This is a genomic window from Streptomyces sp. CBMA29, assembly GCF_014596445.1.
Lineage (GTDB): Bacteria > Actinomycetota > Actinomycetes > Streptomycetales > Streptomycetaceae > Actinacidiphila.
Genome location: NZ_MECL01000009.1, coordinates 1 through 56,350 on the forward strand (window position 1 = coordinate 1; position 56,350 = coordinate 56,350).

54 protein-coding genes and 1 pseudogene are annotated in these 56,350 nt (G+C 70.7%); 11 read left to right on the forward strand and 44 right to left on the reverse strand.

Translation table 11 applies throughout. From position 1 onward, the window contains the following. Positions 1-924: DUF5914 domain-containing protein (locus BGM09_RS01830; RefSeq protein WP_188279570.1), on the forward strand; the 924-nt coding region annotated here is incomplete at its 5' end. 20 nt (positions 925-944) lie between these two features. Here BGM09_RS01830 and BGM09_RS01835 read toward each other — a convergent pair. The 15 genes from BGM09_RS01835 to BGM09_RS01905 form a co-directional block, all read right to left on the reverse strand. Beyond that, positions 945-2,492 carry an FAD-dependent oxidoreductase gene (locus BGM09_RS01835; RefSeq protein WP_317452487.1) on the reverse strand — a complete coding sequence of 516 codons (1,548 nt, stop codon included), beginning with the start codon at positions 2,490-2,492 and terminating at the stop codon, positions 945-947. Beyond that, positions 2,489-2,758 (reverse strand): hypothetical protein, encoded by a 270-nt coding sequence (locus BGM09_RS01840; RefSeq protein WP_188279571.1) that lies wholly within the window; start codon positions 2,756-2,758, stop codon positions 2,489-2,491. Before BGM09_RS01840 ends, BGM09_RS01835 begins: the two co-directional genes overlap by 4 nt. A 74-nt stretch (positions 2,759-2,832) precedes the next feature. After that, the gene (locus BGM09_RS01845; RefSeq protein WP_188279572.1) at positions 2,833-4,119 is read right to left on the reverse strand and encodes a lycopene cyclase family protein; all 1,287 of its coding nucleotides are present in this window, start codon (positions 4,117-4,119) and stop codon (positions 2,833-2,835) included. Positions 4,120-4,356: 237 nt separating this feature from the next. Then, positions 4,357-5,379: a 4-hydroxy-2-oxovalerate aldolase gene (dmpG, locus tag BGM09_RS01850; protein WP_188279573.1), complete on the reverse strand. Its 1,023-nt coding sequence runs from the start codon at positions 5,377-5,379 to the stop codon at positions 4,357-4,359. A 1-nt stretch (position 5,380) separates the two neighbouring features. Further along, positions 5,381-6,325 carry an acetaldehyde dehydrogenase (acetylating) gene (locus BGM09_RS01855; protein ID WP_188279654.1) on the reverse strand — a complete coding sequence of 315 codons (945 nt, stop codon included), beginning with the start codon at positions 6,323-6,325 and terminating at the stop codon, positions 5,381-5,383. 68 nt (positions 6,326-6,393) lie between these two features. After that, entirely contained in the window at positions 6,394-7,254 is an 861-nt protein-coding gene (locus tag BGM09_RS01860) for a 2-keto-4-pentenoate hydratase (protein WP_188279574.1), read from the reverse strand. A gap of 176 nt (positions 7,255-7,430) precedes the next feature. Then, positions 7,431-8,921 (reverse strand): MFS transporter, encoded by a 1,491-nt coding sequence (locus BGM09_RS01865; RefSeq protein WP_188279575.1) that lies wholly within the window; start codon positions 8,919-8,921, stop codon positions 7,431-7,433. Between the two features lie 210 nt (positions 8,922-9,131). Beyond that, positions 9,132-9,944: a 3-(cis-5,6-dihydroxycyclohexa-1,3-dien-1-yl)propanoate dehydrogenase gene (hcaB, locus tag BGM09_RS01870; RefSeq protein ID WP_188279576.1), complete on the reverse strand. Its 813-nt coding sequence runs from the start codon at positions 9,942-9,944 to the stop codon at positions 9,132-9,134. Further along, positions 9,944-10,801: an alpha/beta fold hydrolase gene (locus tag BGM09_RS01875; RefSeq protein ID WP_188279577.1), complete on the reverse strand. Its 858-nt coding sequence runs from the start codon at positions 10,799-10,801 to the stop codon at positions 9,944-9,946. Before BGM09_RS01875 ends, hcaB begins: the two co-directional genes overlap by 1 nt. Next, positions 10,798-12,063, reverse strand: a complete 1,266-nt coding sequence (locus BGM09_RS01880) for an NAD(P)/FAD-dependent oxidoreductase (protein ID WP_188279578.1) — start codon at positions 12,061-12,063, stop codon at positions 10,798-10,800. The genes BGM09_RS01875 and BGM09_RS01880 overlap by 4 nt, the downstream gene beginning before the upstream one ends. Next, the gene (locus tag BGM09_RS01885) at positions 12,060-12,374 is read right to left on the reverse strand and encodes a bifunctional 3-phenylpropionate/cinnamic acid dioxygenase ferredoxin subunit (protein WP_188279579.1); all 315 of its coding nucleotides are present in this window, start codon (positions 12,372-12,374) and stop codon (positions 12,060-12,062) included. Before BGM09_RS01885 ends, BGM09_RS01880 begins: the two co-directional genes overlap by 4 nt. Positions 12,375-12,421: 47 nt before the next feature. After that, entirely contained in the window at positions 12,422-12,985 is a 564-nt protein-coding gene (locus BGM09_RS01890) for a 3-phenylpropionate/cinnamic acid dioxygenase subunit beta (protein ID WP_188279580.1), read from the reverse strand. Between the two features lie 15 nt (positions 12,986-13,000). Beyond that, a complete protein-coding gene (locus BGM09_RS01895) occupies positions 13,001-14,359 on the reverse strand; it encodes an aromatic ring-hydroxylating oxygenase subunit alpha (protein ID WP_188279581.1) in 1,359 nt (452 codons plus the stop codon). Positions 14,360-14,387: 28 nt separating this feature from the next. Next, entirely contained in the window at positions 14,388-15,278 is an 891-nt protein-coding gene (locus BGM09_RS01900) for a VOC family protein (RefSeq protein ID WP_317452488.1), read from the reverse strand. Between the two features lie 152 nt (positions 15,279-15,430). Beyond that, positions 15,431-16,231, reverse strand: coding sequence for an IclR family transcriptional regulator (locus tag BGM09_RS01905; protein WP_188279583.1), 801 nt, complete (start codon positions 16,229-16,231; stop codon positions 15,431-15,433). A 110-nt stretch (positions 16,232-16,341) separates the two neighbouring features. Here BGM09_RS01905 and BGM09_RS01910 point away from each other — a divergent pair, with 110 nt between their 5' ends. Further along, positions 16,342-16,974 carry a TetR/AcrR family transcriptional regulator gene (locus tag BGM09_RS01910; protein ID WP_188279584.1) on the forward strand — a complete coding sequence of 211 codons (633 nt, stop codon included), beginning with the start codon at positions 16,342-16,344 and terminating at the stop codon, positions 16,972-16,974. An 83-nt stretch (positions 16,975-17,057) separates the two neighbouring features. Here the strand turns inward: BGM09_RS01910 and BGM09_RS01915 are convergent, their stop codons facing one another. The 8 genes from BGM09_RS01915 to BGM09_RS01950 form a co-directional block, all read right to left on the reverse strand. Then, positions 17,058-18,521, reverse strand: coding sequence for an MDR family MFS transporter (locus BGM09_RS01915; RefSeq protein WP_188279585.1), 1,464 nt, complete (start codon positions 18,519-18,521; stop codon positions 17,058-17,060). Between the two features lie 246 nt (positions 18,522-18,767). Continuing rightward, positions 18,768-19,727 (reverse strand): fumarylacetoacetate hydrolase family protein, encoded by a 960-nt coding sequence (locus BGM09_RS01920; protein ID WP_188279586.1) that lies wholly within the window; start codon positions 19,725-19,727, stop codon positions 18,768-18,770. Between the two features lie 73 nt (positions 19,728-19,800). Then, positions 19,801-20,544 (reverse strand): SDR family NAD(P)-dependent oxidoreductase, encoded by a 744-nt coding sequence (locus tag BGM09_RS01925; RefSeq protein WP_188279587.1) that lies wholly within the window; start codon positions 20,542-20,544, stop codon positions 19,801-19,803. A gap of 111 nt (positions 20,545-20,655) precedes the next feature. Then, entirely contained in the window at positions 20,656-21,522 is an 867-nt protein-coding gene (locus BGM09_RS01930; RefSeq protein WP_317452489.1) for an ABC transporter permease, read from the reverse strand. Between the two features lie 5 nt (positions 21,523-21,527). After that, positions 21,528-22,469, reverse strand: a complete 942-nt coding sequence (locus BGM09_RS01935; RefSeq protein ID WP_188279588.1) for an ABC transporter permease — start codon at positions 22,467-22,469, stop codon at positions 21,528-21,530. Further along, on the reverse strand, positions 22,466-23,623 hold the full coding sequence (locus BGM09_RS01940) for an ABC transporter ATP-binding protein (RefSeq protein WP_317452490.1): 1,158 nt from the start codon (positions 23,621-23,623) through the stop codon (positions 22,466-22,468). Before BGM09_RS01940 ends, BGM09_RS01935 begins: the two co-directional genes overlap by 4 nt. Before the next feature lies 1 nt (position 23,624). After that, complete coding sequence (locus BGM09_RS01945) at positions 23,625-24,845, reverse strand: extracellular solute-binding protein (protein WP_188279589.1); 1,221 nt, start codon at positions 24,843-24,845, stop codon at positions 23,625-23,627. A gap of 153 nt (positions 24,846-24,998) precedes the next feature. Beyond that, positions 24,999-26,069: a C45 family autoproteolytic acyltransferase/hydolase gene (locus BGM09_RS01950; RefSeq protein ID WP_188279590.1), complete on the reverse strand. Its 1,071-nt coding sequence runs from the start codon at positions 26,067-26,069 to the stop codon at positions 24,999-25,001. A gap of 347 nt (positions 26,070-26,416) precedes the next feature. Between BGM09_RS01950 and BGM09_RS01955 the strand changes: the two genes are divergently transcribed. Next, positions 26,417-27,265 carry a cupin domain-containing protein gene (locus BGM09_RS01955; RefSeq protein WP_188279591.1) on the forward strand — a complete coding sequence of 283 codons (849 nt, stop codon included), beginning with the start codon at positions 26,417-26,419 and terminating at the stop codon, positions 27,263-27,265. Between the two features lie 99 nt (positions 27,266-27,364). On the opposite strand, the gene BGM09_RS01960 is transcribed toward BGM09_RS01955, so the two are convergent. The 5 genes from BGM09_RS01960 to BGM09_RS01980 form a co-directional block, all read right to left on the reverse strand. Beyond that, complete coding sequence (locus tag BGM09_RS01960; protein WP_188279592.1) at positions 27,365-28,714, reverse strand: amidohydrolase family protein; 1,350 nt, start codon at positions 28,712-28,714, stop codon at positions 27,365-27,367. Beyond that, entirely contained in the window at positions 28,711-29,382 is a 672-nt protein-coding gene (locus tag BGM09_RS01965; protein WP_188279593.1) for an aspartate/glutamate racemase family protein, read from the reverse strand. The genes BGM09_RS01960 and BGM09_RS01965 overlap by 4 nt, the downstream gene beginning before the upstream one ends. Before the next feature lie 3 nt (positions 29,383-29,385). After that, a complete protein-coding gene (locus BGM09_RS01970) occupies positions 29,386-30,018 on the reverse strand; it encodes an aldolase (protein ID WP_188279594.1) in 633 nt (210 codons plus the stop codon). Beyond that, positions 30,015-31,373 (reverse strand): 3-oxo-tetronate kinase, encoded by a 1,359-nt coding sequence (gene otnK, locus BGM09_RS01975; RefSeq protein WP_317452491.1) that lies wholly within the window; start codon positions 31,371-31,373, stop codon positions 30,015-30,017. The genes BGM09_RS01970 and otnK overlap by 4 nt, the downstream gene beginning before the upstream one ends. Positions 31,374-31,692: 319 nt before the next feature. Continuing rightward, complete coding sequence (locus BGM09_RS01980) at positions 31,693-32,448, reverse strand: FadR/GntR family transcriptional regulator (protein ID WP_188279596.1); 756 nt, start codon at positions 32,446-32,448, stop codon at positions 31,693-31,695. A gap of 205 nt (positions 32,449-32,653) precedes the next feature. Between BGM09_RS01980 and BGM09_RS01985 the strand changes: the two genes are divergently transcribed. The 4 genes from BGM09_RS01985 (at position 32,654) to BGM09_RS02000 (ending at position 35,295) form a co-directional block, all read left to right on the forward strand. Further along, entirely contained in the window at positions 32,654-33,064 is a 411-nt protein-coding gene (locus BGM09_RS01985) for a DJ-1/PfpI family protein (RefSeq protein ID WP_188279597.1), read from the forward strand. 34 nt (positions 33,065-33,098) lie between these two features. Next, entirely contained in the window at positions 33,099-34,139 is a 1,041-nt protein-coding gene (locus BGM09_RS01990; RefSeq protein ID WP_188279598.1) for a phosphotriesterase, read from the forward strand. A 39-nt stretch (positions 34,140-34,178) separates the two neighbouring features. Continuing rightward, positions 34,179-34,832, forward strand: a complete 654-nt coding sequence (locus BGM09_RS01995) for a type 1 glutamine amidotransferase domain-containing protein (RefSeq protein ID WP_188279599.1) — start codon at positions 34,179-34,181, stop codon at positions 34,830-34,832. Between the two features lie 97 nt (positions 34,833-34,929). Beyond that, positions 34,930-35,295: a hypothetical protein gene (locus BGM09_RS02000; RefSeq protein WP_188279600.1), complete on the forward strand. Its 366-nt coding sequence runs from the start codon at positions 34,930-34,932 to the stop codon at positions 35,293-35,295. 107 nt (positions 35,296-35,402) lie between these two features. Here the strand turns inward: BGM09_RS02000 and BGM09_RS02005 are convergent, their stop codons facing one another. Further along, positions 35,403-36,569 (reverse strand): glutamate--cysteine ligase, encoded by a 1,167-nt coding sequence (locus BGM09_RS02005; RefSeq protein ID WP_188279601.1) that lies wholly within the window; start codon positions 36,567-36,569, stop codon positions 35,403-35,405. Between the two features lie 123 nt (positions 36,570-36,692). After that, positions 36,693-36,980, reverse strand: coding sequence for a hypothetical protein (locus BGM09_RS02010; protein ID WP_188279602.1), 288 nt, complete (start codon positions 36,978-36,980; stop codon positions 36,693-36,695). 140 nt (positions 36,981-37,120) lie between these two features. Here BGM09_RS02010 and BGM09_RS02015 point away from each other — a divergent pair. After that, a pseudogene (locus tag BGM09_RS02015) lies at positions 37,121-38,161 on the forward strand (MFS transporter); the annotation flags it as partial. An 80-nt stretch (positions 38,162-38,241) separates the two neighbouring features. Here BGM09_RS02015 and BGM09_RS02020 read toward each other — a convergent pair. Beyond that, positions 38,242-39,312, reverse strand: a complete 1,071-nt coding sequence (locus BGM09_RS02020) for a helix-turn-helix transcriptional regulator (RefSeq protein WP_188279603.1) — start codon at positions 39,310-39,312, stop codon at positions 38,242-38,244. Between the two features lie 252 nt (positions 39,313-39,564). On the opposite strand from BGM09_RS02020, the gene BGM09_RS02025 reads away from it, so the two are divergent. Next, positions 39,565-39,795 (forward strand): acyl-CoA carboxylase subunit epsilon, encoded by a 231-nt coding sequence (locus tag BGM09_RS02025; RefSeq protein ID WP_188279604.1) that lies wholly within the window; start codon positions 39,565-39,567, stop codon positions 39,793-39,795. Between the two features lie 71 nt (positions 39,796-39,866). Here BGM09_RS02025 and BGM09_RS02030 read toward each other — a convergent pair whose 3' ends face one another. The 3 genes from BGM09_RS02030 to BGM09_RS02040 all read right to left on the reverse strand — a co-directional run bounded on the left by BGM09_RS02030 (position 39,867) and on the right by BGM09_RS02040 (position 43,137). Then, positions 39,867-40,526 carry a hypothetical protein gene (locus BGM09_RS02030; RefSeq protein WP_188279605.1) on the reverse strand — a complete coding sequence of 220 codons (660 nt, stop codon included), beginning with the start codon at positions 40,524-40,526 and terminating at the stop codon, positions 39,867-39,869. Positions 40,527-40,681: 155 nt separating this feature from the next. Further along, complete coding sequence (locus BGM09_RS02035) at positions 40,682-41,539, reverse strand: SDR family NAD(P)-dependent oxidoreductase (protein WP_188279606.1); 858 nt, start codon at positions 41,537-41,539, stop codon at positions 40,682-40,684. Then, positions 41,536-43,137, reverse strand: coding sequence for a DHA2 family efflux MFS transporter permease subunit (locus BGM09_RS02040; RefSeq protein ID WP_188279607.1), 1,602 nt, complete (start codon positions 43,135-43,137; stop codon positions 41,536-41,538). The genes BGM09_RS02035 and BGM09_RS02040 overlap by 4 nt, the downstream gene beginning before the upstream one ends. 240 nt (positions 43,138-43,377) lie before the next feature. On the opposite strand from BGM09_RS02040, the gene BGM09_RS02045 reads away from it, so the two are divergent. Further along, on the forward strand, positions 43,378-44,118 hold the full coding sequence (locus BGM09_RS02045; protein ID WP_188279608.1) for a TetR/AcrR family transcriptional regulator: 741 nt from the start codon (positions 43,378-43,380) through the stop codon (positions 44,116-44,118). A 249-nt stretch (positions 44,119-44,367) separates the two neighbouring features. Continuing rightward, positions 44,368-45,051, forward strand: coding sequence for a response regulator transcription factor (locus BGM09_RS02050; RefSeq protein WP_188279609.1), 684 nt, complete (start codon positions 44,368-44,370; stop codon positions 45,049-45,051). Positions 45,052-45,130: 79 nt separating this feature from the next. Here BGM09_RS02050 and BGM09_RS02055 read toward each other — a convergent pair whose 3' ends face one another. The 10 genes from BGM09_RS02055 to BGM09_RS02100 all read right to left on the reverse strand — a co-directional run bounded on the left by BGM09_RS02055 (position 45,131) and on the right by BGM09_RS02100 (position 56,326). Further along, the gene (locus BGM09_RS02055; RefSeq protein ID WP_188279610.1) at positions 45,131-46,309 is read right to left on the reverse strand and encodes an acyl-CoA dehydrogenase family protein; all 1,179 of its coding nucleotides are present in this window, start codon (positions 46,307-46,309) and stop codon (positions 45,131-45,133) included. Between the two features lie 196 nt (positions 46,310-46,505). Further along, positions 46,506-47,876, reverse strand: coding sequence for a LuxR C-terminal-related transcriptional regulator (locus tag BGM09_RS38725; protein WP_188279611.1), 1,371 nt, complete (start codon positions 47,874-47,876; stop codon positions 46,506-46,508). Between the two features lie 88 nt (positions 47,877-47,964). Continuing rightward, entirely contained in the window at positions 47,965-48,609 is a 645-nt protein-coding gene (locus BGM09_RS02065; protein WP_188279612.1) for an antibiotic biosynthesis monooxygenase, read from the reverse strand. Positions 48,610-48,752: 143 nt separating this feature from the next. Further along, positions 48,753-49,346, reverse strand: a complete 594-nt coding sequence (locus BGM09_RS02070) for an NADPH-dependent FMN reductase (RefSeq protein WP_188279613.1) — start codon at positions 49,344-49,346, stop codon at positions 48,753-48,755. Beyond that, entirely contained in the window at positions 49,343-50,614 is a 1,272-nt protein-coding gene (locus BGM09_RS02075) for an MFS transporter (RefSeq protein WP_188279614.1), read from the reverse strand. Before BGM09_RS02075 ends, BGM09_RS02070 begins: the two co-directional genes overlap by 4 nt. Before the next feature lie 85 nt (positions 50,615-50,699). Continuing rightward, positions 50,700-51,662, reverse strand: coding sequence for an LLM class flavin-dependent oxidoreductase (locus tag BGM09_RS02080; protein WP_188279615.1), 963 nt, complete (start codon positions 51,660-51,662; stop codon positions 50,700-50,702). 13 nt (positions 51,663-51,675) lie between these two features. Beyond that, entirely contained in the window at positions 51,676-53,244 is a 1,569-nt protein-coding gene (locus BGM09_RS02085; protein WP_188279616.1) for an acyl-CoA carboxylase subunit beta, read from the reverse strand. Positions 53,245-53,298: 54 nt separating this feature from the next. After that, positions 53,299-54,066 (reverse strand): SDR family oxidoreductase, encoded by a 768-nt coding sequence (locus tag BGM09_RS39100; protein WP_188279617.1) that lies wholly within the window; start codon positions 54,064-54,066, stop codon positions 53,299-53,301. Continuing rightward, positions 54,063-55,385, reverse strand: a complete 1,323-nt coding sequence (locus BGM09_RS39105; protein WP_188279618.1) for an FAD-dependent monooxygenase — start codon at positions 55,383-55,385, stop codon at positions 54,063-54,065. The genes BGM09_RS39100 and BGM09_RS39105 overlap by 4 nt, the downstream gene beginning before the upstream one ends. 2 nt (positions 55,386-55,387) lie before the next feature. Continuing rightward, on the reverse strand, positions 55,388-56,326 hold the full coding sequence (locus tag BGM09_RS02100; protein ID WP_188279619.1) for an aromatase/cyclase: 939 nt from the start codon (positions 56,324-56,326) through the stop codon (positions 55,388-55,390). Between the last annotated feature and the right edge of the window lie 24 nt (positions 56,327-56,350).

The window sequence follows — 56,350 nt, forward strand, 5'->3', positions numbered from 1 at the left end:
GACGCGGCGCCGCGGCTGATCGGCGACGCCCTGAAGCGGGCCCTGGCCCGGCCGTCCGGCAACTGGTTCGTCGTCGGCGGCTCCCGCGCGGTCACGGACGGCCGCCCGTACGGCAGGACCGTCGGCGGCACCGAGGTGGTGCTGTGGCGGGACGCGGCGGGCACGCTGCGCGGCGGCCCCGGCGCCTGCCCGCACCTGGGCGCACCGCTCAAGGACAGCTCCGTGCGCTGCGGGACGCTGATCTGCCACTGGCACGGCCTGTCCCTGAAGGGCGCGCCCTTCGCGGGCTGGGAGCCGTACCCCGTGTACGACGACGGGCTGCTGGTCTGGGTGCGGCTGGACCGGGTGGGCGGCGAGGAGCCGACGGCCGCCCCGCTGGTGCCGGTACGGCCGGAGCCCGCGGGCGCCCTGGCGGCGGTCTATACGGGTTTCGGGGTGTGCGAGCCGGAGGATGTGGTCGCCAACCGGCTCGACCCGTGGCACGGCGGATGGCTGCACCCGTACTCGTTCACGGACCTCACGGTGGTCGGCACGCCCGCCGGCGGTGCCGACGCGGCGCACGACGCGTTCGCGGTGGACGTGTCCTTCAAGGTCGCCGGGCGGGCGGTGGTGCCGGTGCGCGCGGTGTTCACGGCGCCGGAGCCCAGGACCGTCGTCATGCACATCACCGAGGGCGAGGGGCGGGGTTCCGTGGTCGAGACGCACGCCACGCCGCTCGGCCCCGACCGGTCGGGGCGCCCGCGGACCGCGGTGGTGGAGGCGGTGGTCGCCGCGTCCGACCGCCGCGGGTTCGCGGTCGCGCGGGCCGCCGCCCCGGTGCTGCGCCCGCTGATGCGCAGGGCCGCCGGGCGGCTGTGGCGCGACGACCTGGCGTACGCGGAGCGGCGTTGGGCGCTGCGCGCCACCGGCCGTTTCCCGGGCTGAGGTCCCGCAGCCCCGTCCCGTCACCTGTCGCCGAGAGCCGCCATCGCCCGCAGTACGGCCGAGCGGCCGCGCTCCGGGACCGTCCAGAGCGTCTGGCCGCGCACGCCCCACCGCTCCAACAGGGCGTTGGCGGCCAGGAAGCCGGTGGTCGCCGCGCGTTCCATGAGGGCGACCGGGAGGTCGGTGCGGACCGCGTCGCCCGCCACCGTGACGGCGGGGTGCGGGGTGCGGACGGTGGGTCGGTCGTGGAAGCCGCCCACCGGGAACAACGGGCAGTCCGCCCGCCATTCGTGCCGCTGGTCGACGATCGAGGCGTGCGCCGTCTCCGGGTACACCCGGTGCATCTGCCGCACCAGCCGGTCCCGGGCGGCGGTCCGGTCGTCGGCGGCGTAGGCGTACGCGTGCAGTTCGATCACCGAGCCGCCGGTCCTGGCCGCCCAGCGCGCAGCCTCGCCCTCCCAGCGTTCCAGCACGCTGATGTTGTCGAGCGGGCCGAAACCGCTGGTGCCGAGGAAGCCCGGCCGGTCGGCGGCGACCGGCCGGTCCAGCCAGAGCCGGGAGACGAGGAACGGCGGCGCGGTGCGCAGCCGTTCGGCCCGCTCCCGCCACGGGGCGTCGCACAGACCGGGCGAGGCGGCGGCCAGGCGGCGCAGGCCGCCGCTGTCCAGGGCGAGGACGAGGGCGTCGAAGCGCCGCGTCCTGCCGTCGGCGGTGACCGTCGGGCCGTCGGGCCCCGCTGACCCGGCCGCGCTCACTTCGGTGCCGGTGCGCACGTCCGCGCCGTGACCTTCCAGGTAGCGGCCGAGCGGTTCCCAGAGCGCCTGGGGGTACGGCTCGTCGGGGACGTCGAAGAGCAGGCCCTCGCTGGAGCCGAGGAAGTAGATGTGGAACATCAGGACCAGCTCCGCGGCGGAGAGTTCACGCGGGTCGGCGAAGAAGCTGCGGGAGAACACCTCGAAGGCGAGGTGCTGGGCGGCGTCGGGGAAACGGATGCGGGCCAGGAAGTCGGCGGCGCTGACCGTGTCGAGGCGTGCGTAGACCTGCGGCACCCGCACGTCCAGCAGGGGCAGGGCGGCGGCCGGGTTCATCCGGAGCAGGTCCCGCCAGCCGAAGGCCGGGCTGAGGGCGACGAAGCCGAGGGCGCTCCACGGCGGGGTGCGCGGGACGCGGGCGAAGCTGTCGTACAGGCCGTTGCTGTGCCGCAGCGGGTAGTCGGGCAGCGCGGTGAGCATGTCGAGGGAAGGGTCGGCGCGGCGGAGCAGGCCGCGCAGGTTGTAGTACTGGCGGAAGAAGGCGTGGAAGCCGCGGCTCATGGTGACCGGTGAGCCGTCGGCCAGGTCGGTGGACCAGCCGGCCAATCGTCCGCCGAGGCTGTGCTCGCGCTCGTACACGGTGACCCGGGCGCCGCGTTCCGCCAGGCCGGTGGCGGCGGCGAGTCCGGCGATGCCGCCGCCGATGACGGCGACCTCGGGGGCGTCGGCGCCGAAGCGGGGGCGGCCGGGCGGCGCGGGGATCGTCCGGGCACGCCGGTCGCGACCGCGGCGGGGCGCGGCGGGCCGCCCGGTCACCGCGGGTCCCGGGGCTGATGCCGGTGCTGGTTCCGGGGCTGATGCTCGGGCTCATCTCGGGGCGGGTGGGGAGACCCCTGTTCCGGCTCGCCGCGCGGCGGGGCCTGGGGTGCCCGGCCGAGCACGGTGTGGGCGATGCCGGTCTGCCAGCCGGCGGAACGGCGCAGGTGCGCGTGGTAGCCGGGGTTCATCGCGGTCAGCCGGTCGTAGCGGGCGGAGCCGTGGTCGAACGCCGACGACGACGCGTCGTCTCGCAACAGGGGCATGGGCGCTGACTTCCTGTGGGGGGTGGCGGCATCGGGCCGGGGCGACATCGCGCGGGCCGCGCCGGGGCGCTGGCTCACGGGTGCGACCGGGGCGGGTCGGGTCTGCGGACGACGGGTTCGCGGGGCCCGGGTTCGCGGGGACCGGGTTCGCGGGGCCCGTGTCTGCGGAGGAAGGGCAGTTCGGCCACGGTCCGCAGCATCGGGGCGACCGGGGTGCTCAGGCCGATCAGGAAGTCCTCCCCCGGACCGGAGCCCCCGTCGAGGAAGCGCAGCAGGCGCTCGGTCGGCACCCGGCGGAACAGCCCGGTGAAGAAGTCCGCGCCGTCCACCCGCCCGGTGTCCAGCGCCCGCAGCATGACGGCGTCCATCGCCCGGGAGCGGCGCGAGTGCGGGGAGGGCGGTACGGGGGCGCGGCGCGGCCGGCCGCCGACCGTGGGACGGCCGGTCAGGAGGGCGTCGGCGACGGCCTGGGTCTGCCGCTGGACGGCCGCGAAGGTGTAGCCGGTCGACGCGCGGGTCGCGCCGCCCGCTGTGCCGATCCGGAACACCGAACGCCCGGCGCGCGGGGTGAACCGCCCGTCGGTCATCGGGATCACGCCCTGCTCCACGCCGGTGACCTCGAACCGGCCGAGTCTCAGCACGTCGTCGGTGTAGTGCCGCAGCGCCGCGTCGTACCGCGCCGCGTCCAGGACCCCGGCGGAGAATTCCGTGTACTCCACGAGCGCGTGCCGGGGTCCGAGCGGCAGCACGTAGCCGAAGGACAGTCCGTGCGCGGGCCGCGGTGTGCGGAAGTCCATCAGGTCGGCGACCGAGGGGTCGAAGGCGTCGTCCGCGGTCCTGACGAACCAGCCCCTGAAGTGCTGGAGCAGCGTCGTGCGGGCCGCGGGGAGCCGTGGGAGCGGGCGGGAGTCGAAGACCCAGCGGGCGTTCAGCTCCAGGGGCAGACCGGCCGCGTCGTGCCCGCGGACCCGCGCGCCGGTGGCCGTGTCCTGGACGGACTCGACCACCGCCTCGATCCGGCGGCAGCCGTCCGGTCCCGACAGGCGCTCGCCCACCAGCCGTTCGAAGGCGCCCGACCGCAGCATCTTGTAGCGGAACGGCGCGGGATCCGCCACGGTGGCCGAGCCGTCGGGCCCCCGGACCCGCAACCGGCCCCAGGAGGCGGCCAGGACCGCGTCGTACGGGCCGCCCGGCGGCTCCCAGAAGCACCAGGTGCGCTCCGGCGGTCGCAGCGGGCCGGACGGTGCGTCGACCAGCACCACGGTGGGCCGGTGCCGGCCTGCCGTAGGCGCGCACAGCCGGTGGGCCAGCGAGAGCCCGGCGGCGCCCGCACCCACGATCACGACGTCCGCGTCCCGCACTCGTACTCCTCCCGGCGCGACGAACTCCGGGCCGTCAGGGACCGGCTGCCGCGTTGCAGATCTTTCCGCAGCGAAGGCCCGGTTGGATGCACGCGGGACGCGCGGCGAGCGGCGATCTCCCAAAAGGGGGACGCCGGGCCGTTCGGAGCGGCTGTTGGCGGCACGCCTCACCGGGACCTCGGCCACCGCCGCGCGCGCTGTGCCCGCCGCCTCCCGTCGTTGACGTCCGCGGCCGTCTCAGACGGACGGGCTCCGGGCCGCCACCAGGTCGAGCGCGATGTCGACGATCATGTCCTCCTGGCCGCCGACCAGTCGTCGGCTGCCGCACTCCATGAGGATGGTGCGCACGTCGACGTCGTAGCGGGCTGCGGCGGCCTCGGCGTGCCGGAGGAACGAGGAGTACACACCGGCGTATCCGAGGGTGAGGGTCTCCCGGTCCACGCGCACCGGGCGGTCCTGCAGGGGCCTGACGATGTCGTCGGCGGCGTCCTGGAGCCGGAACAGGTCGCAGCGGTGCTGGTATCCGGAGATGTTGGCGACCGCGATGAAGGCTTCGAGCGGGCAGTTGCCCGCTCCCGCGCCGTGGCCCGCCAGCGAGGCGTCGACGCGCCGGACGCCGTTCTCGACCGCGACGACGGAATTGGCGACCGACAGCGAGAGGTTCTCGTGTGCGTGGATGCCGATCTCGGTGGAGTCGTCGAGGACGTCCCGGTAGGCCCGTACGCGGGCGGCGACGTCGGCCATCGTGAGCCGCCCGCCGGAGTCGGTGACGTAGACGCACTGCGCACCGTAGGACTCCATCAACTTGGCCTGCCGCGCGAGCTGTTCGGGCGGGGCCAGGTGCGAGAGCATCAGGAAGCCCGAGACGTCCATGCCCAGTTCGCGCGCCGCGGCGATGTGCTGCGCGGAGATGTCCGCCTCGGTGCAGTGCGTCGCGATGCGCACGGATCGCACACCGAGTTCGTACGCCCGCTCCAGCTCGTGGATCGTTCCGACGCCCGGGAGCAGCAAGGTGGTGAGGCGGGCGTGCCGCAGGACGTCCGCGGCGGCCTCGATCCACTCCCAGTCGGTATGGGACCCGGGACCGTAGTTGACCGATCCGCCGGCGAGTCCGTCGCCGTGCGCCACCTCGATCGCGTCGACTCCGGCGGCGTCGAGGGCGGTGACGATGCGTCGTACGTCCTCGGGGGTGATGCGGTGGCGTACCGCGTGCATGCCGTCCCGCAGCGTCACGTCCTGTACGAAAATCGCAGCCGACATCTCAGACTCCTGCCTTCGCCGCGGCGATCCGCTCGGCGACCCTCAGGGCCGCCGAGGTCATGATGTCCAGATTCCCTGCGTAGGCCGGGAGGTAGTGCGCGGCTCCCTCGACCTCCAGGAAGACCGACACCTGGTGGGTGGGGCTGTCGGCCGCGGCGTCCAGCAGGCTGTGCACGGGCTGCCCGGCCGGAATGCGGTCGATCTGCACCCGCTGCTTCAAGCGGTAGCCGGGCACGTAGGCGGCGACGTCGGCGACCATCCGCTCCACCGACGCGCTGATCCGTTCCCGGTCCTCGGCGTCGGGTGCGCGGACGAGGGCGAAGACGGTGTCGCGCATCATGAGCGGCGGTTCCGCGGGATTCAGGATGATGATCGCCTTGCCGCGCCGCGCCCCGCCGACCTGCTCGATCGCCGCCGCCGTGGTCTCGGTGAACTCGTCGATGTTCGCCCGGGTGCCGGGCCCCGCGGACTTCGACGAGATCGAGGCGACGATCTCCGCGTACGGCACCGGCACCACCCTGCTGATGGCGGCCACGACCGGGATGGTGGCCTGGCCGCCGCAGGTCACCATGTTCACGTTGGGTGCCGCGAGATGTTCGTCGAGGTTGACCGCCGGGACGACATACGGCCCGATCGCCGCGGGCGTGAGGTCGATGAGCCGCTTGCCCAGCGGGGCCAGCCTGGCGGAGTTCGCTTCGTGGGCCTTGGCCGACGTGGCGTCGAAGACGATCGCGATGTCCTCGACGCCGGGCAGCCGCAGCAGACCCTCGACGCCTTCGTGGGTGGTCGCGACCCCGAGGCGGGCCGCACGCGCCAGCCCGTCGGAGGCGGGGTCGATGCCGACCATGGCCGCCATCTCCAGGCGCTGAGCGTTGCGCAGCACCTTGATCATGAGGTCGGTGCCGATGTTGCCCGATCCGATGACGGCGACCTTCGTCTTCGTCACACCTGCCGTACGCGCCGCGCCCGTGGCCTTCGTCGCGTCTGTCGTACCCGTCGTGCCCGCTGTCTTCGTCATGCCCGCTCTCCTTTGCCGAACCGCACCTGCACCGCGCCGAGCCCGGACAGCCGGGCGACGACGACATCGCCTTCGACGACGGGACGCATCGGACCGAGCGCGCCGGACAGCACGAGCTGCCCCGCGCGCAGCGGATCGCCGAGTTCCCGCGCGGTCCGGGCGAGCCAGACGACCGCCGCGACGGGGTCGCCCAGGCACGCGGCGCCGGTGCCCGCGGAGACCTCGTCGCCGCCGATCGACATCGACATCCGCTGCTCCACCGGGCTGAACGCGTCGAGCGAGAGCCGCCGCGGACCGATGACGTACGCCCCGGCCGAGGCGTTGTCGGCGACGGTGTCCGCGAAGCTGATGTCCCAGTCGGCGATCCGGCTCCCGCACACTTCGAGAGCCGCCGAACCCCAGGCGATCGCGCCCCGGACCTGAGCGTGGTCGAGCGGGCCTTCGGTCAGGTCGTCGCCGAGCATGAACGCGATCTCGGCCTCGACCCGGGGCTGCGTCACGCGGTCGATCGGGACGGTGTCCCCGCCGAGGAACGCCATGTCGTCGAAGAGGACGCCGAAGTCCGGCTGGTCGACGCCGAGTTGCTGCTGCACCGCCGGTGAGGTGAGGCCGATCTTGCGCCCCACGACGCGGGCGCCCGCCCGCAGGCGGTGCGCCGCGACGGTGGCCTGTACGGCGTAGGCGCTCGGCAGGTCGTCCGCGCCGATCAGGTCGCGGACCGGTGCGCAGGGCACGCCGCGTGCCGCGGCGTCGATGAGCCGGGCCGCCGCGGCGGCGACGGCGTCCTCGCCGGCCGCGGCCGGTCGGCGAGGTGCGCTGCCGCCGTGAGGGCGTGTGGATGATCGGGAAGAAACCATGGTGGTGTGCCACCCCACAGAACAGGGGCCGCCGGAGGTCCGGCGGCGACGGCCGAATGATTGATTGGCAGAGGTTGTCGTCCGTGCCTTTTCGCTGCGCGTCCGACGCGGTGGTGACCGGCCGGGCCGGGCGGCAGCGTCGCCCGGCCCGGCCCCTGACTCAGGAGGTCAGGAAGTCAGGAGGTCAGCCGGTCGGCCGCCGCGCCGACCGGCGGCTGCGCGGCGGACGCGGGCACCCGTCCGCGCCGGGCCGAGAAGCAGATGAAGGCGACCAGGACGTCGCAGCAGCCCGCGACGAGGAGACAGATACGGAACCGGTCCTCGGCCGGCACCCCGGGGATGGCGGCGACACTCTTCGACTGCAGGATGCTCGAATAGACCGCCGGGCCGAGCGCCCCGGAGATCGTCATGATGATGCCGATCATGCCGATCCCCATTCCGGTGAGCTCCGCGCGGACACTGCCCTGGATGGAGCTGAACAGTCCGACGCCCACCAGGCCGCTGCCGACGCCGTAGACGCACGCGGCGGCCACGAACGACCCCACGGAGGCGCCGCCGGACATGGCCAGGATCAAAGTGAGTGCGGCGGCGCAGTGACAGGTCGCGCCGGCCCCCGCCACCAGCAGCGGCCTGGCACGAGCGCCGAGGATGCCCGCGCCGATACCGGCGAGCGCGCCGAGCAGCGAGTAGGGCAGCAGCAACAGCCCGGTGTCCAGGGCGTCGTACCCGAGGCCGTATCCCGCGGCGGGGGGCGTCTGCACGTAGAACGGGATGAGGAACGTGACCGACTGGATCGCCATGCCGATCGTGAAGCCCGCCAAGACCGTGCGGGCGACGGTTCCGGACTTCAGGAGCGCCAGATGGAAGACCGGGGTCTTCGACCGCTTCTCCAGTGTCACCCACACGGCCCCGCCCGCGAGACCGGTCGCGGCGAAGCCGATCGCCTTCGCCGACGAGATGCCGTCCGATCCGGCCGTCTTGATGCCGTAGAGCAGCAGGATGATCCAGGCGACCAGGCCGATCACATTCCCGATGCCGAACGCGGCCGTGGCGTCGCGGGGACTCGACGGGATGACGGCCCAGACGCAGATCCCCACCACGACGTACACGACGGTCGCGCCCAGGAAGAAGTCCTGCATCGACACCCGGCTCAGCGCCAGTCCGCCGGCGACGAGCCCGACTCCGGCCCCGACGGCCTGTGCGACCTGGCTGACGATCACCGCGGTGTGCACCGAGGAGCCCGCCAGGTGGCGGCGCAGGACGCCGACGCCGAGCTGACCGGAGGCGGAGCCGAGTCCCATGACCGCCGCGCCGATCAGCATGGCGGGGAAGGTGTGCGAGATGCCCGGCACGAGCATGCCGGTCGCGAGGAGCGCGGCGCCCAGTGTCGCGGCTCCGCGGTCGCCGAGCACGTCCGCCAGTCGCGGCAGCAGGATCGTGCTGACGCCGCCGCCGATCAGCAGCAGGGTGAGCACCCATGCGACGTCGCCGACCGTCAGGTGGAACTCGCGCATGAGTACGGGAAGCAGCGGGGTCAGCATGAAGGTCACCGCGGACGAGGTGAAGCCGAGCAGCGCGGCCACGGCGATCAGGGGATTTCTCCCGCGGGTGCCGACGGGTCTGTCGACGGGCTGTCTTTCCTGGTGGTGTGTTTCGCTGTGCGTCATCGCACTGCCTCTCCTCATGTCAAGAACGCCCCTGGGGCCATCCCCGCCGCGGTGTCGGCACCTGCGGGCGGAGGGCGGGCCGCTCGGCGAGCGACCGGTGACCGGAGTATGTGATTCGGCCATGTGAGCGGCCAGCAATACGTTCTGCCTGGGGGAACGCGGCCGAAACTCGTCACCGCCGGGAGCGGTGGGACGGCGCGCGGGACAGCGTTACGGTGCGAGGTCGGGGCGGCGCGGGGTGCCCACGGCGCTCACGTCGAAGACCGCGCCGGTCACGGTCGCGGACTCCTCGCGCGAGGCGAGCAGGACGTACGGGGCGACGTAGTCCTCGGCGCGGGGGGCGAGGTCGAGGGCGGAGTACCGACGGAGCTGGTCGCCGGTCGGCAGCATGTCGCTGATGGAGGTGTCGCCCAGCGCCATGGCGCGCGGCCCGCGCAGATCGGTCGCCATCCCGCCCGGCGCGACCGCGTTCACCCGCACACGCGGCGCGAGTTCGTAGGCCAACTGCGAGACGAGTCCCACTCCGGCGTGTTTGGACGCGGTGTAGAGCACGCCGCCGCCGCGTGGGTACAGCGCGGCGTTGGACAGGGTGAAGATCATCGATCCCCGCCGCTCGGTGAGCGCCTGCGCCGCCGCACGGGCGCCGAGCAGGTAGCCCTTGACGTTCACGCCGAACAATTCCTCGTAGCCGCTCTCCAGTTCGGCCATCGACATGTCGAGCGCGGCCCGGCCGAAGTCCCACAGCCCCGCGTTGCCGATGAACGTGTCGAGTCCTCCGAAGGCCGATACGGCCGCTTCGACGGCTGCGGCGTTGTCGGCTCCCGAGGTGACGTCACCGCGTACGCCGCGTACGCGGTCGCCGTGCGCCTCCCGCAGGCTGTCCAGTTTCTCCGGTGACCGTTCGAGCACCGTGGCCGTCGCGCCCTCGGCGACGAAGCGGTCGACGACGGCCCGGCCGAGCCCCGATCCGCCGCCGGTCACCAGCACCGACAGCCCGGCGAGACGTCCCTGTCGGGCGGCCATCAGTGGTGTTCCAGGAAGTGCTTGACCGTGGCGTTGAACTCGGCGGCGTGTTCGAGCTGCGCCCAGTGGCCGCAGCGGCCGAACATCAGCAGCCGGGAGTCGGGGATGACGGCGTGCGCGCGCAGGCTGGTCTCGTAGTGCACCGTACGGTCGTCCCGGCCGTGAACGATCAGGGTCGGCACGTCGGACCCGGCCATCTTCTGCCCCGCTTCCGCGAAGCCGGTCGCGCCGACGCCCGCGCGCATCACCGCCAGCCAGTTCCGCAGGTGCTCCGGCCTGCTCACGGCGGTGCGCGAGCGTTCCTCGGCCAACTCGCGGGTGGCGTGGGCCGGGTCAAAGCACATCACCTCGACCAGCTTCTGGAAGTTCTCCGGCGAGGGGTCCTCGTAGGTGTCGAAGATGATCCGGATGCCTTCGGACATCCCGTTCGGCGCCATCACGTTGACGCCCCAGATGCCCGAGCCCATGGTCACCAGGTGCGAGACCCGCTCGGGGTGCTCGGTGGCCATGACCATCCCGACCGCGCCGCCCATGGAGTTCCCGACGAAGGCGGCGCGGTCGATGCCCATGGCGTCCATCAACTGCGTGACGGCCGCGCCCTGGTCGCGTCCGGTCGCCACGCTCTGCGGGTTCGAGTCGCCCCAGCCCGGCATCGTCACGGCGATGCACCGGAAGTCGGCGGCGAGTCCGCGGATGTTGGCCTCGAAGTTCGACCAGCCGGTGGCGCCGGGCCCGGTGCCGTGGATCAGGAACACGGGATCGCCGTCACCGGCTTCGTTGATCTGGATCTGATAGTCGGCGGTGTCGACCAGCCGGTAGGTGGAGTCGTAGGTGATCTCTGAGGTGACGGTCGTCATTGCGCGCTCTTTCTCACGAGGTGCTGTTTGAGTGTTCCGCGCAGGTCGAGGCCGGGGTCGGACAGCAGTCGGCTGTCGACCGGCACGTTTCCCGCGATGAGCCGCTTCACCACGCCGACCTCGCGGGCGGCGCCCATGCCCGCGGCTGCCGCGATCCGGCCGTGCCGCAGCCAGAAGGCGAGGAACCGGTCGGGAACGGCGCCCTCCCGGAGGACGAAGTCGTCGCTCCGCCGGGGCCGTCCGATGATCTGCAACGTGGTGTCGTACTGGTCCGACCACGCGTAGGGCGGCGCGGTGTACCGCACCGGGCGGCCGGCGATCGTGCCGCCCACCGCCGTACCGTGCCGCTGCGCCGCCTCCCAGTGCTCGAGCCGGCCCCGGGCGGTCAGGTGCGGGTGCGGCTGGCTCGCGACATCGCCGGTGGCGTAGATCCACGCCCGGCTGGTCTGGCCGAACTCGTTGACGGGGATGCCCCAGTCGTCGACGTCGATACGCGCCGTACGGGCCAGTTCCGTCCGCGGCCGTACGCCGATCCCGACGACGACCGTGGCGGCCGGTACGCGCTGGCCGTCCGACAGGCGCACCGCCTCCACGCCCGCCGGGGAGCCGAGGAATTCCGTGACCGTGACACCGGTCAGCAGCCGCACCCCGTGGTCGCGGTGCAGCCGCGTCATCAGGTCCGCCACGGCCGGTCCGAGCACGGTGGCCAGCGGATACGGCTGCGCTTCGACCACGGTCACCTCGATGCCGCGCCGACGGGCGACGGCGGCGAGTTCGAGGCCGATGAAGCCCGCGCCGATGATGACCAGCGGGCCGCCGCGGGCCAGCCGCTCGTTGAGCCGTACCGCGTCGGCGGCGTCCCGGAGCGACAGGACGTTGTCGGCGTCGGCGCCGGGCGTGGTGAGGCGGCGCGCCGCGACACCGGTCGCCAGCACCAGTCGCCCGCAGCCGAGGACGTCGCCGCCGCTCAGCCGTACGGTGAGCGCGCCCGGATCGATGCCGACGACGCGTTCGCCGAGCCGCAGAGTGATGTCGAGGTCCTGATAGACCGACGAGGGCTGGATGGGCACGAGACCGGCGGACTCCCCGTCGAGCAGCCCCTTCGACAACGGCGGTCGTTCGTAGGGGAGGTTGGGGTCCGCGTCGACCAGGGTGACGGTGCCCCGGTAGCCGTGGCCGCGCAGGGCCACGGCAGCGCAGACGCCGGCGGCGCTGGCTCCGACGATGACGCAGCTCTGCCCGGACACGGCCGACGTGCTCAACTCCGCTCCGGTATCTCGACCATGACGTCGTCGCCGTCCAGCTTCACCTGGTAGGTGCACAGCGGGAGGGTCGCGGGCGGCGACAGCACGGAACCGGTCCTGAGGTCGAACTTCGCGAAGTGCCAGGCGCATTCGACCTGGTCGCCGTCCACGTACCCGTCGGCCAGCGAGGACTGGCCGTGCGTGCAGGTGTCGTTCAGGGCGAAGAATTCGCCGTCGGCCCTGAACACGGCGACGGGCGGCACCGTCGGCATCTGGAGTGCGTCACCGTCGTCGAGTTCGTCGACGGAACAGGCACGGATCCACGGCATTGCTGCACCTTTCGGTAGGCGCGGGACGGCGCGCGGGGCGGGTCGGGTCAGAAGAAGTTGCTGAGGTTGCCGGACTGGAGCACCGTCTGGTCGAGGTAGACGAACCGCTTGGCGATCGCGAACCCGGACTCCGTGCGCCGCAGTGTGTCCTCGCGCCGGCCGACCCACTGGTCGGTGTCGCTCTTGAGCCGGGTGCGGTACAGCAGGAAATTGCTCTGCACCACGAGTTCGGCGCCGCTGTCCTCGGTCACCCGGACGTTGGTGATGAGGTGCCGGGTACGGGACGGCGGGTCCTCGGCCCACGAGGTCCCGGTCGCGAACTTCTCGGCCCGCGTCCGGAGGAACTGCTTGTCCTCGTCGAAGTAGGCCATCTCGCCGGGCTTGGTGAACTCCAGGTGCAACTGCCGCCTGGTCATCGTCCGCCGCAGCGGCATGAAGTAGTGGGTGTCCTCGGTGAAGAGGTCGACCCACTCCTCGTACTGGTGGGCGTCGAGCAGGGCCGACTCGTAGGAGTAGAACTGCTCGACCCCGTGCTGCCGCAGCAGCGTGTCGAGATCGACGGCGTGCGGGACGGGTACGGCACGCGCTGCGGGTACGGCGTGAGTCGTCATCGCGGGCTCCTGGGCCTAGTAGCGGTCGTGGGGAACCGTGCTCTTGCGCAGCCCCTCCCACGTGGGGTTTCGGAGCCACTCGCGCCAGGCGTGGTAGGTCCACAACTGGGCGTGCTCGTTGATGGGCGCGTCGATGACGGCGAGGCCGTCGTCCTTGACGACCTCGGACGTGCCGAGACCCATCTTGAGAAGCTGGGGGATCTCGCGGCTCTTGGCGCCCTTGGTCTGGAGGGTGGACTGCGCCCAGTTCTCGCCGTCCTCCTGTTCAAGCATTCCGGCGGGTCCGAAGAAGTGGATCTGCGCGTGCAGCGCGGCGGCCTGCTCCTGCGGCGAGGCGTTCTTGTCGCGGAAGGAGTACCACCAGATCTCGGTGACGTCGGGGCTGCGCGGCACTCGCAGGCTGAGCTGGGCGTTCGCCGTGACCCAGGCGGTCGGGAAGATGTGCGGGTGGCCGGCCACCCGGCTTCCGTGGCGCCCGAGCTTGGCCTGGGTCTGCGGTGTGTAGCGCCACTTGAACTGCTCCCGGCCCCCGGCCGTCACCTCCAGCGACTCCTGGTCGGGACCCGAGATCGCGTGCCCGTACTCGCCCACCATCACCACGTTGTGCAAGTCGGTGGGCAGGAAGGGGACTTCGAGGTCGGCGCCGGATTCGGTCCTGGCGCCGCCGTCGACGAACTCGTTCGGCGGGGCCGGGATGAGACCGACGGCGAAGGCCGACATGTGGGTGATCTGCGGGTGGTAGTAGTCGAAGACGTTGTCGACGGTGAACTTCCAGTTGGCCCTGACGGTGAACTTCTGGACGCCGGGGACGGCTTCCAGGTCTCCGCGCTCGGCGAGCAGGTCCAGTCCGAGCCGGCCCGTCGCGCCGAGGTACTCCTCCAGGGGCGGCGCGTCCGCGTCCATGGTGGCGAACACGAAACCGCGGTAGGAGTCGAGGTGTGCCACCTTGCGCAGCGGGTGCTTGGACAGGTCCAGCTTGTCCTTGTAGAAGAGGGACTTGCCGGGCACGCCGACGAGTTCGCCGTCCAGTCCGAAGGTCCACCCGTGGTACGTGCACATGAAATTGCGGACGTTTCCCTCCTCGGCCCGGCACACCGCGTTGCCGCGGTGCGAACAGGTGTTGAGAAAGGCGCGGATCGAGCCGTCCCGCTGCCGGACCACGAGGACGTTGTCCGATCCCATCGGGGCCTCGAAGAAGTCGCCGCGCTTGGGAATCTGCGTCTCGTGGCACAGAAAGAGCCAGGCCCGGCCGAATATCTGCGTCATCTCCAGATCGAAGATCTCCTGGTCGCTGAAGATGCGCCGGTCGATCTCGCCTCTTTCGAGCGAGACCAGCTCATCGAGCTGGTCCACCGCGCGTGGGGAGTCGTTCATGGTGTTCTCCTTGGCGTACGCGTCACCGTCAGTGGGTGTGATTGCGGTCGTGGCCCCAGAACTGAGCGGCGTCCCAATTCGTGATCGTCCAGGTCTCGTCGTCGATCAATTTGCCGGCCGTTCCGTACTCCACACCGATGCCGGACGGCGACTTCATGTAGAACGAGAGCATCTCGTCGTTCGTGTGCCGGCCGAGCGTCGCGGTGAGGGAGATCTCCTTCGCGCGCACCCGGTCGAGTGCGCGGCCGACTCCGTCGATGCTGTCGACCTCGAGCATGAAGTGGTCGATGAAGGGCTTCCTGCCGTCCGGCGCGGGCCCGAACGCGAGTGAGTGGTGCCGGGGATTGACGTGGGTGAAGGTCAGGACCAGGGGCTTGAAGGTGATGTAGTCGCTCACCTTGAAACCGAGGACCTGGCGGTAGAAGGCGACCATCTCGTCGACGTCGGACGAGACGAGCACGATGTGGCCGACCCCCAGGTCGTTGCCCTTGCCGTCCCGCGTCACGAACCGGACACCGGTCGGCGAGACGAAGGCGGAGGACACGGTGACGGCGCCGTAGAACAGCTCCAACCGGAAGCCGGCCGGATCGGCGAACCGCACCAGCCGGCGGACTCCGCGCAGGTCGGCGAGGTGCGGATCCTCCTTGACGGCGACCCCCGCGCTCTCCAGGTCCCGCACCTGGGCGTCGAGGTCGTCCTCGGTCGCCACTTCCCAGCCGACGTAGGACAGCGTGTCGTCCCCGGCGCGCACCGCGATGCGGTGGTGCCTGGCGTCCATCCGCAGAAACAGCGTTTCTACGTCGTCGGCGTCCCGTCCGCGGGTGACGTGCAGGCCCAGAATGTCGCCCGCGAAGTCCTCCCACGCATTGAGGTCTTGCGCACCTATGCCGATGTAACCGAGCGCCTTGATATAACTCACGCGCGATTCCTCCGATTCCCAATGGATGACGCGGAGGCCCTCGAAAAACACACAAGGGAAGGGCCTGCGCATCACTGTATTTAGCGCACCAGAAGAAGCCAGGATTCTGTTCCGTCAGACGGAAAGCAGTTGTTCCGGCGCACTCCCCGCGGTCATGTGCGGTGCAGCGCGGTCGAGAGCTGCTGTGCGGTGTCGACGAGCACCGACCTGTACCGGGCGGGGGTGCGGCCGAGTACCGGGCAGGAAAGCGAGACCGCGGCGACCGCACGGCTGTGATCAGCGGCCCAGATAGGCGCCGCCAGGCAGGCCACGCCGAGGAACGACTCCTCGTGATCCGTCGCGATACCGGTCTCGCGCACCCGGACCAGAGAGAGCTTCATCCGCTGAGCATCGGGAATGGTGTACGCGGTGAACCGCTTGAAGGATCCGTCGAGAACGGCCCTCAGATGCGGGGAAGGGGCGAACGCGAGCAGCGCCTTCCCGAGCCCTGTGGCATAAGCGGGCCTGCGCCCGCCGATACGCGTGTCCATTCTCGGCGCGCCCAGTCCTGAGACTTTGTCGATGTACAGGATGTCCGCACCGCTGAGAATGGCGAGATGAATGGTCTGCCGGGTGAGGGCGAACAATTCGGCCAGGTAGGGAGAGGCCAGTTCGCGCAGGTCCTTCGCGGCGCCGACCTGCACCCGGCTGCCCAGCTCGAAGACGCGCTCGGCGAGCAGATACCGCTCGCCTTCCTTGGCCACATAGCCGTGCTCGATCATCGCGCTCAGCAGCCGGTGGACGGTCGACTTGGCCATCCCGGTGCGGGCGGCGATCTCCGAGACGCCCAGGGACTTCCGCGAACCGGACAGGGTGTCGAGCACGGCGAGCGCCTTGCCGACGGATGTGTCGCGCACTTCGCCGGCCGCCGCGGCGGCGTCGTGCACCCGCCGCGGGCTTTCCGGAGCAGGCATCGGGTTCCTCCTCAAGGTACGAGGTCACCAGCCGTTAAATGGGAGTAAACTCTCACTTAGCCGTCACAGTAGGCTGCCCGCAGTCGCATCGCAAGAGTGGGGAGCGGAGATTGCCGGACGAGTCCGCAGCACCGGTACCGGTACCGGTACCGGTACGCAAACGCGCCCGTCGCGCCGACTCCCGGCGGAACCTCGATCGCATCCTGGCGGCGGCGCAGACCCTGATCGAACGCGAGGGGCCCGACGTCACTCTCGACGAGATCGCCAAGGAGGCCGGTGTCGCGCCCGCCACCCTCTACCGGCACTTCCCGAGCAGAATGCATCTGTTCGAGGGCGTCTACCGCGGTCGTGTCGCACAACTGGCCTCCATGGCAACGGAGTTGGCGCAGCGCGACGAGCCGACGGAAGCGCTCCTGAACTGGCTGCACCAGTTCGTCGATCTGGGAGTCGAGGCGCAGGGAGTCCTCGCCGGACTGCTCGCGCAGGGGCTCCGTGAGACCGACCCCGTCGCCAACGCCGAGTGGGGCCAGTCGCAGCTGGTCTCGGCGGCGGATCTGCTGCTGCGGCCCGCCCAGGAGCTCGGCGCCATCCGCGAAGACCTCACCGCCGGCCGGCTCGTGGCGCTGCTCACCGGCATCGCCCTGGCCGTCCACACGCTCGGCCCCTCCTCGGCCACGGCCCGGACCCTGGAAGCGCGCCACGCGCTGAACCTTCTGCTCGAAGGTCTCGCGCCGCGGCCCTGACCGTCGCCTTCACGGCGGGCCGTCGCCTTCACGGCGGGAGAGCCCGCGGCGGCGCGCACCGGGGCGACGACGCAGCGGAGGAATCAGCCCGTCAGCGTATCGGCGGTCTTCGACGCTCCCGTCCCGTCCCGTTCGGCATCGGTCGGCGCCCGCGTACGCAGCATCACGGCCGGGACGATCGCGAGCACCGACAGGGCGACAGCCAGCCAGAACAACCCGCCGAAGGCGTCGGCCAGTTCGGGTGCCAGGCGCTGCCGCGCGGTGTCGCTCAGCACGGCCAGGGACTGGACCCCGCCGCCGTCGGTGAAACCGCTGAGCCGGCGTTGGAGCAGAACCGCCGCCACAGCGGTGCCCATGGCTCCGGCGACGTACTGCACGATGCTCATCAGCGTGGACGCGCCGGGGATCTCGTGGCTCCGCAACGTGGCGTATCCGGCGGCGGTCAGCGGCGTGGCCGTGGCGCCGACCCCGACGCCGCGTACGAACCAGCACACCGACAGCCATACGTCGCTGGTGTCGGGCCCGATCATGGTGAGCGGAAGCACTCCGGCGGTCACCATGAGCAGGCCGAAAACGATCACCACCCGGGGACCGCGCTTGTCCATCACCCGGCCCGCCGTCGTCAGCACCAGCATCGCGCCGAAGGCCGACGGCGCCACCAGGAGGCCCGCCTTGATGGCGCTGTCCCCCCGCGCGAACTGGTAGTAGAGCTGCACCAGGAACAGCACCGCGTTGGTAGCGGCGAGGTAGAGGAACATCGCGATCTGGGCCGATCTGAGGGCCGCGTGCCTCCACAGCCGCAGGTCGAGCAGCGGATGAGCGGCCCGCGACGCGTGCACGACGAACGCGGCGATCAGGGCGATTCCCAGACCGCCGGTGAGCGCGACGGACGGGGACACCCGGCCGGCATCGCCGAAATCGGAGATGCCGTAGACGACCAGCGCCAGTCCCGGCGGCAGCAGGGCCAGACCGATGAGATCGAGCTTTCGCGGCACACCGGCTTCGCCGCGGTCGAGGACGACCCAGGCCAGACCGATCCCGAGAGCGCCCAGCGGCAGGTTGACGAAGAAGATCCACCGCCAGGACAGGCTGGAGAGAATCAGTCCGCCGAAGATCGGCCCCAGCAGGGGCCCCAGCATGGACGGAATCCCCACCACGGTCATGACGCGTCCGAGGCGGCCGGGGCCCGCCTCCCGGGCGAGGATCGTCTGACCGGTGGGCAGCAGCATCCCGCCGCCGATCCCTTGGACAGCGCGCGCGGCGATGAGCAGCGCCATCGAATTCGCGAGTCCGCACAGCAGCGAGCCGAACAGGAACATGGCCATGGACGCGATCCACACACGTCTGGAGCCGAATCGGTCGTTGGCCCAGCCGGTGAGCGGCACCACCGTGGCGAGGGCGAGAAGATAGACCGTGCTGACCCACTGGACGGTGGCGAGCGACGTGTCGAAACTCCTCACCAACGACGGCACGGCCACCTGGACGATCGTCGTGTCGAAGATGGATATCAGGGAGCCGAGAATCGTGACCGTCGCGACCAGAGTCATGCGTCGGTCGAAGACCTTCACCTTTTGAGAGCCGACGTCGTTCAACGAATCTCCGATCGCACCGCACACGCTTCGCGGCGCGTGTCATCCGAAAGGGCGCGGCCGCACCGCCTTCGGAGAGTGTCCGCTCTCCGCTCCCGATGCGGTGCCGCGTCGTTCCGTCAGACAGAACCGGTCTGCTCGTCGTCCGACCGCGGACGTACGGGAGCCAGGTGGTGACGTGCCGGACGGTGATGCCGGGTCAGGTCAGACCGTGTGGATCGTGTTCACGAGCGTGCCGATCGCCTCGCACCCGATCGTTCGCGTCGCGCCGATCCGGTGCTGGTAGTCGATCTCCCGCAGCGTGTGCGTCCCCGTGATGTCGGTGCCCACGTGGATGATGTCGCCGGGGAACAGGGTGTGGTGGTCGCTGGCGTGCGCGATGACTTCCGCCACCGAATAGATCAGGCGCTCGGTCCGGCATTCGATCCGTACGTCGTCGCCGGTGGCCAGGGTGATGCCGAGCCGGTCGGGGTCGGGGATCTCGTCCCTGGTCACGATCCACGGTCCGCACGGCTTGAAGGTGTCGGTGCCCTTGGCCCGCAGGTGGTAGGTGACCCTCATGTCCCCGTGCTCGAAGCCGGACGCGGCCTGGGGCCGACCGCCGTGCCGACGGTCCAGCTCCCCCGCTCTGGAGCCCGGTACCACCACCGTGTCACCGGCCCGCAGCCCGGGTGCGGACACATCGTCGATCAGGGTGTACCCGAAGACGTGGTCCAGTGCTCCGGCCGCGTCGATCCGCGTGCCCTGCCGTCCGATCACCACGGCCAGCTCCGGCTCGGGATGGACGAGTCCGAACGACGGTCGGAGCCGGATCGGTTGCCGGTGTCCGACCAGCGCGGAACCGGGCGAGGAGAAGAACGGCGGATGGTCAGGGACGGTCGACGCGAACGCGGCGAACACCGGGCTGTTGAAACCGACGCCGAGAATCTTCCCCGGCCGCGGGACCGGCGGCAGCCAGGCACCGAGCCGGTCGATCTCGGCCACGCTGGTGGCGGCCGAGGACCGGTCTTGGCCGAGCGCGCGGGCCAGCCGCGGGCGCAGGTCGTCCCATCGTTCGATGAGCGTCAGCACGCCGTAGAGGCCGGGGCCGCCGACGAGGTCGCCGACCGGGACCGCCCGGCCAGCCAGATCGAACACGACCGGCTCGGGCCGTCCGTCGATCACGCATGTTCCTATCCGCACGGCAGCGCCTCTCCGTGGAGCGGCGCCTCTGCGTACGGCGCGGCCTCGGCTCCCCTCACCACGACAGCAGTCCGCCGTCCACCACGATCGCCTGACCGGTCACGTAACCGGCCGCCGGGGAGAGCAGGAAGTCGATCATCGCGGCCACCTCGTCGGGCTCGCCCTGGCGGCCGAGCGGGATCTTCGCCTCCAGTTCGCCCACCGCCGCGTCGCGGTCGCGGGAGTGCTTCCAGTGCTCGTCGTTGAACGGCGTGTCGATCCAGCCGGGGCACACGCAGTTGACGCAGACCCGCAGCGCGCCCCACTCGACCGCCATGGCCCGCGTCATGCTGACGAGGGCCCCCTTGGACGCGGCGTACGCGAAGGACCCGAAGCCGCCCCGGAACGCGGAGGTCGAGCCGGTGAAGACGATCCGCGGCGCGGCAGACCGGCTCAGCGGCCCGATCGCGGCCTGGGCCAGCAGGAACGCGGCGCGGACGTTCAGGTCCATCGTCGCGGTCCAGTCCTCCAGGGGGTACCGGGCGACGGGCGCCTCGCGCAGCAGCGCGGTGGTGATGAGGAGCCCGTCCAGCCCGCCGAACCGCGTGCAGGCCGCGTCGACCATGGCCCGTGCGGCGTCCACGTCGAACAGGTCGTGCTCGCCGATGGCGAGGCGGCCGGGTGCTTCCTCCGCGGCCAGTTCACCGGCGGCCGCCATGTTGATGTCCGCGAGGTACACGTCGACACCACGGTGACGCAGGCGGCGTACGCACGCGCGTCCGATTCCCGTGGCGCCTCCGGCGACAATGACGGCGGGCATGTTGATCTCCTCGGTGGAACGGGCACGGGCTGATGGGCCTGGTGCCGCGAGCGGGGCAGACATGGCCGCTCGCGGCACCAGGGGCTGTGGCTGGTCGTCCTCGCGCGAGCGTCAGTCGTCTTCGCGCGAGTGCGTCACTATCTGGCCGGGGCTGACGAAACGCAGTGCGACGAACAGCAGGACGAGGCAGGTGAGCATGTAGATGACCGACATCGCGTCGATCGACTGCTGCGGGCGGAAACCCGGCGTCCACAGGGCCGAGTACAGGGCGACGACGAGCGTCTCGCTGCCCGGCCCCGAGTTGAAGAAGGTCAGCTCGAAACTGCCCGCGGTGTGGATCAGTGTGAGCAGGCCCGACGCCAGGATTCCGGGCAGCAGCAGCGGCGCGAGCACCCGCCGGACCGTCTGAAGACCGTTCGCCCCGCAGGAGCGCGCGGCCCGTTCCAGGTTGGTGTCGAGCTGCTGGATGTACGGAATCATCAGCAGGACCACGAGGGGCACCGACGGCACCAGGTTGGCCACGATCACCCCGGACAGGTGGCCGCCGAGGCCGAGCCGGTACAGCAGCGTCGCCAGCGGCAGACCGTAGGTGACCGGCGGCAGCATCAGCGGCAGCAGAAAGGCGAGGATCAGCAGCTTCTTGCCCGGGAAGTTCCCCCGGGCCAGCACGTACGCCGCCGGTGCGCCGATGATCACGGCGAGTGCGGCCACGACCACCGCGACGGTGACCGTGATCACCATGACGTGGGAGAGGTCGTACTCGTTCCACGACGACCGGTAGTAGTCCGTCGTGTACCCCTTCGGCAGCCATCCGGTGAACCACTGCCGCCCGAAGGAGCTGACGGTCACGGAGGCGACCAGCCCGGCGATGTTGACCAGGAAGACGGCGACCAGCAGGCGGTAGAACCACCGGGGCAGGACACCGGCCCAGGTGCGACGCATCCGGCTCCGCAGCGCGCTGTGAGACGACTCGGACACCTCGATCACCCTTTCTGACCGGAACTCGGGCCCGTGTACAGGCGTGAACGCAGGAGCAGGATCGCGCCCACGATGAGGATCTGGACGAGGGCGGAGATGACCACCATCGCCATGGACATCGAGTAGTCCAGGGTCCGGTACGCCTGGAAGTAGGCCTCGACCGAGATGACGTGGGTGGAGCCGGCGGGATCGCCCACGAGGGTCGCGCTGGCGAACACGGAGAACCCCAGGACGAAGGTCAGGCAGAAGACCACGGTCACGCCCGGGGCCCACAAAGGCAGCAGGATCCGCCGGAAGCGGGTCCACCGGTCCGCGCCGAGTGACGCGGCGGCCCGTTCGTAGAGGGTGTCGATGGACGCGAGATGACTCATGGTCAGCAGGAACGCCAGCGGCAGACCCGTGATGACCATCGAGATCACGACGGCGGTGTAGTTGTGCAGCAGCATCAGGGGCTCGTCGATCACCCCGATCTTCATCAGGGTCCGGTTGAGCCAGCCCCGGGGGGACATGTAGGCGATCATCCCGTTGGAGACGAGCACGTTGCCGAGGGTCATCGGGATCAGGAAGGCCGTCGAGAGGTACCTCTTCCGCCGTCCGGCGCCGCGCAGCGGGTAGGCGAAGATCATCGCCGCCACCGTGTTGATCACGGCGACGACCACCGCGATCCGCAGGGTCTTCCAGATCGTCTCGCGGAGATACGGATCCTCGAAGAACCGCTGGTAGCTGCTGAAGGTCCCGCCCTTGTCCGGGGTCACCGACAGGCCGATCCCGTAGGCGATCGGGTAGAGGAACAGCACCCCGATCAGCGCCACCGCGGGCAGCATGGCCAGCAGCCCCCAGTGGATTCCGTGACGTCGCAGCCACGCCCGCCGGCGGTCGCCCGAGTCGGGCGGGCCTCCTGGCGACCGGCCGGCGCGGGCGGGTGCGGTGTCCACGGTCGCCGTCATGACAGCGCGCTCGGTTCGAGAGCCGTGGACTCGCCGTCGTCGGAGCCCTCCGCCGGGGCGGTGGAAGCCTCTCCCGCGGCGAAGGCCCGGACGCTCGCCACCGGGATCGACAGCCTCAGCACCGTGCCCGTTTCCGGCCGCACCGGTGTCCGTACGGACAGGGTCGCCCCGTCGGGCAGTTCGGCCTGCACGGTGAAGTCGCGGCCGTGGTACTGCGTGGAGCGCGCCACCGCCTCGAACGCGTTCACCGCGGAGGCGGAGTCCGTGACGCTCACCTCCTCCGGCCGGATCCGCACGGTCACGGACTGGCCGGGCCGCAGGTCGGTGCTCGACGTGGCGCGCAGCCTGATGCCGTGCCCCTCGACAACGGGCTCGCGGCCGGTCCCCCCGGCCACGTGTGCCTGGAGCCGGTTGCGGTAGCCGACGAAGTCGGCGACGTAATCGGCCTCCGGTTCGCTGTAGATCTGCTGGGGCGTACCGTCCTGCACGGTCTTCCCCTTGCGCAGGACGATGATCCGGTCGGCGATCGAGAGGGCTTCCTCCTGATCGTGCGTGACGTAGACGGTGGTCAGCCCCAGTTCGTCGTGGAGTTGCCGGATCTCGGAGCGCATCTCGAACCGGAGCTTGGCGTCGAGGTTGGACAGCGGCTCGTCCATCAGCATGATGGACGGGCGCGGCGCGAGTGCCCGCGCGATGGCGACCCGCTGCTGCTGGCCGCCGGACAGGCGGCCGGGCAGATTGTCGGCGTAGTCGGGGAGCTGGACCAGGTCCAGCGCCCACTTCACCCGCTCGCGCACCTCTGGCTTGGGCATGCGGCGTACTTCGAGTCCGAACGCGACGTTCTTGGCGACGGACAGGTGCGGAAAGAGCGCGTAGTTCTGGAACACCATGCCGAAGCCGCGCTTTTCCGCGGGCCGCTGGTCGATCCGCTCGTCGTCCACCCAGAGCCGGCCCTCGGTGGCCGTGACATGTCCGGCCAGACAACCGAGCAGGGTGGATTTTCCACAGCCAGAAGGACCCAGCAGCGCGGTGAACTCTCCGGCCTTGATCGTCGCAGTCATGGAGTCCAGTGCGACCACGCTCCCGTTGTAGACACAGGTCAGACCGTCGAGCCGAAGCTCGCTGAACTCACCGCGTCGCTGGGTTGCTCTCACGTCACTTACCACCAATGATTCGGTTCCATTTGTCGTACGCGGCGACGAGGACGTCCGCGGGCAGCGGGTCCGCGCCCGGATACTTGGCGATGTAGTCGTCGTAGTCGGCGACGCCGTACTTCTTGTTGAGTTCGGCCATCTCCGGCGGCGCCATGTCGACCGTGACGTCCTTGATCGCCGGGCCCGGATAGACGTAACCGTGGTCGAAGGTCATGGCCTGCTGTTCGGGCTGGAGCATGAATCCGAGCAGCCGCAGCGACACCGCGAGGTGGTCGGCCGAGACGCCCTTCGGGATGGCCACCGATCCGCCGGACAGGATGAACTTCGTGTCGTCCAGGACCGTGAAGGTGGCGGACTCGGGAATCAGGTTGTCCGCGCGGGGCTGGACGTGCCAGCCGAAGGTGGACGGCACCAGCTTCACTGTTCCATTGGTGAGGTTGGCATAGGTCTCGCTGGTTTTGGCCGGGTAGTTGTCGATGTACTTGCCGAGCTCCTTGAGGTAGGCCCAGGTCTTGTCCCAGCCCTTCTCCGGGTCTCTCGGGTCGGAGTCGCCGAGCTGGTACGGCAGGCCCTGCAGGAACGCCGAGCCCGGTCCGGAGTTCGCGACGGACGCGTACTGGAACTTGCCGGGATTGCGCTTCGCCCACTCCAGCAGTTCCGGCGCGGTCTTCGGCGGGTCGGACAGCTTGTCCGGCAGGTACTCCAGGAGCGGGCCGAACGTGCCGGTGTCGTAGATCAGCGCTTGGCCGTGCGCGTTCTTCCAGAGCTTCTTCGCGTTGTCGAGGTAGGTGTTCTCCAGGTCGGGCAGGCCGTCCTTGTACTCGGGCCAGATCTTGGTGAACAGGTTCTGGCTCACGCCCGCGGCGAGGCTGTCCGGCCCCAGCAGGACGACGTCCACACCTACCCGGCCGGCGTTCTGCTGGGCCTTGAGCTTGCCGGGCATCTCCGGCGAGGTCGTCGTGGTGTAGTTGATCTTGCTGACCAGCTCGGGGTGCTTCTTCGCGAACTCCTCGATCAGCGGCTTGGCGACGGACAGTCCGCCGGCCGAGTCCATGATCGTGAGCGTGACGGGCTTCTTGGGGGCCGCGGGGAACTTGCCGTCCGCGGCGGCCGGGGTCCCTTCGACACTCTTCGAACCTGGGCTGCCGCATCCCGCGACGCCGATGACACTGATGACGGTGAGTCCGGCGAGGGCGACTCGCCACCGGGAAGAACGTCTCAACGTGACCTCCTGGGTCGGTACTTCGGTCGTTGATGTGGTGGCCGGAATACTCGACGGCCGTGCCGATAGGTCGTTTAGGGCGGTTACGTCCAACCTTCTCCGCCTCTACGCTATGTCTGACAGCCTTACATCGCACCAGTGCGGCGACGGACGTTACGCACCTGAGACGGTGCGCTGCCGCCAATGGGTCGAGCAGGGGTTGCCGGCGCCGTACTGGATGACGCCGCGGTCGGGTTCGATGATGAATCCGGCGATGGTGCAGGTCCGCTCCTCGATCGCGATCGAGGGATCGGGGTGCTGGCAGATGCTGCCGGGCCAGTCGTGGTGGTCGGACAGGGCCTCCTTGACCTCGTGGATCGTGCGCACGCGAGGGTCCCGCAGGCGCAGTTCGATGTTGCGGTGCCGGTCGAGCGTGTGCGGCTTCCGCCTGGCGTAGTCGTCCGTCGCGGTGAGCCCGTCGGACAGGAAGTGATTGGTGTGCGTCAACACCCCGTCGCGCGGGGTGATCCGCTCCGGCGCGCCGTCACTGGCGGGTGTCTCCAGGTTCTGGCAGAAGCCGGTGCCGTCGCTGATCAGGTAGTTCGCGGACATCGCCCGGTCCGCGGTCGCTATCCGCTCCGCGCTCTCCGCCCCCGATCCCGCGTCGAGGACCGACCGCAGCAGGATGTGGTACGGGACGCCGGCTCCGTCCGTGCGGACGTCGCCGATCAGGGTGTTGGTGCACAGGGCGACGCCGGCCGAGTTCAGTCCGACCTTGGCCAACTGCCCGGCCTCGACCACGGTCACGAAGTTGGGCGCGTCGGTCCGCCGGACGTCGAGGACGACCGTGGTCCGTCGCGCGTGGGTCAGCCAGTCCCAGTTCTGCCCGGTGACGATGCCCTGGCCCGTGCGTTCCGGCATGAGCGCGAAGGACGTGCACTCCGCCGGCATCGACCGGGCGCGCGCCGGAGCGGCGGCGAACATGATCTCGCTCCGCGCGTTGAGCGCGAGGATGTCGCTCAACTCGACCCCCGCACCTGCGGCGATGCCCGCGATCTCCTCACTGACGGCGGGAGAGAAGTCGCCGATCGGCCGTTCGTACCGCAGGGCGAACTTCCGTACCTGCTGCCAGTCCCAGCCGACCATGTGCCGGAAGACCCTGGTGTAGCGGTGGATTGACTCTTTGATCTCCGGTGCGGCGGCGCGGCCGTACGACTCCCCGCGTCTCCACGGGTCGCCCTCCACACAGATCGTGCGAAATGCGGCAATATGTCCGGGTTCGTAGTTCACCGAGTCCACGTCTCTCTGGCATGTCAAAAGTCGTCTGGCTGCCTGGCAGGTAACGATGAGTCCGTCTGCCGGGCCTGTCAAGAGCCCGGTCGCACGTGATTCACGTGCGTCTCCGTCGGACCCAATCGGACGAACCGTGACCGCAAGGTGATTGCAAGCCAAGCTCAGCCCATGGCACTATGGCACTGCTGTCTGACAGCCAGGCAGGACGCGAGGCGCGGTCACGCAGTACCTCCGCGCACGCCCTGTTCCTGGGTTCGCCGGCAGTTCGCACGGAACCGCCGCAAGCAGAAAGAAGTGACATGACAGAGACCGACCAAGGCAAACAGCCTCGCCTCGTGCCCTACCGGGACGCACTGCGACTGGTGTGGGGTGACGACGAGTCAGGGAAGCTGCCGGACTGGTTCCTGGCGAGTGACGAGAAGATGAGCGTCAACATCGTGGCCATCCCGGTCGGCGGTGCCGTCATCCACTCGGACGAGAACCGGTCGATCTTCGGATCCGACGAGTTCTTCTACGTTCTCGACGGGACGATGGTCCAGTCGAACCCGACCACGGGTGAAGTCCTCGTCATCGAGGCGGGCGACGCGGCCTGGTTCCGCAAGGACACCTGGCACCACCAGTGGAACTACAGCGACACCGAGCTGCGGTTCGTGGAGTTCTTCCACCCCTCCCCCAAGACCGGCACGGGCCAGCCGTACGCGCAGACCCACGAGAACATCACCACCTACAAGCACAAGCAGGACGAGTACATCGGCCGCTGGCCGATGGCGCGTGCCGAGGCCGACGCCGCGAAGACCATGTGGGCGGCCAGGGACGAGGACATCCTGTGGCGCCTGGAGGGGCACAAGCGCGGCCGGGAGCTGCTCACCGGCATCATGCTGAGCACGGAGCACGTGACCATCGGGAAGCAGCGCTTCCTGCCGGGCCAGCGCAGCGACGTGTTCACCCACCAGGGCGACAAGCTGTTCTTCGTCGAAGAAGGCACCGTCCATGTCGAGTTCCCGCAGACGCGGGTCTTCTTCGAGCTCGGCCCGCGCGACTCGTGCCAGATCCCGGAAGGTACGCCGCACTCGTTCTACAACGTGGCGGCCAAGGGCGCCCGCGCGGTGTTCTGCGTCGCCCCGGACTACCTGCCGGCCACCGGCTGATCCCAGGCCGACCGCCGGCACAGCGGCAGGACATGAGCGACCGCCGACTACCCTCGGGTAGCCGGCGGTCGCCGTCCGCGTCCTGGAGCGGAGAAGACGTCAGCCGGTCACGGATTCGTCCCGCGCCACCCGCCGGCCCCGCTTGAACACCGCGACGACCCGGTCGAGGTCGCCGATCGACTCGGTCGGGTTCCCCGCGACGACCAGGAGGTCGGCGTACGCGCCGGGCGCGATCGTGCCCACCTCACCGGCGCGGCCGAGGGCATGGGCGCCTCCGGAGGTCAGCGCCGCGAGCACCTCCGCCGGTCGCCATCCGGCGAACGCGACCATCGCGCGCGCCCTGGCCGTCAGGTCGCGGCAGTCGGAGAACTGCCCGTAGACCGAGTCCGATCCCAAAGCCACCGGCACGCCCGCGCGGGCGAGCGTCCGTCCGTTCCGCCAGATGCGCAGCCGACGCTCCAGGCCGGGCGCCATCCCTGAATCCGGGCCGGGCGCCATCCGTGGGTCCGGGCCGGGTGCCATCCGTGGGTCCGAGCCTGGCGCCACCGCTCCGTCCAGCAGATCGGCGATCGTCGGCTCGATCGGACCGGCGAGGACGACCGACTGCTTACGGTCGCACAGGGCGCGCAGCAGTTCCGGAGGCGGCGCCTGAATCCGGCCGCGGGCATCGAGCCAGGTGCAGTGCTCGATCGTGTCGACCCCGACGGCGAGCGCGATCTCGATCCCCTCGGTGCCGTGCGCGTGGGCGGCGACCCGCAGGCCGCGGCCGTGCGCGGCGGCCACGATCGCGGCCATCTCGGACCGCCCCAGATACGCCCTGCTCATGTCGGTGCCGGGGGTCAGCGAACCGCCGGTCACCGCGATCTTGACGAGGTCGGCTCCCTCGTCGTGCAGCAGCCGCACCGCTCCGGCCGCCTCGGCGGCCCCCTCGACGGTGATGCCGAACGAGCGGAAGTGGCCGTCGGGTGAGGTGATCGGGCGGCCCGCGGCCACGACAGTGGGCCCGTCCGCGGGCCGCGAGCCGATCGCGTCCCGCAGGTCCTGGCCGTCGGTCCCGGGTGAGCCGAGGTCGCGGACGGTGGTGACGCCCCTGCCCAGCAGACGGCAGGCGACGGCGCGTGCGGCGGCCGTCGCGGCGGCGGAACCGCCGCGCACCCGCGTCAGGTCCTGCCCGTACGGCAGAAGGAGGTGGGTGTGCGCGTCGATCAGGCCGGGAAGTACCGTCGCCGCCTCGAACGTCAGCTCAGGACCGCCGGTGTGCGGAACAGCGGCGTCGGGACCGACCGCGGCGATCCTGTCGCCGCGGATCAGGATCGCCGCGCCCCGTCGGGCGACGCCCGCTCCCCCGTACAGCCACCGCGCCCGGATACGCGTGGCCGGGCCCGCCTGCGCCGCCAGATCCTCGGTCGCCAGGTCCTCCGCCGCCAGGTCCTCCGCCGCACCCGTCACGGCTGGCGCAGCCGGTCGGCGAGCGCTTCGAGCGCCGGCCGGGGACTGGCCAGTACGGGAATCCGCGGGGCTTCGTCGAGCCCCGCGACGATACGGCTCATCGACGCCTGAGCGAGCACGATGACGTCGCACCGGGGAATCAGCTCGCCCAGCGCGTCGCGGACCAGCGTGTCGTGGGCGGCGGGATCGCCGCCCGCCTGCGCCTCGAAGGCGCCCACGCACAGCGTCTCGACGAGTTCGATCGGCGCGTCGGCCTGTTCCGCCGCCCGGCGGATCAGGTTCGCGGTCGGGGCCAGCGTCGTACCGAGGGTCGCGATCACACCGATCCGCGGACCGCGCCGTACGGCTTCCTCGGCCATCCGCTCGTCGATCCGCAGCACCGGGACCGTGCTGAAGGGCCTGGTCCGCTCCACCGCCTCGCCGAGCGACGAGCAGGTGACCAGTACGAAGTCGGCGCCCGCGTCGGCCGCCGACCAGACATGCCCGAGCAGGCGGCGGGCGGTCCCGGCGCGCACGCCTCCCTCCGCGCGGGTCGCCGAGAGGAGGCTGTCGTCCACGATGTGGCGCAGTTCGATCTCGTGGGGGAGCGACTCGGCCGCCAGGGCGGTGAAGACCGGGGGCAGCGTGGTCACGGTGTGGATCATGGTGATGACAGGACGGTCGGACATGGGTCACCTGTTCGGGTCGGCCGGACGCAGGGCGCCGATCTGGTCGCTGGTCAGAGTGGATATGTCATGGGACCGGACGGCCAGCCACAATCTGGCGGTCGCCTCGATCTCCTCGGCCGCCTCGGCCGCGTCGGCGAGCGTGACGCCCGCGGCGAGCGTGCCGTGGTGGGCCAGCAGCAGGCAGTGGGACCGCGTGAGCAGCGGGCCGACCGCCTCGGCCATAGCCGGGTCCCCGGGCCTGAAGTAGGGCACGACCGGGAGGGAACCGACCCGCATCACGTAGTAGGGGGTGAGCGGGGGAATCGCGTCGGACGGATCGGTCTCCCGCAGCAGCGAGACCGCGACGGCGCCGTGGGAATGGAGGTGGACGACGGCGCGCAGTTCGGGGCGGGCGCGGTACACCGCCAGGTGCAGCAGGAGTTCCTTGGTCGGCGGCGGGCCGGACAGTCGGGCGCCTTGCCCGTCGACGTGCGCGAGCCCGTCCTCGGTCAGTGAGCCGAGCGCCGCGCCGGTCGGGGTGACCAGCACGCCGTCCGCCGTGCGCACGCTCAGGTTTCCGGTACGGCCGTGCGCGAGCCCGCGGTCGGACAGGAGCTTCGCGTACGCGACCAGGTCCCCGGCGGGTGTCGGCGTCATCGGGCCACGGCCTTGAGGAAGAAGTCAGGTCCGCCGAAGTTGCCGGACTTCAACGCGAGTGCCAACTCGGTCGGGCCGAGCGAACGCGTCCAGGGCACGCCCGGGGCGATGGGGCCGCCCAGTTGGAGGGCCCGTACGCCGAGCCGTTGCAGCACCGCGCCGGAGGTCTCGCCTCCTGCGACGACCAGCCGTCGTATCCCGCCGTCGACCACTCCGGCGGCCAGCTCGGCGAGGAAGGTCTCGATGGCGGAGCCCAGTCCGGTCGGTCCGGTGCCGGTCCCGGCTTCGGTTCCAGCTTCGGCTTCTTCGGCTGCTTCGGCTTCTTCGGCTGGTGGGCGGGCGTCCACCGCGCTGTGGACCAGCACCGCCGGCGAGTCCGACAGCAACGTCAGCGCACGCGCGACGACCTCGGCCGCGTACCCCGCGTCGTCCCGAACCCGGGCGAGGTCGAGGGCGATGGCCGGGCCGCTCTCGCGGAAGGTGGCGACCTGGCCGCGAGTGGCGTCCGAGCAGCTTCCCGCGACGATGAAGGTGGGTCCCTCGATGGTGTCCGCGAAGTCACCGGGGCCGGGGCAGGGGCCGGGGCCGGCCGCGTCGGCCGGGACCGTGCGGTGCGAGGCCGCGCCGGGTTGGGCCGCCCGGGGTTGGGCCGCCCCGGCCGCCGCGTGCAGACCGTTCGCTCCGATCCAGAAGGCCGCGTCACCGATGGCGTCCGCGAGGACCAGCAGGTCGTCACGGCAGAGCGCGTCCGCGACCGCGAAACGCGCACCGGCCGCGCGCAGGTCCGCCAGTCGGGCGCGTACGGCCGGGGCCCCGGACCGTACGCGGGAGTGATCCACGAGACCGACCTCGGCGGTGGTCTGGGCCGTCAGCAGCCGTACGAGGTTGGAGTCGGTCATCGGATTGAGGGGGTGCCGGGCCAGCGAGGACTCCGCCAGCGGCAGGTCGTGGACGAACAGGTTTCCCTGGTAGACGGTCCTGCCATTGGCCGGCGCGGCCGGGCAGACCAGCGTGATCCCGCTGCCCAGCGCATCCGCGAGGGCGAGTCCGACGGGTCCGATGTTGCCGCGCGGCGTGGAGTCGAACGTCGAGCAGATCTTGAAGCCGATCCGGCGCGCTCCGAGGTCCCGCAGCCCGCGCAGTGCCGCCAGCGATTCGGCCACCGCTTCTTCCGGCGGCACGCTGCGCGTTTTGAGCGAGACGACGACGGCGTCGTGCGGCGGCAGTTCGAGGTCGGGGCCGGGCACGCCCACCACCTGGACCGTCCGCCTGCCCGCCGCGCTGAGCGCCGCGGCCACGTCCGAACCGCCGGTGATGTCGTCCGCGATGATCCCGATCACTTCCGAGTCACCCACATTCCCCCCAAAGGTCAGGCAGTCTGACAGGTTGAAATGTAGCACGGCGACGCGGCGGTGAGCAGGCACGTCACAGGTAGCAGCGGCGCGCGCGGCGGCGCGTACCCCTGACACGGGGCAGCGGGGCATGAACGCCCACCGAAGGAGGGCACGGCTCGGCGCGGCTCGGCTCGGCGACAGACGGCGAGCCGGGTCCCGTAACGACGTGAGAGCAGAGCTGTCAGACAGCTTGGAGGTGAGCTGCGAGCTGGCCGTACGCCCCTTCGCGGCGTTCCGGCCCTCATGACCATGACGCCACTTCCGTGGCGCCGCGGTCACCTCAGGTCGACGACCGCGGAGTCTCCGGTCGTTGCAGCATGCTGACCGCGTCCTCGACGGCGCGCAGGTGGGCGACCATCGCCTCGGAGGCGCGGTCCGGGTCGCGGTCGCGGATCGCCCGGCAGATGGCGAAATGCTCCTCCGTCGAGTGCCGCCAGCGCTCGGCGGAAACGGAGAGCGCCAGGGACTGCTCCTCGAGGATCGACCGGATGTCCTTGATCAGCCGGGGAAAGAGGGGGTTGCCCGTCGCGGACGCGATCCCGATGTGCAGTTCGCTGTCCAGCCGGACCCTGATCTCCGGGTCCGCCTCCACCGCGTACGCCTCGCAGGCCGCCACGATGACCGCCAGTTCCTCCTCGGAGCGGCGGGTCGCGGCCAGCTTGGCCGTCGGCACCTCAAGGTGGCGGCGCACCTCGTTGAGATCGGTCGACGAGTACTGGCTCAACGTCAGTGAGCTGGAAGCCCGGTTGGAGACCACCATGGAGCCCCGGCCGGTCTGGGACTCGATGTAGCCGAACGCCCGCAGGCTGCCCAGGGCTTCGCGCAGGGCGGGCCGGCTGACCCCGAACGCGCGCGACATCTCCGCTTCCGAAGGCAGCCAGTCCCCCACGGGAATCTCGCCGCGCTCGATGAGCTCGACGAGTTGATTGCGTACGACATCGACAGCGCTGTGCCGTGCCACCCGCTTCATCGCCACGAGCTTGCGCGACTGCCGCTCCCGGACCGGTATTGACAGACTGTCTGGCTGCTCTTCCACGGTCCCTAGTCTGCGCCAGCCGAGGGGTCGAGCGCAATCACCAGCCCGCCGGACACTCCGCGGACACTCCCCCACCTCGGGTCACAAACCTTGCGGAATCTTGAACATATCCCGCATACTCAACCTGTAAGACAACCAGCCAGGTTCATGTGCCGTGTGCAACCCGAAGGACAGTCGTATGCCCCAGTCCCGGACAGTCGTCGTCTTGTCGTTCCCCGGGTACCAGGAGGTCGAGTTCTGGTACCCGGCGTTCCGCGCACGGGAGGCCGGCGCCGACCTGCACCTGGTCACGTCGGACCCGGAGGGTTGCGAGAGCCATCTCGGCTACCCCGTCGTTCCGACCGCGACCGTCGAGCAACTGGCGGGGCTGACCATCGACGCCCTGGTGGTGCCGGGCGGCGTGGGCGCGGTACCGGTCGCCTCGGCCGGTCAGCGCGCCCTGATCGGCGACTTCTCCGTCCGGCACGGCCACCTGGTCTCCAGCGGAACCGGCACCGACCTCGTGCGTTCGCTGCTGGGCCCCGGCTTCACCAGCCCCAACTGGCTGACCGCGCCCGACGCCGACGGCCTGCCCGAGCTGTACCGGGAGCTGTTCGGCCGCTGGTCGCGGAAGTGACGACGACCGCATTCGAGAGCAGGAGGCAGAAACGTTGAAGATTCTACGAACAGTCCTCGGTGACGTGCCCGCGGAGAACTCGGGCAAGATCCTCAGCCACGAGCACCTGCTCTACGGCTACCCCGGCGCGGAGTTGGACCACCGCACCGTGCTGGACTACAGCGCCGCGGTCGACGTCGTCGCGGGCCAGGTCCAGCGCGGGATGGACGGGTACGGCTACGGGACCATCGTCGACATGACCCCGCCCGAGGTCGGCCGTCACCCGCAGTTCATGGTCGACGTGGCCAAACAGACGGGCATGAACGTGGTCGCCATCACGGGCTTCTTCCCCGAGCGGATGGGGGTGCCGTACTACTGGCGGCGCCAGACCGTCGAGGAGCTGACCGAGTTCTTCGTCAAGGACCTCACCGAGGGGATGGTCTTCGCCTGGCAGCAGACCCCCTACCGGGCCGGTGCCATCAAGATCGCGACCGGCCAGGAGAGCGTCACGCCCAAGCCGAGCCCGCTCGGCCCGAACGGCCGGCACATCCACGAGGTGGAGGACCGGGTCATCCGCGCCGCGGCCCGTGCGGCGACGCAGGTGGGCTGCGCCATCAACACCCACATCGACCCCATGGACTTCGAGGTGACCAACCCCGGTCGCGAGCAACTGGAGATCCTCGCGGAGGAGGGCATGGACCTGGCGAAGGTCATCATCGGCCATGCCTTCGTCCCCCCGCAGGTCGAGATGATGCGCGAGATCCTCGCCATGGGCGCCAACGTCCAGCTCGACCACGTCGGCATCCCGTGGCGCGTCGGCAGCGCCGAGGAACTGGACGAGGCCATGGCGAACGCCCTGGTGACGCTCATCGACGAGGGATACCTGGACAACGTGGTCATCTCGTTCGACCGCTGGTTCTTCAACCCGCGCGCCGGGGTGACCGAGTCCGACCCCCAGTTGCTCAACGAGAAGGTCGACCTCGGCTACATGTTCACCAGTTTCGTCCCGCGCCTGAAGTCCAAGGGCGTCACCGACGAGCAGCTCGACGCGCTGATGATTCACAACCCGCGGCGGATCTTCGCGATCGACGTCTGAGCCGCCCCGCATCCGATCCGTCGCCCAAGAGGGAAGCACATGAGAATTCAAGACGCCCGAGTCGTCGTCCTTGTCGAGAACCTCTACCAGGAACTCGAGTTGTGGTACCCGGTCCTCCGGCTCCGCGAGGCGGGTGCGAAGGTCCTCATCGCGGGACCGGCCACGGACGCGGTCTACGCCAGCAAGATCGGGTATCCGGCCCGAGCCGAAGTCAACGTCGCGGACCTGGTGGCCGAGGACATCGACGCGCTCGTCGTCCCCGGCGGGTTCTCGCCCGAATACCTGCGCCGCGACAGGTCCATCGTCGCGCTCGTCCGTGAAATGGACCGGCAGGGAAGGATCGTCGCGGCGATCTGCCACGCGGGGTGGCTGCTGGCCTCGGCCGAAATCGTCTCGGGCCGCCGTGTCACCTCGGTCGCGCCGATTCGTGACGACCTGATCCACGCCGGCGCGGACTATGTCGTCGAGCCGATCGTGGTCGACGGCAATCTCATCACGTCACCGCTGCCGGACGACCTGCCGGTGTTCGTCTCCACGATCATCACGGCGCTTGAGGCCGCGGAGCAGCTCACCCCTGACCGCCCGCCCGTCTCGGCCGCCCACTCGTCCGCGGCCTATCAGCGGTCGGCCACCTTGAAGAACCGCGCCGCGGGCCCCGGCTCGGCGAACTACCGCGCCTACGCGGTGGGGTAGCGCGCTCGCGCACGGCCGGCGACCGGGCCGGTCGGTCAGACGCGGGGCTGTCGGGGTCTGTCTCGCGGGCGGGAATTCGGGGTGAGACAGTGTCCGTATGTCCTCACGCTGGCCGACAGGGTCACACAACTCGCTGCTGTCCATCGGGTGCACGGATTCGGTGCTGTCCATCGCCTCGGCCGGGTCGGTCCTGTCGATCGGTTCGGTGGCGTCGGTCCTGTCCATCGGGTCGCTCGGATCGATGATGTCCGCGACGTCGATCGGCTCGTTCCAGTCGGCAGGCTCGCTGCTGTCGGGCCAGTCGAATCGCTCCGCGCTGAGCTGGCAGTCCAACGGCTCCGTGCTGGCCTACCGCAAGGCCGGCCAGCCGGGACGGTTTCTGCCGCACACGGCCCTCGCCGTGACCGCCGCGGCTGTGGCGGGAGCCGCCTGGTACACACTCCGCCGGCCCTCTGGCGCGTAGCCAAGACGGACCACGAGCAGGTGGTCGAGCTCGCGGAGCGGTGATCGGGGGCGCGCGTGGAGGTGATCACCGTGCGGTTGCCGGGGGTCGACGCGGATTCCACCGACCTACGGGCGTGCCATTCGGGCGACGACCGGCGTTTCCGGCTGCCGGGCGTCGTGACCGTCCTCCGGATCGACCGGCTCGGGTGCTATCAGGTCGAGGAGTTCTTCGGTGCCTCCGTGCGCGAGGGCGGCGCGCTGCCGTGCCGCGCCGGTGCCCTTGTCGAGGAGTCGTCGCACGCCGGAGGTCACCCGGTCGAGGTCGTCGAGTTCCTTCAGGGCGGGGGTGACGCGGTCCAGGAGGGCGCCGAGTACCCCGGCGGCCTGGCAGGGCTCATTGGTGCGGGGGTCGACAAGGTCGGCGGTCAGGCCGTGGCGGGCGGAGTGCCAGCCCGCGGCCTGGAGGACGCTGGCCGGCGGGTCGAGCGGACGGCCGCCCGCGCTGCCCTCGCGCAATGCGGTGACCACCAGGCCGCGGGCGAGCCCGGCGAGGGTGATCGCGCTGTCGACGTCGAGCTGGACGTCGGGGGCGCGGACCTCCAGCGTCGGGTACTCGTCGCAGAGCCGGGCGTGCCAGTAGAGCTGGTGCCGGTCGGCGATCACCCCGGTGCCCAGCAGGGCGGCGACCCGCTCCTCGTAATGGGAGGCGCCGGAGAAGAACGGCGGCGATCCGCTGACCGGCCAGCGGCCGAAGATCACGGTGCGCCAGCTGGCGAATCCGGTGTCCCGCCCGTCCCAGAAGGGGGAGTTGGCTCCCAGGGCGACCAGGAGCGGCAGCCAGGGACGGATCCGGCCCAGCGCGGCGGCCCCGGCGTGGCGGTCGGGCACGGCGACGTGGATGTGCATGCCGCAGATCAACTGCTCGTCGACCAGTCGCGCCGCGTCCACCCGCATGTCCCGGTACCGCTGCTCACCGGTCACCGGCACCGATGCCTCGGCCATGAGGGGCGCGCCGCCCGTCGCCGCCAGTCGGCAGTCCACCGTGCGCGCCGCGGCGCTCAGCGACTTCCGGAACCGTGTGAGATGCGCGGCGACCTCGTCCAGGTCGGAGCAGACGGGGGTCGCGACCTCCACCAGGGATTGCAGAAGCTCGGTGTCGACCTCGTCGCTCTCCAGGTCGGGCTCGCGCTCCGCAGCGATCCGAAGTCGCCCGACGCGTGGCGCCGGCAGTGCGGTCCTGCGGTCGAGCAGCAGGAATTCCTCTTCGACCCCGATGGTCACGGCTGTCGTCATAGCCGTCGGCTACCCCCGAACGGCCCGGTCACGGCGTACAGCTGGCATCCGTCTGCGTCTCGGGCCGCCCGCCCCGCCGAACCCACTCCGCCGGGCCCTCTCCCGCTCGGCGGCGAAACGGGCTCAGCCGAGACCGCGATGGGCGGCCCACAGCGCCGCGGCCCGGCTGGCGGCTGCGTCGACCAGGGCGGCGAGTTCGGGTCTGTCGGGGACGGGGAACGAGACGTAGGCGCCCCTGCCGCCACCGACCGGCCGACCGTATGCCTTGGCGGCGAGCCGGCCGTCCGGGAGCAGCCGCACATTGAGCGTGGTCAGCGTGAATTCCTCGCCGCGTCGGGTGTCCGTCCAGCGGAGATCCTGCGGGATCGTCACATTGATCGCCAGAGCGCTCACTTCCAGGTCGCCGCTCATGGACCGATGATCCCACGCGGGTGCGCTCGCCTTTGAGGAATGTGCGCGGTACGGGCGGCCGTCGGGGCGGTGCCGAGACGTCACTGGGTGCGGAGACTTCGCTGACACAGGATGTCAGTGAACCGCCGGACAGTGGTGCCATGATCCTCAGTCGGCACTCCAGCCGGGCCGAGCGCCTGCTCGTACCCGCTGCTTTCGCCACCGCTCTCGGCAACAATGTCCAGCTCATCGTCGGTGCGCTGCTCATGATCAGGGAGCAGCGCACCATGATGGCCGTCGGCTGGCTCTTCATCGCTGTCGCCGGGCCGCAGGCGCTGCTGTCACCCTTCTTCGGGCGGCTGGCGGACCGCTTCGACCGGCGGGCCCTGTGGATCGGCTGCGATCTCTCCAGCGCGGTGCTGGCCCTGGCCCTGCCGCTCTGGCTGGTCTGCGGCGGCTCTCCCGGAGCCGGGATCTACGGCGCCAATCTGGCGCTCGCGGTGGTCGGCGCGCTGTTCTTCCCCGCGAGCTCCGCGCTGATCAAGGAACGGGTCCCGGCGGACCGGCTGCGGCGGTTCAACGCCCGCTACGAGATGGGGACCCAGGCTGGGATGCTGCTGTCGGCGACGGTCGGCGGGCTGTCCGTCCAGACGTTCGGCGCCGTGCCGCTGCTGGTGTTCAACGCCGGGACCTTCGCCGTCTCGGCGCTGTGCGTGGCCGCGGTGGGGCGCCGACCGGAACGGGCGGCGACGGCGTCCGCCGCCGGGGAGCCGGTGCCGGTGCCGGTGGCGGCTGCGGATACGCCGATGCGGACACCGATCCGGATGCGGCACTTCATCCTGCTCTACGCCCAGGGAAGCGTGGTCGTCACGGTCTTCAACGCCCTGCTGCCCACCGCGGTCATCGGTGAACTCCACCTGGGGGCGGGGACGTTCGGCGCGGTGGACGCCCTGGGCTGCCTCAGCTTCCTGGCGGCGGCCGGTGCGTACCGGATCGTCAGCAGGCGCGGTCGTGACCTCCGCATCGCCGTCGTGGGCTTCCTGCTCTGCGCTGTGGGCCTGGTACTCCAGAGCCAGTTCGGGATCGCCGGCTATCTCGTCGGAGTGCCGGTGGGCGCGTTCTTCTTCGGGCAGGCCCGGATCGCCTCGCGGACCATGCTGATGACCTCGGCCGACGACGCCTCGGTGGGCAGGGTCTTCGGGCTGGCGAACGGCGGCGGTCTCGCGGCCACGGTCGCGGTGATGTTCCTGGTCGGGAAGGTCACCGACAGCACCGACACACGCTACGGCTTCGGGGTCCTCGCCGCGCTCGCCCTGCTGGCGACGCTGTCCGCCGGAGTGCTGCTGCGGTCGTCGGCCCCCGCCCGGCCGGGCGTGTCCGCCGGTCGGTACCGGTCGAGCACGGCCGCCGCCCTCTTCGCGATCGCGCGGCGCAGCTCCTCCGGGCCGAGCACCTCGATGTCCGGGCCCAGCGACAGCAGTACGGGGACCGCCAGCTCGACCGATTCCAGCGGCACCGTCGCCGTCACCCAGCCGTCCGCGTCCGGCGGCCCTGCCGAGGTCTCGACGGCGCGGACCAGTGCCGCGTCCAGGCGGTCCGGCAGCGCGGACAGCAGCGCGGGAGCGATCCGTACGGAACCCTGAAGCCGCAGCCGACGGGCGTCGTAGACGGCGAGGTACTCCTGCCAGTGAGCGGCCAGGTCGAAACCGTCCGGGCGCTCGAAGCCGGTCGTCCCGACGTCCAGGCGGAGGATCGAGGACACCCGGTACGTGCGCACCCCGCCGTCCACCGCGGCGACGAGGTACCAGATCCCCGCCTTGAGGACCAGGCCGTAGGGGTCGAGATCGCGCTCGACCTCTTGCGGCGCGGCCCAGCGGCGGTAGCGCACCCGGATCCGCCGCTGGTTCCAGACCGCGTCGGCGAGCGGTACGAGAGCGGACGGGGAGTCCTGTTCCCGGTACCAGCCGAGAGCGTCGAGGTGGAACCGCTCACGGATCCGCCCGGCCCGGTCCCGCAGCGGCGGCGGCAGGGCCGCGGTCAGCTTCAGCTCCGCCGCCGCCAGCACCTCCCCCAGGCCCAAGTCGTCCGCCGCGCCCGGCAGTCCGGCCAGGAACAGCGATTCCGCCTCGTCGACATGCAGCCCGGTCAGCCGGGTCCGGTAGCCGCCGAGCAGTTGGTATCCCCCGCCGTGCCCGGCGTCCCCGTACACCGGAATGCCCGCGGCGCTCAGCGAGTCGATGTCCCGGTAGACGGTCCGCACCGAGACGTCCAACTCCTCCGCCAGCTCACCGGCCGTCAGCCTCCCCCGGTTCTGCAACAGGAGGATGAGCGAAAGAAGCCGGGCCGCGCGCATGGGCCGATCATTCCAGGTCCGGGAGCAGGGCGCCGGATCGGCGGCGCGGAAGGCGGTTGGGCAAGGAGATCTGACATTCGGTTGGCGGTCGCTGAATACGGCTGGCGAGGACTTGTGGAATCTGACGGAGTCCTGAATCGGGGCGTCTTGAGCGGAGGCCGGTTTCCCTGGAACCTTGAGGTCGAGGTGTGGCGCATTTTCCCGGTGCCGGTGTGGCCTCGACTTTTCCGACCGCGCGAAGAAGGATGTGTGATGACCGACCCGATCGATTCTCGTCAGCTGCGCGTGGTGCGCGGTTGTGCGACGTCCGAGGAATTGGCCGCGCTTGTCGCCGTGCTCTTCGCACGTACGGCGGCGGAGCCCGATCTGCCGGCGGCGGGGGACGTGGTGTCGGTGCCCGCCGCGCGGTGGCGACGGTCGGAGCGGGTGCACCTGTTCGACGCGCCTCGTGTCTGGCACGCGTACGCGCGCGCGGCCGGGTGAGCCGATGAGGTCCTGAGTCATGCGGAACCGGCCGGTTCCCGCCCGAGGGCGGGGGCCGGCCGGTGGGGTGTTCAGGCGGTCGGGAGCAGGGTCCTGAAGTGCCGGTAGAGCAGACCGGTGCCGCCGAGGTCCTTCAGGACCGGCTCCCAGACCGCTTCGATGTGGGCGACGGCGTTGGCCTCCGTCACCCACTCGGAGAAGCTGAGGACGCTCGTGCCGTCCACGCTGATGTGCATGTTCGCCGATATCCCGCCGGGGTAGTCGCGGTCCTGACCCTCGGCGGCCTCCTCGCCGGCGAACAGCGCGTCGACGAAGGCGCGGGCGGCCTGGTCGTTCTCCGCGCCGAAGAAGGCCACGGGGAAGGACTCGGCGACGGGGGCGGGGTCGGCGATGCCGGAACCGCGGACCGCGCGGTACAGACGGTAGGGCACGGGCGCCGGGGCGCCGGGGACGGCGGACGCCGTGTCGGAGATGCTGCCCTCCTCCTTCAGGGACTGCCGCAGCGGCTCCTGCGCGGACCACTGAGCGTAGGTCAGCACCGAGTCGCCTTCGCTGCTCGTGTAGACCGTGAGCGACAGCAGTTCCGGCGGCCATTCGCCGGACCGCCAGTGGGCGACGACGGCTTCCGCGGTCTGCGCCGCCTTTCCGCTCCGCGTCGGCACCGTACCGACGAGCACGATGTCGCTCCGGGGATTCTCGATGACGGGCCGCGAGGTGGACGCGTGGGACATTCTTCGGCTCCTCGGGAATGAGGTGGCTCCACAAAAGGCGCGGGCCACGGCGTGGTACGGAACATTCTCCGACCAGCGGTGACCCGCGCCCAGGAATCGCGGTTCAGGGTTGTGAAAAGAACATCAATTCCGCTTGTGACACCTTCTGGAGACCGTCAATTCCTGCCGGGACCGCCGGTCCGCCCCCGGTGCTCCTCCAGGATTCGTTCGGTGGCCGCGTCGAGGCGTCCGGCGGCGTCCGGCGCGAAGGACCTGTCCTTCACCCCGATCCGAAGCCCCTCGACGAACGCGCTCAACGGCTCGGCGGGAGGGGCGTCGATGGCGGCGACGATCGGCGGGAGGGCGGCCTCCACCGGCTTGGCGAACGACCGCATCGACAGGATCTGCCGCAGCGTCACATCGTCGTACTCGCCGGAGAAGCTCGTCGCGGTGACGCCCGGGTGGATCAGGACGTAGCGGATGCCGCTGTCCCCGTACCGCTCGGCGAAGGTGACGCCGAGCAGGTCGTTGAGCTTCCCGCCCTGGCCGAGCGCGGCACCGCCGTGGTAACCGTGGCGCAGCTCCAGATCGTCCCAGCGGACCACGCTCAGACTCGCGCCGGGACCGGCCACGTTGACCACCACGGGCCGTTCGGCGGCGGACAGCGTGTCGACGAGGCCGTGTCCGAGCAGGTAGCGGCTGAGGTAGAACAGCGCGAAGTTCTCCTCGATGCCGTCGGCCGTGACGGCGCGCTCGGTGCGGTAGTGGCGGGCGCACAGGACCAGGGCGTCGATCGTCGGGAACCGTGCGCGCAGATTCTTGAGGACCCGTTCGTTCTCGCCCAGCAGGCTGAGGTCGGCCGGGATGAAGAAGGCCCGGTCCCGGGCGCCGACGGTCGCGGCCGTCTCCAGGAACGCCTTTCCCTTCACCTCGCTGCGGCCGATGACGACGACGGTGTCGCCGTTGCCGAGCCGGGTGGCCGCCAGCGCCTTTCCGATGCCGTCGGTACCACCGGCGATCACCACGGTCTTCACAGGGTGTCCCCTTGGGCGGCCAGGGAGGCGGGAGCCTCCGCGGAGCGGATGTCGGAGCCGGCATCGGAGCGGGCATCGGAGTGGACGTCGGAGTGGACGTCGGAGTGGACGTCGGAGTGGACGTGAACGTCGGAGCGGACGTCGGCGTGGACGTCGGCGTGGACGTCGGCGTGCTGTTCCCGCGGCGTTCCGCCGTCGGACTCCTGCGGCTTGGGACGGCCCGGCAGTTGGGTCGCGGCGATCAGGGCGAGGGCGAGCGCTCCGGTCACGCCCCAGTACGCGTGGCGGAAGCCGCCGAGGGCGTCGCCGCTGCCCGCGCTCTGGACGAGCAGCGCGACCAGCGCGATGCCGATCGCGGCGCCGAGCTGGTTGAGCATGTACAGCACGGTGCTGCCCTGCGGCACCAGATGCGGCGGGAGCGTGCGGTAGAGCGAGGCGATGGTGGGCGCGCCCACGCTGCCGAGGCCGAGGCCGATCGTGAACGCCACCACGGCCGTCCAGACCTGGGACGTGTCCGCGCTGAGCTGGGTGAAGGCCAGCGCGCTCAGCGTGGCGACCACGCCGCCGCACATCACCAGAGTTCGTGAGCCGACCTTGTCGGACAGCCGTCCGGTCAGCGGCATCGACAGGGCCGAGCCCACACCGAGCGGAGCGAGCAGCAGCGCGGACGCGAAGGTGTCGTGGCCGCGTACCTGCTGGTAGTACAGCGGCAGCGCGAACAGGCTGGCGAAGGTGGCCAGACCGACCAGGGCGCCGACGGTGACGCTGGCGGAGAAGCCGCGCGAGGCGAACAGCCGCAGGTCGATCAGCGGTGGGGCGGTGCGCTCGCGGAGCGCGTGGACGGCGTAGGCGCCGAGCAGCACGACCCCGGCGACCAGCGGGACGAGCACCTGCCAGGCGGAGAACTCGGTCCGCTCGGCGTACTGCGACAAGGTCAGCACCGCGGCCGCGACTCCCGGACCGATCAGCGCGACGCCCACGGTGTCGAGCTTGCCCACCGGCTGCTCGCCGGTCGGCTTGTCGTCCGGGATCACCCGCAGGGCGAGCACCAGCGCGAGCAGGCCGATCGGGACGTTGACCAGGAACATCCAGCGCCAGGACACGCCTTGCAGGATGAATCCGCCGATCACCGGGCCGAACACCGGTCCGCTGGAGCCGACGACGCCCATGAGGCCCATGACCCGTCCGATCCGGCTGGGTCCGGCCGAACGGGCCAGCAGGGTCAGCATCAGCGGGTCGAGCAGACCCGCGCCGAGTCCCTGGAGCACGCGGAAGGCGATCAGACTGCCGATGTTCCAGGCGAGTCCGGAACTGATGGAACCGGCGAGAAAGATCACCAGGCCGAGCAGCCACAGCCGGCGGCCGCCGAACCTGTCGACGGCCCAGGTGGTGACCGGGATGCTCACGGTCAGGGCGAGCAGATAGCTCGTGGACACCCAACTGACCGCGCTGAGCGAGGTGTCGAAGTCCTTGACCAGGGTGTCCGCGGCGACGGCGATCATCGAGCCGTCGAGGATCCCCATGATCCCGCCTAACAGGATCACTCCGATCAGTCGCCGCAGCGCGGGGTCAAGGCCCTCGTTCGACGGATGCGCCATGAGTCTCTCCGGTGGCGTGAAGTGGCATGAGGTGACACGAGGTGACACGAGGTGACACGAAGCGATACGAGGCGGCCGCGCGTCAGATGGCGGCATGTCAGATGACAGCGCGCCGAATTGCACTCGCCAGTGCAGATTAGGGCACCACTCAGGACGATGACAACGTCAACGGGCAACAAACTGCACCAGCCGGTGTAACTCAACGCCCGTATCGGGTACGCTGCGAGGGTGGGCGGAACTGTGACACTGGCATCAGGCAACCGAACGGCCTCACGAGGCCGCATCGACAAACGTCAGGCGATCCTCGACGCGGCCTTCGCCGTGTTCGCCAAGCGGGGGTACGCCGGTGCGTGCATGGAGGAGATCGCCGAAGTGGCGGGCGTCGCCAAGCACACCGTCTACAACCACCTCGGCGACAAGGAGAACCTCTTCCACGCCGCGATGGAGGCGACGGGGAACGCCGTGATGGACAGGAACCTCGCCCTGGCCGAGCAGTTGACGGTCGAGGGCGGCGCGAACAGCCGAAACGGCGAGGACGGCCAGGCCAGCCAGGACAACCAGGACGGCGAAGGCTCCGACCCGGTCAGGTCCCGCTTGGAGGAGGTCGGATACCGCATGCTGCTCCAGTGTTGCGACCCCCGCTCCTGGGCGCTGCGCCGACTGCTGCACGCGGAGATCACCCGCTTCCCCGGACTGCTCGAAGTCGTCTGGGGGCGCGGCGCCGACCGGCTCCGGCAGACCCTCGCCGACCGGATGGCCCGGCTCTCCCTGGCCGGTCTGCTGCGACCCTGCGACCCCGTCGAGGCCGCGGAGCAGTTCCTCGCTCTGCTCACGGGCCCCATGGAAGCGCGGTCCCAACTCGGCACCCGACCCGTACCGGACACCGAACTGCACACCGTGGCCGACGCCGCGGTCGACACATTCCTGCGCGCCTTCCGTGATGTCCACCAGAACCGCACCCTGCCGGTGACCGCTTCCTGACCTCTGATTCCTGACCTCTGACGATTCGACAAGGTTTACGGCGCCTTCCCGCGAACGGATATGTCCGAAGCGGATCCGCGAAGTCCGTGTGAACTCGCATGAACTCCCTGGCTCGAATCGATGAGAACGGTTTGAGAATCCGCGCCGCGGATCAGCACTAGATGGATGTGTCCACCTGACAGCTATGCAGGCAATGGAGCTTGCGGCCGTGAATCCACCTTCGGTCCGTACAACTCCAAGGGAGATACCGTGCGCATACTCGTTGTGGAGGCGCAGGAGCACGAAGCCGCGGCGCTGGCCCGCAATCTGGAGCGGTACGGCCATGAGGTGACGACCGTGGATTCCGGGACGGCGGCTCTGGAGAACTTCCGGCAGGCGAATTTCGTCCTGCTCGATCTCGATCTCCCGGACATCGACGGCCTGGCCGTCTGCCGCGGTCTGCGGGAGACGGGCGACATCCCGGTCATCGCGTTCGCCAGCGGCGGCACCGAGTTGGACCGGGTCCTGGGGCTGCGGGCGGGCGCCGACGACTGCATCGACAAGCCGTACGAGATACGCGAGTTGGCGGCCCGCATGGAGGCCGTCATGCGGCGGCGGGAGCCGCGCCGACCGGTGGTCACCCCCAAGACGACGGTGTCGATCGGCGGTCTGCGGATCGACGCGGCCTCCCGCAAGGTGCAGGTGCACGAGAAGCCGGTGAAGCTGACCCGCAAGGAGTTCGACCTGCTGTACTACCTCGCGCGGCACCCCGAGATGGTCGTGACCCGGCAGCGGCTGCTCGCGGAGATATGGGAGATCCCGACGGTGCTCGCGGTCGGTTACCAGGCCAGCCGCACGGTGGACACCCATGTCAACTCGCTGCGCAACAAGTTGGGCCGGAGCAGTTGGATCGTCACCGTCCGCGGGGTCGGATTCCGCGTCGGCCTCGGCTGACAAGGAAAGCGGAAGCGCGCGTACGGTGTGGGGCCCACACCGTACGCGCGCCCGCGTCACGCTCAGCGCCGGCTGTCGCTCACAGGTACAGCGAGTTGGGCTCCAGGCCGGTCAGGGACCTGCCGTACAGCTCGATGTTGGTGCTCGGCGTGATCAGGGCGTGCAGGGACGTCGCGTGCACGTCCCGCTGGATGCGGGTGATCGGCACGTCCCGGAAGATCGAGGAGCCGCCGCTGGCGGCGGCCAGGATCTCCACAGCCTGCTTGGCCTGCTTGGCGATCCAGCCGATCTGCACCCGGGAGAAGACCCGGTCGTCCTGGGACCACGGCTCGTCCCGCCGGATCTTGTCCGCCAGCAGATCGGCGAACCGGTGGGCGCGGGCCTCGGCGTCCTCGATCAGCAGGGCCGCCTCGCCGACCTGGAGATGCGTGACCGGCGCCTCCAACTGGCTGGGGTAGCTGGTGTACGTCAGCGGCCGGCCGGGAAGCCGCTCCAGGAAGCTGGACAGGGCGTACTTGGCGGCGCCGACGAGCTGGCCCGTCTGCATCACCGTGGCGCTGACCAGCATCGGCACCCGGTAGGCGCCCTTGGCCGCGTTGACCTGTGACTTCGAGACGTTCTGGTAGAAGTCGGCGCCGGAGATCACCCGGTGGTCGGGGACGAAGACGTCCCTCGCCACGGTGGTCACACTGCCGGAGCCCGCCAGGCCGACGGTGTTCCAGTCGTCGACGATCTCCAGTTCGGAGACCGGGATGAGGGCGAAGACCGGCAGGGTCTCCCCCGCGGGTCCCTCGGGCATCGCCGCGGTGATCTTCCAGTGGGCGTGCAGCACGCCGCTGTTGTAGCCCCAGCTACCGTTGACCAGATAGCCGCCGTCGACCCGGGTCGCCTTTCCGGACGCGGCCGTCGTGCCCGTCACCCGGACATGGGGCTCGGCGAACACCTCGTCCAGGGCCTCGTCGGGCCACAGGCCGGCCATCCAGGTCAGCGAGGAGTAGATGGACAGCACGAAGGCGGCCGAGCTGTTGCCCTTCGCGACCTCGGCCAGCACGTCGACGAAGGCGCGCGCGTCCGACTCGTATCCGCCGTACTGCGTGGGCACCTGCATCCTGAGCAGACCCGATGCCTCGATCGCCTCGATGACGTCCTGCGGGAGCCTGCGGTTCTCGTCGATCCACAGCGCCCGGGAGCGCAGCAGGGGCACGAGTTTCCCCGCGGCCTCGACGAGATCGTCCCGGGACGGCGCGGTGGTGGTCATGTTGGGTTCCTCCCGATGTGGGTAGCACTTGACGCGCCCGCTGCCGGGCACCGGTATTCCGGACGGTCCGCGCGCTGACATCGCCGGCGGGAAAGGGAAGTTGGAAACGAAAGGCGTTCGGTGCTCTGATCACCGACCGACCGTTTTCCCGATCCTCGCACCATCGGCGAAGCGGCGGCGAAAGGGCCGGGGAAACCTACGGGTCGCCCGCAGGTTTGTCTCGCGCCGCCGGGGATTCCCCGACCGCGCTGAGTACCAGGACGAGTTCGCCTCTGCCGGAGACGCCGAGTTTGCGGTAGACGCCCGACAGATGGAATTCGACGGTTCTGACGTTGAGGAAAAGGGCTTCCGCGATGCGCCGGTTGCTGTATCCGGCGCGGGCCAGCTGCGCGATCCTGGCCTCCTGCGGGGTGAGTCCGCGCGGGGCGCCCGGTCCGCCCAGCCGGCGCAGCGCGGACTCGGCGCGGTGGGCCCAGAAGGTGTTGCCGCAGGTGCGCGCGACCGCGACCGCGGCCGTGAACCGGCTCCGCGCCCCGGCCGCGTCCTCGCGTTCGGCCAGCAGCGCGCCGAGGTCGTAGAGGGCCTGTGTCACCTCGCCCTGGGCGTCCGCCAGGCGGAGCAGATCGACGGCTTCCTCCAGCAGTATGAGGGAGGTCCTGTCGCGGCGCGCCACGGCGACGGCGCGCAGGGCCGTCCCCAGGACGCGCGCCGACCCCCACTTCCGCGCGGCGACGAGTTCGTCCTCGGCCAGGGCGACGGCCAGGTCACGGCGACCCGCGGTCGCGGCCCCGAGCGCGCCCGCCGAACGCCAGGCGACCACCGCGGGATTGTCGATGCCGTACGAGGCCAGCAGTCGGCCGCTGCTCAGACAGTCGTCGATCCCCTGCCGGAACTGGCCCGCGGCCAGGTGCAGCGCGCCGCGGGCCGCCAGGACGTGGGCCCGGTTTTGGCCTTCGAGGTCGAGCGCGCCGACCATGCCGTTCTCCTGGAGCACCGTCCACGCGCCGTCGAGGTCGCCGGTCCCGACGAGCGCCTCGGTCAGCCAGACCGCGGCCAGGGGGACGCGGGTACCGGACCCGCCCCGGGCGAGGACCGCGCGCAGCGTGCGTACGGCCCCGCTCGTATCACCTCCGAGCAGCTTGATCCGTGCGCGCAGCAGGGCCAGCGTCCGGCGGTGGCGGACCGAACCCGACCAGAGCGGTTCGCGGGCCAGCCGGGCGCAGTGCGCGCTCGCGGACGAGGTGTCCCCGGCGTACAGCAGGGTGAGCACGGCCTGCCACACGCTGTCGGCGTCGGCTCGCCGCTCGTCCGCGGCAAGCAGGCGCTCGGACTGGCACATCGCCGCGGAGCGGTTGACCCCGCGGTGCGCCAGTTCGAGGACGCGGGGGGCCGCGTACACCTCGGTCTCGTCGGGACGCGCCCGCTCGTCGTCGGCGTCGGCGGCGGCGCGGCGGATTCCCGGTGCGGGCGGGTGCGCCGCCGCGTATTCGTCGTGACGCCACCGTGCGACCGCCGAGGGTGCTTCGGCGAGACGCAGCGGCGCGGATTCGTTCCTTCCGCCCTGCACGGTGGACTCCGTTCGGTAGATCGGTAAGTCGGTAGATCGGTGGGCCGATAGGCCGATAGGCCGCTGGCTGCGCGGATGTGACGTAATGTCAGGCGGTGAGGCTGTGCAGGAGGTGGTAGCGCTTGAAGCCGATCGGCCGGACGCCGGGAGTGTCGTGGGTGGCGCGCAGAGTCGCCGCCCGCGTGGCGCCCTCCAGGAACGAGATGTGCGCCTCGTCGCTGGTCCACTCGGCGTAGTTGAGGACGCGGGTGCCGTCGGCGCTGAGGTGGAAGTTGGCCGAGAGCAGGCCGGGGTGCTGCGCGCCGGGGGCGCTTTCGAGGGCGCCCGCGATCGACTCGACGATGTGCTCCTGCGGGGCGGGCCCGTCCACGTCGAAGGTCGCGACCACAAAGCTGGACGGCACCAGCGGCCCCTTGTGCAGCACGATCGCGCGGCGCAGCGTGTACGCGACCGTCGCGGCGCCCGCCAGTCCCGTCAGCCCAGCGGTGAAGTCGCGGTGGGCCGGGGCGTGCGAGGTCTGGAGGTAGGTCAGCACCGTGTCGTCCTCGGTGCTGAGATACGCGGAGGCCGACAGGAGTCCGGTCGGCCAGTCGGCGGCGCGCCACTGCTCGACGGTCTCGGCCACGGCCTCGACCCCGGCCTCGCGGTCGGGGACGTGCCACTGCGCGACATGCGCGGCCGTGCTGTCGGCGCGCCGGATGTCCGGCGGTGCGGAGGAGATCTGCTGGGTCATTGCCGTCGTCCTTCCAGAGGACCGGGGTCCGGGGTTTCGGGGTCCGGTTTTCGGGGCGGGAAGCGGGAGGTGCGGCTGTCGTCACCAGCCGGGTGCGCGCAGCGCGGGTACGGATCGGGCGCTGGTACGGTTCGGACGCGGGCTCAGCGCGGGTACGCGCGCTCGGCGCGGGCCGCCCGCAACGCGTCGCCCCACCAGTGCAGTTGGTCCAGCAGCAGTCCCGCCGACAGGACGCTCGGCTCCGGGTCGATCAGCCGACCCGCCTCGTCGAAGCGGTTTCCCGCCAGGGGAAAGGCGACGTTCTCCCGTACGGTCAGGGTGTGCACTTCGGCGAAGACCTGCCGGAGCTGCTCGACAGCGCGGATGCCGCCGCTGAGGCCGCCGTACGAGACGAAGCCGACCGGCTTGGCGGTCCACTCCTCGTAGAACCAGTCGACGGTGTTCTTCAGCGCGGCCGGGAAGCTGTGGTTGTACTCGGGCGTGACCACGACGAAGGCGTCGGCCGCCACCAGCACCGAACGCAGCGCTTCGCGGGTCCTGGCCGTCTCCAGCGACACGTCCTTGCCGGGCCCCGGCAGGACCAGCGGCAGCGGATGGTCGATCAGATCGACGCTCTGCACGGCGAATTCGGGGCGCTCCTTGACCTGGGACAGGAACCAGTCGGCCACGGCGGGACCGAGCCGCCCGTCGCGGACGCTGGCGGTGATGATGGCGAGGGAGAGCTGGTCATCCGTCATGGTGCGACCTGTCTGTGAGGGGTACGGAGTCCGGTCAGGGCGGCCAGCAGGCCGATCCCGGCGACCGCGGTGATGAGGGACAGCGCCGGGCGGTGGCCGTGGTGGGAGCCGAGCAGCGCGGCGGTGGCCGGGAGCATCACGACGGCCCCGACCTGCACGGCGGTCTGGAACAGCGGGACGGCCGCGGCCCGTTCGGCGGGCGGGAGGGCCCCGGTCGCCTGGAGATTGAGGGCGGCGAAGGAGAGCACGAACCCGGCGCCGACCAGAAGGAGCGTCGGCAGCATTCCGGTGAGGTACGAACCGCTGTCCGGCCGCCACAGGTAGAGGGCGTAGCCCAGCAGCGGCGCGGTCGCGCCGAGGGCGATCAGCCGCCCGGTGCCCCACCGCGCCGTCATGGCTCCGGCGAAGGGTACGGTCACGGCCAGCGGCACACACGCGGGCAGCAGGGCGACCGCCGACTGCCAGGGAGACCAGCCCAGCTGGCGCTGGGTCTGGAAGACGAGCAGCAGCAACAGGCTCTGGTACGTGCCGTTGAGACAGGCCGCGCCGACGGCGGAGCGCAGCAGTTGACGGTTGCGCAGCAGCGCGGGGGTGACGCGCGGGGCCGGGACGGCGCCCCGGTCGCGCGGGATGATCCGCAGGGCGAAGACCAGCAGGATCAGGGCCACCGGCGCCGGGAAGAGAAAGGTCCAGCGCCAGCTCTCGGTCAGCAAAGCGCCCGACAGCAGCAGTCCGGCCGTGAAACCGGCCGCGCCGAACAGGGCGTAGACGGACACCGCCCGCCGCTGCTGCGGCCCGCTGGGAAAGGTGGTGCCGATGATGGCGAGACCGGTCGGTGCGGTGAGCGCCGCACTGAGCCCCTTGACCACCCGGGTGGCGATCAGCAGGGCGGCGCTGTCGGTGAGTCCGCCGGCCACCGAGGCGGCGGCGAAGAGCAGCATCGCGGCGAGGTAGACCCGCCTGCGGCCCAGTCGGGCGTTGAGCCGGGGGCCCAGGACGAGCAGCGTGGCGAATCCGACGGCGAAGCCGCTCATCAGCCACTGCGCCGTCCACAGGTCCAGGCCGAGTGCGGCGCCGATCGAGGGCAGCGCGACGAGCACCAGGGAGACCTCGATCGCGTCGAGGACCATGTTGGCCGACAGGATCAGGAGGACGGTCCAGAGCCGGGCGTCCCAGCGCGTCGATTCGGCCGCCGTTCCTGTTCCCGTGGCCGTGGCCGTGGCGTCGGCATTGGCATCGGAGGGGTCGGTCCACGAGGGAGCTGTCATGAGGGGCCGCCGTGTCTGGGTCGGATGGGGTCGCGGTGTCGGCGTCGGCGTCGGGTCCGGCTTCGGGTCCGGCTTCGGGTCCGGGTCACGGCAGCAGCGGAGGCAGCTTCTCGGTGACGAGCCGGATGTTCTCGGCGACCAGCTCGTCCGGCATCCCGGCGATGCTCGCCCAGAAGATGAGGTGTTTGACCGGCAGGTCACCGGTCAGTTCCTTGATCCGGACGGCCGCGTCCTCGGGGGTGAGGATGTCGAGCAGCCCGCGGGTGTCCTCGGCGTTCGGATCGCGGAGATCCTCGGCGGTGAGCAGCGGTTCGGACTTCTCCCGGCCCTCCACCGACAACTGCCGGTAGGAGTTGACCTGGTGGGCCAGGTGCGGCGCGACCTGGTGCCACGCCTTCTCCGGGTCCTCGGCGAGGATGACGGGCATCAGGTCGCTCACCCTGGCCGCCCGCGGGTCGTGGCCCGCCTCGACCAGGCCCTTGCGGTAGTGCTTGAACATGGGGCGCGAGATGTGCAGCAGCCCGATGCCCAGTTCGCCCGCGAGCTTCGCGCCGCGCGGACCGTAGAAGCCGCCCCACAGCGGCGGCGGGTCCTGGATCGGCAGCGGCGAGACCACCCGCTCCTGCCACAGGCGCAGGATCTCGCGGATGTTGCGGCCGGTGCCCGCGAACCGGCGGCCGAAGTCCGCGCCGAACAGCTCGTATTCGGGCACCCGGTATCCGGCGCCCAGGCCGAGTTCGAGCCGGCCGCCGCTGATCAGGTCGACGAGCGCGGCCTGTTCGGCGAGGTCGACGGGGTGGTGCAGCGCGGGCAGCACCACCGAGGTGCCGATCCGGGCCCGCCGGGTGCGCGCGGCGACGGCCGCCGCGACGGTCAGCGGCTGCGGCAGATAGCCGTCCTCGAAGCGGTGGTGCTCGGTGAACCACAGACCGCCGACACCGCGCTGGTCGGCCTCTTCGCAGAGTTCCAGGGTCCGCGCGTAGTGGTCGGCCCACGGCCGGTGCCACTGCTCGGGGTTGCGCAGGTCGAAGAGGAGTCCGACGTCCATGCCACGATCCTTTTCACTGGGGTGGGTTGCCGTGCTTGCGGTGCGGCAGGTCGGCGCCCTTGGCGGTGAGCATGTTCAGGGCGCGGCAGAGCACCGGCCGGGTCAGGCGCGGGTCGATCACGTCGTCGACGAGGCCGCGTTCGGCCGCGTAGTACGGATGGACCAGCTCGTCGCGGTACTCGGCGATCTTCTGGGCGCGCATGGCGGCCGGGTCCTCGGCGGCGGCGATCTCGCGCCGGAAGACCACGTTGGCGGCGCCCTCGGCGCCCATGACCGCGATCTCGTTGGTCGGCCAGGCGAAGGCCAGGTCGGCGCCGATGGAGCGGGAGTCCATGACGATGTACGCGCCGCCGTACGCCTTGCGCAGGATCAGTGAGACCCGCGGCACGGTGGCGTTGCAGTACGCGTAAAGCAGTTTGGCACCGCGCCTGATGATGCCGTTGTGCTCCTGGTCGACGCCGGGCAGGAAGCCGGGGACGTCGACGAGCGTGACCAGCGGGATGTTGAACGAGTCGCAGAACTGGACGAACCGGGCGCCCTTCTCGCTGGAGTCGATGTCCAGTACGCCCGCCATCGCCGCGGGCTGGTTGGCGACCAGGCCCACCACCCGGCCCTCCAGCCGGGCGAGCGCGCAGACCAGGTTGGGCGCGAACGCCGCGTGCACTTCGAGGAATTCGCCGTCGTCGACGATCTCCTCGATCACCCGCCGGACGTCGTAGGACCGGTTGCCGTCGGCGGGCACCAGGTCGAGCAGTGCCTCGGACTCGCGGTCGGGCGGATCCGCGGTGACGGTCCGCGGCGGCAGTTCGCGGTTGTTGGCGGGCAACAGCGAGAGCAGATAGCGGACTTCGGCCAGGCAGGTCTCCTCGTCGTCGTAGACGAAGTGCGCGACCCCCGAGGTCGCGGCGTGCACGTCCGCGCCGCCGAGACCGTTCTGGGTGATCTCCTCGCCGGTCACCGCCTGGACCACGTCGGGTCCTGTGATGAACATCTGTGAGGTCTCCCGGACCATGAACACCAGGTCGGTGAGGGCCGGGCTGTAGGCGGCTCCGCCCGCGCACGGGCCGAGCATCACGCTGATCTGCGGGATCACCCCGGAGGCGCTGGTGTTGCGCCGGAAGATCCCGCCGTAGCCGGCGAGCGCGGAGACGCCTTCCTGGATACGGGCGCCCGCGCCGTCGTTGAGCGAGACCAGCGGGGCGCCGGCCGCGATGGCCAGGTCCATCACCTTGTGGATCTTCTCGGCGTGCGCCTCTCCCAGCGCGCCGCCGAAGATCCGGAAGTCATGGGCGTACACGAAGACCGTGCGGCCCTCGACGGTGCCCCAGCCCGTGACCACGCCGTCGGTGTGCGGCTTCTTCGCCTCCAGGCCGAAGCCGCTGGCGCGGTGCCGGCGCAGTCCCTCGACCTCGGTGAAACTGCCCTTGTCCAGGAGCAGTTCGATCCGCTCCCGCGCGGTGAGCTTGCCGCGTGCGTGCTGTCGTTCGGTCGCCCGCGGATCGGGTCCCTGCCGGACCCGTTCCTTCAGGGCGCCGAGTTCGGACGTGCGGTCCGCGATGCCTCCCGAGACGTCTGTCGGCATGCCGGACCACCTCCTCTCCCGTTCGATTCGGTCGGTGCCTGCTCCCCCGGGCGGTCAGCCCAGCAGCGTGCCGCCGGTGGCGTCGATGAAGGCGCCGGTGATCCACCGGGCCTCGTCGGTGGCGAGGAAGGTGACCACGTCCGCAACGTCACCGGCCTTGCCGACCCGCTTGAAGGCAGAGAGCTGGGCCATCTGCTCGACCGCCTCGGGGATGTCGAAGACAGCGCTGCCGTTGTCGGTGATCCCGGGCGCGACGCTGTTGATGGTGATGCCGCGCGGTGCCAGGTGGCGGGCGAGGTGCAGGGTGAGCTGCTCGATCGCGCCCTTGGTCATGGCGTACGCGACCTGGTCGGGGTTGGCGACCCGGGTCAGGCCGGACGAGATGTTGATGACGCGACCGCCCTCGGGGATCTGCGCCAGGGCGCGCTGCACGATGAGGTACGGGGCCTTGGCGTTCACCGCGAAGAACAGGTCGAGCTGCTCCGGGGTCACGTCCTCGGGGGCGATGCCGCTCGCGCTGGTCGCCCCGGCGTTGTTCACCAGGATGTCGAGGGTGGTGCCGCCTGACCGCTCCTTGAGGCCCTTCTCCAGGCCGAGGAAGAGTTCGTGCACATCTCCGGGCGCGCCCAACTCCGCCCGGACGGTGAACGCCCGGCCGCCGTCCTTCTCGATGAGTTCGACGGTCTCCCGGGCCGCCGCCTCGTTGGCGGCGTAGTGCACGGCGACCAGCGCGCCCTCCCTGGCCAGCCGTACGGCGATGGCGCGGCCGATGCCGCGGCTGGAGCCGGTGACGAGCGCCGTCTTGCCGATGAGCCTGCTCATGATGCCTCTCCTGGGGTGACGTCATCCGTGGTGTCTGTGGTGGACCGCTGTGGTGCCGCGGGGCCGGGCTCGGCCGGACCGGGTTCGACGGGACCGGGTTCGACGGGACCGGGTTCGACGGGACCGAGCCCGCTGATCGCACGGGCCAGATGGCGCCGGGCCGAGCCGATCTCCAGCAGTTGGCCGAAGACCGACCGCAGGCCGTCCACTTCGGGACCGCCGAGCAGCAGCCGGGCCTGGGCCTGGATGTTGGTGAGCGTCGCGGCGCCGATCCGGTGCCGGGTGTCGTGGTAGCTCTCCAGCAGGGCCGAGCCGCTGCCCCCGCCGCCCCCGTCGCCCTTGGCGATCTGTTCCGCGAGCTTGCGGCCGAGGTCGGCGGCGTCCTGGAGGCCGAGGTTGAGCGCCTGGCCGCCGACCGGCATCTGCACATGGGCCGCGTCGCCCGCGAGGAGCACCCGGCCTTTCACGTAGCGGGTGGCCTGGATCGTGGTGTTGTCGAAGGCGTTGAGCCAGACCGGGGTGCCGGCGCCGATGTCCTCGCCGGTCACCAGGGCCCAGGCCCGGACGACCTCGTCCAGGCCAGGGGCGCCGGTTCGCCGTCCGGTGCCGGTGCCAGTGCCAGTGCCGGTGCCGGTGTCCTCGCGCGGACCGCCGTGTACGTGGACCATCACCCGTGTGCTGCCGTCGGGCCAGCGGAAGGCGGTGGCCAGCCCGTTCGGATGCCGCTCGAAGCGCCGGTCGGGGATGTCGATGCCCGCGAGGTCGGCCCTGAGCATCTCCAGCGTGCCGTCCCCGCCCTCCACCTCGAATCCGGCCAACTGCCGTACGGTGCTCCGCTCGCCGTCGCAGCCGACCGCGTAGGAGGCGGTCAGGACGCCCGGCCGCGAGCCCAGTTCGATGAATCCGGCCTCCACCCGGTCGGTACGCGAACGCAGGCCCGTCACCGCGTGCCCGCGCAGCACCCGCGCCCCCAACTCCGTGGCCCAGGCGTACAGCACGGCCTCCAGATGTGCCTGGGCGCACTTCCACTGCCCGGCCCAGCGGTGGCCGGGAGCCGCGGCGGTGAGGTCGAGGCGCAGGCCGCCGAAGTGCCCGGGGCCGCCGCCGGGCAGTGTGCCGAGCCGTGTCAGCAGCCCGCGTTCGTCAAGGATCTCCATCGTGCGGGTGTGCAGCGTGGACGCCCGGGACTCGGTGGTCGGTTCGGTGAGCTGCTCCAGCATGGTCACCCGTGCTCCGCCGAGGCGCAGTTCACCGGCGAGCAGCAGCCCGACGGGGCCTGCTCCGACCACGACGACATCGGTGTCCAGTGGGCCCGCCATGCTCAGCGCCGCGCTTCCGCGTGCTCCTTGGCGTGGTTCAGCGTGGCCCGGCTGTTGTTGCCGAGCGCCTCACGGATGAACCGGCGCGCCTCCTCCACACCCGCCTCGGGGCCGAGCACCTTGCCGATGTTCCCGGCGTTGAGCACCACCGTGTGCTGTGAGGTGGCGGTGGTGACCCCGTCCTCGCCCTCCTCGAAGGTCCAGTAGCCGGTGTGCAGGTCGAGCAGTGCGGGCAGCGTGGTCTGCTTGTACGCGATCTTGTGGTGCGGGAAGCAGACCCGGACCGACTCCGTGGTGTGGGTCGAGCCGTCCTTGGTGAGCGTGTCCATCCGCAGGGTCTGGAGGCCGGGGGTGTCCTCGGTAAGCTCGACCTTGGCGACGTGCGGCAGCCGTTCGGTCCACAGGTGGGCCTCGTTGACGAAGTCGAAGACGTCCTTGGCCGCGCCCTCGACCCGCACGCTGTCCTCGAAGGACAGGCTCAGCCCGGCGTCCCGCGCCGACAGCTCCAAGTTGGTCTTCAGGCCCGGCAGTTCGGCCCGGCTGTTGCGGTCAACCGCCTCGTCGATCCATTGCAGACCCTCGGGGTCGTCGTCGATCGCGCGGTAGGTGTGCAGCAGCCGTACCCGCGACTCCCACTCCCCCAGCCGCTCGATGATCCAGGTGCCGGTCATCTCGGCCACCGGGGGCGTCGAGACCTCCTGCCAGAAGCGGATACGCAGGGCATCCGGGTCCAGCGTCCGCCGCGAACTCCAGTTCTTGGCCTCACCGTTGGCGGTGGCCCAGATCCGGATGCGCTCCTCGTTCCCGTCGCGTTCGAGGTAGTCGACGTAGACGGACGGCGGGAACAGCCGGGGCCAGTTCTCGACCTCGGCGAGCAGCCGGTAGACGTCGGCGGCGGGTGCCCGCACGGTGATCTCGTGTTCGACCTCACGGGTCGTCATGTCACAGCTCCGATCGGTGGTGGA

What these genes read in the sequence shown, in the direction of transcription:
- BGM09_RS01995 (WP_188279599.1), top strand. Translation starts at nt 34,179, where the DNA reads ATGAGAATTCAAGACGCCCGAGTCGTCGTCCTTGTCGAGAACCTCTAC.
- BGM09_RS01890 (WP_188279580.1), bottom strand. Translation starts at nt 12,985, where the DNA reads ATGACGACTCACGCCGTACCCGCAGCGCGTGCCGTACCCGTCCCGCAC.
- BGM09_RS02075 (WP_188279614.1), bottom strand. Translation starts at nt 50,614, where the DNA reads ATGACAGCTCCCTCGTGGACCGACCCCTCCGATGCCAATGCCGACGCC.
- BGM09_RS01885 (WP_188279579.1), bottom strand. Translation starts at nt 12,374, where the DNA reads ATGCCGTGGATCCGTGCCTGTTCCGTCGACGAACTCGACGACGGTGAC.
- BGM09_RS02010 (WP_188279602.1), bottom strand. Translation starts at nt 36,980, where the DNA reads ATGAGCGGCGACCTGGAAGTGAGCGCTCTGGCGATCAATGTGACGATC.
- BGM09_RS01925 (WP_188279587.1), bottom strand. Translation starts at nt 20,544, where the DNA reads ATGCCCGCCGTCATTGTCGCCGGAGGCGCCACGGGAATCGGACGCGCG.
- dmpG (WP_188279573.1), bottom strand. Translation starts at nt 5,379, where the DNA reads ATGTCGGCTGCGATTTTCGTACAGGACGTGACGCTGCGGGACGGCATG.
- BGM09_RS01935 (WP_188279588.1), bottom strand. Translation starts at nt 22,469, where the DNA reads ATGACGGCGACCGTGGACACCGCACCCGCCCGCGCCGGCCGGTCGCCA.
- BGM09_RS01865 (WP_188279575.1), bottom strand. Translation starts at nt 8,921, where the DNA reads ATGACGCACAGCGAAACACACCACCAGGAAAGACAGCCCGTCGACAGA.
- BGM09_RS02065 (WP_188279612.1), bottom strand. Translation starts at nt 48,609, where the DNA reads ATGACCCAGCAGATCTCCTCCGCACCGCCGGACATCCGGCGCGCCGAC.
- BGM09_RS02030 (WP_188279605.1), bottom strand. Translation starts at nt 40,526, where the DNA reads ATGTCCCACGCGTCCACCTCGCGGCCCGTCATCGAGAATCCCCGGAGC.
- BGM09_RS02085 (WP_188279616.1), bottom strand. Translation starts at nt 53,244, where the DNA reads ATGCCGACAGACGTCTCGGGAGGCATCGCGGACCGCACGTCCGAACTC.
- BGM09_RS01905 (WP_188279583.1), bottom strand. Translation starts at nt 16,231, where the DNA reads ATGCCTGCTCCGGAAAGCCCGCGGCGGGTGCACGACGCCGCCGCGGCG.
- BGM09_RS02080 (WP_188279615.1), bottom strand. Translation starts at nt 51,662, where the DNA reads ATGGACGTCGGACTCCTCTTCGACCTGCGCAACCCCGAGCAGTGGCAC.
- BGM09_RS02000 (WP_188279600.1), top strand. Translation starts at nt 34,930, where the DNA reads ATGTCCTCACGCTGGCCGACAGGGTCACACAACTCGCTGCTGTCCATC.
- BGM09_RS01955 (WP_188279591.1), top strand. Translation starts at nt 26,417, where the DNA reads ATGACAGAGACCGACCAAGGCAAACAGCCTCGCCTCGTGCCCTACCGG.
- BGM09_RS01970 (WP_188279594.1), bottom strand. Translation starts at nt 30,018, where the DNA reads ATGACGCCGACACCCGCCGGGGACCTGGTCGCGTACGCGAAGCTCCTG.
- BGM09_RS39105 (WP_188279618.1), bottom strand. Translation starts at nt 55,385, where the DNA reads ATGGCGGGCCCACTGGACACCGATGTCGTCGTGGTCGGAGCAGGCCCC.
- BGM09_RS01895 (WP_188279581.1), bottom strand. Translation starts at nt 14,359, where the DNA reads ATGAACGACTCCCCACGCGCGGTGGACCAGCTCGATGAGCTGGTCTCG.
- BGM09_RS02020 (WP_188279603.1), bottom strand. Translation starts at nt 39,312, where the DNA reads ATGCGCGCGGCCCGGCTTCTTTCGCTCATCCTCCTGTTGCAGAACCGG.
- BGM09_RS02040 (WP_188279607.1), bottom strand. Translation starts at nt 43,137, where the DNA reads ATGGCGCATCCGTCGAACGAGGGCCTTGACCCCGCGCTGCGGCGACTG.
- BGM09_RS39100 (WP_188279617.1), bottom strand. Translation starts at nt 54,066, where the DNA reads ATGAGCAGGCTCATCGGCAAGACGGCGCTCGTCACCGGCTCCAGCCGC.
- BGM09_RS01915 (WP_188279585.1), bottom strand. Translation starts at nt 18,521, where the DNA reads ATGACTCTGGTCGCGACGGTCACGATTCTCGGCTCCCTGATATCCATC.
- BGM09_RS01965 (WP_188279593.1), bottom strand. Translation starts at nt 29,382, where the DNA reads ATGTCCGACCGTCCTGTCATCACCATGATCCACACCGTGACCACGCTG.
- BGM09_RS02100 (WP_188279619.1), bottom strand. Translation starts at nt 56,326, where the DNA reads ATGACGACCCGTGAGGTCGAACACGAGATCACCGTGCGGGCACCCGCC.
- BGM09_RS01840 (WP_188279571.1), bottom strand. Translation starts at nt 2,758, where the DNA reads ATGCCCCTGTTGCGAGACGACGCGTCGTCGTCGGCGTTCGACCACGGC.
- BGM09_RS02005 (WP_188279601.1), bottom strand. Translation starts at nt 36,569, where the DNA reads ATGACGACAGCCGTGACCATCGGGGTCGAAGAGGAATTCCTGCTGCTC.
- BGM09_RS02070 (WP_188279613.1), bottom strand. Translation starts at nt 49,346, where the DNA reads ATGACGGATGACCAGCTCTCCCTCGCCATCATCACCGCCAGCGTCCGC.
- BGM09_RS02055 (WP_188279610.1), bottom strand. Translation starts at nt 46,309, where the DNA reads ATGACCACCACCGCGCCGTCCCGGGACGATCTCGTCGAGGCCGCGGGG.
- hcaB (WP_188279576.1), bottom strand. Translation starts at nt 9,944, where the DNA reads ATGGCCGCCCGACAGGGACGTCTCGCCGGGCTGTCGGTGCTGGTGACC.
- BGM09_RS01860 (WP_188279574.1), bottom strand. Translation starts at nt 7,254, where the DNA reads ATGGTTTCTTCCCGATCATCCACACGCCCTCACGGCGGCAGCGCACCT.
- BGM09_RS02025 (WP_188279604.1), top strand. Translation starts at nt 39,565, where the DNA reads ATGACCGACCCGATCGATTCTCGTCAGCTGCGCGTGGTGCGCGGTTGT.
- BGM09_RS01875 (WP_188279577.1), bottom strand. Translation starts at nt 10,801, where the DNA reads ATGACGACCGTCACCTCAGAGATCACCTACGACTCCACCTACCGGCTG.